Raw genomic sequence first — 56481 nt, forward strand, 5'->3', positions numbered from 1 at the left:
ACGGGTCGCAGCGCTCCTCAGCAGGTTGCTGATTTTACTGGGCTTGAGCCGTGGTGTCGAGGCCGCAACAAAGACACCCACCGGCGCGGTCAGAATAAATCCGCTTTCAATTCAGCACCCGAGACCTCCGGCATCTGCATAGCATCTATGAGTTCTGCCCAACCCGATGGAGTTCTTACATGAAAACGATGATCACTGCCGCCCTGCTCGCAGCCCTGAGCCTCACGGCCCAAGCCGCGCCTGAAGTCCATTTCATCGAGCCCGCCGATGGTGCCACCGTTTCGAGCCCGCTGCGGGTCGAAATGGGTGTGAGCGACATGACGGTTCAGCCGGCCGGAAAAATCGTGGAAGGCACGGGTCACCATCATCTGATCATAGACGGCGAGCCGGTTGCCGCCGGCACGCCCGTCCCGGCCGACGAGCAGCATCTGCATTTTGGCAAGGGCCAGACCGAGACGACAATCGAACTGGCACCGGGCAAGCACACGCTGACACTGCAATTTGCCGACGGCCTGCATCAGTCCTATGGCCCCGCCATGAGCAAGACCATCGAAATCACGGTGGAATAAGCGCCACTCAGGACGCCGCGCTGCCGTCCTCATCCGGGGAAATGGCTTGACCGGCTGCGGCCGGCGTGGCCAGCAGTCGATCGATGGCGTCCTGAATCTTTCCATTGGGCTGGCGCTGCATCCAGTCGTTCGCTTCCATGAGCAGGGGTTCGATCTGCTTCGCGTCGAGCGGCTCCTTGCCCAGCAAGTCGAACAGCGCCAGCGCCGTGTTGTGAACCTCGGAGCCGGGCTCGGCCGCCACCTGGCACACCATCGACACCACCATGAGGTCGGTCAGGTGCGCCTCGCAGAACCAGGGCTGACCAATGGCTTCAAGGGCGATCAGAGCGGGCAACTCGGTCGTCGTTCGTTTCTTGACGCCAAGCGGCAGCAGTTTGCGGCGCTTTTTCTTCATGCAGGCGACTACGGCATGTCACCGGAAAAGCTTTAGCACTGGATCCAGAACTGGCGCCAGCATGTTGAAATACCTGTCGAAATACTTAACATCGGAAACCAGCCCACGGCTGTCACCTGCACGTAACTGCCTATAACTTTTTAACAAATTGAAACTGGTGCGCTGTTTGCTTGTAAGCATCTGATGAGACCGATCACCCAGCACCCACTCCGCGACATCCTCGCCATTCTGGCAGGCGCATTCGTTTGCGTCGGGATCGCGATGGCCACCGAGACGCAATCGTCACCCGAAGTCGCGTTCTCGGAGGGTGTGGAACAGGCCCCTCGTGTGAGCGGCCTCACGGTCGAGGACGTCGATCTTGGCTTGGCATCCAATGACCATGTCCGGAGTCTGGTGAGCGAGGTGACGGAAACCGGTCAGACCGGCATGATTCGTCTTCAACTGGACAAGCCCGCCCCCGCAGCGCCAGACACCCTTTTCTACGACCGCTCCGAGGTCGAGCAACGCGCTGCTGCGCTCAGAGCCCGAATCTCGACCTTGCTCGGCAAGAACGCGCCAGACGAGAAAACCTCAGAAGAGCGCGAGCTTGAACTGCAGCAGGAAATCGAGCTGGACAAGAGCTATGAGAGTGCCGGCAAGGGGCACGCCCAGAGCGGCAACGGCAAGCACGCTCAATCGAAGGGCAAACCGGGTACGGTCAAGCTCCGGTTACTGGAGCTCGCCTTCATCGTCTGGGATTTCATCACTCACCCGCTGACGATCTTCATCGTTGTCACAGCCGGCCTGATCCGTCTGACCGTTGCCATTTACCGGATCTCCGGCGACAAGTCGAAACGTCGTCACTCACATCGAAAGTCGAAGCGGACCCAGCAGTTCACCCCGGTGACCGAGTACGAAAAGCGGGAAGAGCGCCGCCGACAGCGCCACTATTCGACGCACCGCAGAAGCCATCGCCGCCGCAGCTGGCTCAGCCGGATCGGCTCTGCCTGAGCACGCTCATTCCATCCAGAAGCGTTCCAGATTCTCCAGCCCCCAGTCCTGGGCTTGCTCCACACCGGCAATTTCCTCCCGGCAGGCCGGTGAGGCCAGATCGAACACTTTCTGTTCGATGGGTGCGTTGCTTCGAGCAGAAAAGAAAACGCGGATCTTCGGCTTGAGCATCGACACTTCGTTCTGCTCGATCACCACACCCAGTTTGTCCGTTTTCGTCCGCACCAAGGCACCGATCGGATAGATGCCGATGCTGCGCACGAAAGCCTTGAAAATGGTTTCGTCGAAGTGCCCCTTCCAGGAGGCCATGCGCTTGATCGACTCGGCCGGGTCCCACCCCTGTTTGTAGGGCCGGTTCGACGTCACCGCGTCATAAACGTCGCAGACAGCCCCCATGCGCGAGAGCAAACTGATCTGGTCGCCCTTGAGTCCCTTCGGATATCCCGTTCCATCGACCTTTTCATGATGATGCAGGGCAATGTCCAAGGTCCCCTGGGTCGCCTCGCCGGAATCGCGCAACATCTTCCAGCCCGCCTCCGGGTGCAGCTTCATGATGGAATATTCATCGTCGGTGAGTTTGCCCGGTTTGTTGAGCACCTCGAGCGGCATCACGGCTTTGCCCAGATCGTGCATCAGACCACCGATGCCGGCCTCCTTCACCAGATGTGGGTCAAGATTCAGTTGCCGGGCCAGTGCGACCATGAGCGCGCAGACCGCCACCGAGTGCATGAAGGTGTACTCGTCATGCGTCTTGATCCGCGCCACGCTGATGAGCGCACTGGGATGACGAAACACTGAAGCGGAAATCTCCTCGACCAGCGGCATCGCATCGCCCGCCTTGACCACCTTGCCCATGCGCGCATCATTGAACATGGAGGCGATCTCGTTCTTGGCCATGGAGCACAGCTTCCTGGCCTGAGCCACCTCGGCCTGCATGCTGGGCTTCTTCACTGCGGCGGGTGCGGGCGCAGGAGCCTCCGCCGGCGCCACAGCCTCAGGGGCTTGTCTGGGCGGATCGGAACGCGGGGTCGCCGACGCAGGCGATTCGGCCGCCAGGTCCGCCCCTTTGTCGGTATCGATCCACACTTTCTCGATGCCGTGATCGCGAATGGTGCGCAGATCATCCGCCGACTCAAGCAGGAAGGCGTTCTGCACGAACGGATGCTTGAACCAGGACACGCCGAGTTTGTGCAGGTACATCCCCAAGCGGAGCTGGCTGGTGTGAATTTCCTTGATCATACGGGCCTATTGGGGGCGTTGTTTTCTTGTGGGTCTGTGAGGCGTCGTTTGTACCTTATCGGCACTGCATGCGCCGGCCTTGAGGCCGGATGCGAACGCCTCGCTGTCCAGCCACGGCGCCCGTTGTCGGCGCCACACGGGCGCCCAGTCCCCGAACACAAACCCTAACCGCGCTGCTCGCTCTCATAGCCGGTCCGGGTCACTGCACCCGACGCATCGAAGAACACATTGAAGAATTTCGATTCAGACGGCATGCGATCATCCACAAGCCAGTCCCAGACTTCTTCGCCCTTGTTCGGATAGGCAAACTGCCGCGCCGGCTTGCCGATCAGCCGCCGCACCTGCTGCTGGCTCATGCCGGGCCGGATCTGCGCCCGACGCGCCTCTGTGAACACCTGCTCAACCTGCTGGATAACACCCTGAGCGTCGATGGTGAGGTGATAGCAGGTCACCCCGGCCGGCTGCATCGAATACTCCCAGATCACCGTACCATCATCATTTCGCCACTCGATCCCCGGCGGCCCCATGTGCTCCTGTACCTCGCTGCGGTGGGTCACGCCCGGCCGGATGTCTTCGATGAGGTAGCGTTCACACCCTCCGAGCCCCAACAAACCCAGCAGACCACAGACGGTTGCGATCAAGCGTTTCACGACTGTCCTCCCGGGCCGCCCATGCACGGTGCCGACCCCTTCGTTAAAATGAACCGGGTGATTCAACCCCCGGTCTCATTCTGACATTTCATTGCCGCAGGAGCCTCGGCCAAATGCAAAAATCATTGCTTGCGCTCGCCCTACTGAGCCTCGGACTCGGTCATGCTGTGGCCGACACCATCCGTATCGGTCACGCCGGCCCGCTGACCGGCCCCCTCGCCCACATCGGCAAGGATGGCGAGAATGGCGCTCGACTGGCCATTGAAGACGCCAACGCGCAAGGGATCATGATCAAGGGCGAGAAAGCTGTCTTCGAACTGGTTGGCGAAGACGACCAGGCCGACCCGCGCCAGGCCACCACGGTGGCACAGCGCCTGGCCGACGAAGAAGTTGCCGGTGTCGTCGGGCACGTCACCTCCAGTGCGTCCATTCCCGCCTCCCGGGTGTATGAGCAGAACGACATCCCCGTCATCACGCCTTCGGCCACGGCCCCAAAGCTCACTGCGCAGGGCTACAGGACCACGTTCCGTGTCATCGCCAACGACCTGCAGCAGGGCGAAGCCATGGCAAAGCATGTGGGCCAGGTGCTGGGCCTCAAGCGCGTGGCCATCATCGATGATCGCTCCGCCTATGGCCAGGGGCTTGCCGACGCCTTTGCGGCCAAGCTGAAAGACTACGGCGTCGACATCGTCGCGCGCGAATTCACCAGCCACACCGCCACCGATTTCTCCGCCATCCTTACCAAGATCAAGGGCAGCGCACCCGACGCCGTCTTCTTCGGCGGGTTCGATGCGCAGGCCGCGCCCATGCTCCAGCAGATGCGCCAGCTCGGGCTGAGCGGCAAGTTTCTTGGCGGCGACGGGGTATGCACCGGCGAGATGCTCAAACTGGGCGCCGGCAAACTCACCAGCGATGTTTACTGCACCCAGGCCGGGTTACCCATGGAAAAAATGCCCCAGGGGGCCGATTTCCGCGCCCGTTTCAAGCAACGCTTCGGCACCGACGTGCAGCTGTACGCGCCGTACAGCTATGACGCAGCGATGACCCTCATCCAGGCCATGAACGCAGCCAACTCGGCCGACCCCGACGACTACCTGCCCAAGCTCCGAGCAATCAACCATGACGGCGTCACCGGCACCATCGCGTTCGACGCCAAGGGTGACATCCGAACCGGCGGCATCACCCTCTACCAGTTCAAGGACGGCCGCTGGGCGACACTGGACTGATGCCCATGAGACAATCCGGGCCGGCCGCGCACCGCGTCGGCCACCCGCTGCTCACCTCCTGACCCAACACCATGACCGAATTCCTGCTGTTCATCGTCGGCCTTGTCGCCCTCACCTTCGGCGCCGAGGTGCTTGTTCGCGGTGCCTCGCGCATTGCGCTGACCTTCGGGCTCTCGCCCCTGGTCGTGGGCCTGACCATCGTGGCCTTCGGCACCAGTGCGCCGGAAATCGCCGTGGCCATCGACGCCGCACTGGCCGGGCAATCGGATCTGACCATCGGCAACGTGGTGGGCAGCAACATCTGCAACATCCTGCTCATCCTCGGCCTCAGTTCCCTCATCGGGCCGCTGGCCGTGGCAGGGCAAGTGGTGCGTCAGGAGGTGCCGGTCATGATCGGCGCCTCGCTGCTGGTGGTCGGCATGGCCTGGGGCGGCATCATCGGACGCATCGAAGGCATCGTGCTGTTCACGTTGCTGGTGGGCTACGTTGTCTTCCTGATTCGCCAGTCCCGCCGTGCCAGCCGCGCCGAGCAGGAGCACTACGGTGAAGATCTGCCCGAAGCCACCTGGGACAAGCACTGGTCGATACAGGCGGGCATGGTGCTGGCGGGGCTGGCGCTGCTCGTCATCGGCGCCGATCTGCTGGTGAACGCCGCGGTGATCTTTGCGAAGTTTCTCGGCGTGAGTGATCTGGTGATCGGCCTCACGGTGGTGGCCATCGGCACCTCGCTGCCCGAAGTGGCCACCTCGGTGATGGCCGCGTGGCGCGGCGAGCGCGACATGGCCATCGGCAACGCCGTGGGCAGCAACGTGTTCAACCTGCTCGGCTGCCTCGGTCTGGGCGCCATGATTTCGCCCGAAGGCCTCCCTGTCGCCAAGGCCGCACTCGACTTTGACCTGTGGGTGATGCTGGCCGTGGCTGTCGCCTGCCTGCCCATCTTCATGGCGCGCCGCCTCATCGCCCGCTGGGAGGGCATCCTGTTCCTCTTCTACTACGCGGCCTACGTGCTGTATCTCGTCCTCGACGCCCAGGGCAGCGGCGCGCTCAAGACCTTCACCCAGGCCATGGTGTGGTTCGTGATCCCGCTATCGGTGGTCACGCTGGTGGCGCTCAATGTGCGCGAGCGCAGGGCCCGGGCAGGCTGAAGGCGACGCCCACGGCACTCACGGTCCGCCATGACCCTGTGTTAGATTGCCGCCAAGCTGGCATCCGGGCGCGGCCTCGGCCCGACGCCGCCTTGCCCGCCGATGCCATGGACATGCGAATACCCTCATGGACGCCTTCTGGATACTGCTCGTACTGATCGCCATCTCGGCGATCTTTTCGCTGACCGAGATGGCACTGGCCTCCGCCCGCAAGGCCCGTCTGCAACTCATGCTCGAAGCCGGCGACCAGCGTGCCGCCACCGCCATTGCCATCAAGGAGATGCCCAGCCGTTTCCTTGCCGCCACCCAGACCGGCATTACCGCCGCCTCGCTCATGGCCGGCATCTTCGGCGAGTCGGCCATGAAGGATGCGCTCCAGCAGGCGGTCGTGGACATCGCTCCGGGCGCATCGGCCTACGCGGGTGAAATCTCCCTGGCGCTGACCATCGTCATCGTCACTGCCCTGTCCATCGTCTTCGGCGAGATCGTGCCCAAACGCATCGCCATTGCCTACCCGGAACAGGTGTCGGTACGGATGGCGCCGATCATGCAATGGTTCATCCGCCTGCTCTCACCGGCCATTCACTTTCTGTCCTGGTCGTCCGACGTCATCCTGCGCATGCTGCCGCTGCGCTCGGCCCCCGCCGTCACCGGCGTCGAAGACATCCTGGCGTATGTGGACGAGAGCGAACGCGCCGGCGAAATCCGGCCGGAAGAAAGTCATCTGCTGGGCAACGTGTTCCGTCTGGAAGATCGCCGTGTCGGCGCGGTCATGACGCCTGCGGCCGACGTGATCTTCTTCGACCTGCAACTGCCCCGCGAGCACAACCTCGACCTGCTGCGCGAGGCCTCCCATGCGCGTTTCCCCATCTGCAAGGGCGGGCTGCAGAACGCGCTGGGCGTGGCCGACAGCCGCCATCTGCTCAAGGCGGCCATGAACGGCGAGATCGACTTTCTTGAAACCCCGATGAACCCACCGCTGTATGTGCCCAGCGTGCTGACCCTCATCGATCTTCTGGCCGCCTTTCGCGCGCATCGCACCGATTTCGCCTTCGTGGTCAACGAGTTCGGCCAGACCGAAGGCATCGTCACCCTCGACGACCTGCTCGAAACCGTGGTGGGCGACATGAGTCCCAGCGCCGCCGACCCGGAAGACGCCCTCGCGGTGCGACGCCCCGACGGCTCATGGCTGCTCGACGGTCTGCTGCCGCTGGATGAAATGAAAGAGAAACTCGGCATCCGTGTGGTCCCGGACGAAGCGCTGGGCAACTACCACACCGTGGGCGGCTTCGTGCTCGCCCTGCTCAGTCACATTCCTCGCAAGGCCGAGCACTTCCACTGGGATGGCTGGGAGTTCGAGGTGGTCGATGTGGACCGCAACCGGGTCGATCAGGTGCTGGCGACGTATCAGCCGGAGGGGGCGGCCAGCGAGGATACGAACGGAACCTGATCTGCTGGCACGCATCCAAGCCAAGCCCTCCTCACAGCACCCGCGCAACCATGTTCGCTCAAATCACGCTCTTCATCCTCGGCCTGACCACTCTGGTCATCGGTGCTGAGGGCCTTGTCCGCGGGGCGTCCCGCCTGGCCATGTCATGGGGCGTCTCGCCACTGGTCATCGGTCTCACCGTGGTGGCCTTCGGCACCAGCGCACCTGAAGTGGCCGTCTCGGTCGGTGCCGCCATGAACGGCAACCCGGATCTGGCCATCGGCAACGTGGTGGGCAGCAATATCGCCAACATTCTGCTCATTCTCGGCGTCTCGGCCCTGATCGTGCCCCTGACCGTCTCCGAACAGATCATTCGCCAGGAGATTCCGGTGCTCATCGGCGTCTCGGCCCTGCTCGTGGCCCTTGCCGCCGACGGTTCGATCAGCCGCAACGAGGCGGGCCTGCTACTGACCCTGGTGGTGCTCTACACCGGCTTCCTCATCATCCAGGCCCGACGCGGCTCCGCCGCCAGCCAGGCGGAGGCGGAACACGAACTGCCCGAAGCGGCCCGCTGGGACGCCTCACCCGTGGTTCAGATCCTGCTCGTGCTCGGCGGCCTCGGCCTGCTGGTGCTCGGCGCCCACTGGCTGGTCAACGCTGCCACCGAAGTGGCCCGCGCCTTTGGGGTCAGCGATCTGGTGATCGGCCTCACCATCGTCGCCATCGGTACCTCCATGCCGGAAATCGCCACCTCCATCATGGCCGCGCTGCGTGGCGAGCGGGACATCGCAGTGGGCAACGTGGTGGGCTCGAATCTGTTCAACATCCTCGGCTGCCTGGGCGCTGCGGGCCTCGTGTCGCCCTCGGGACTGCCGGTCCCGCAGGCGGCCATCGACGTGGACCTCTGGGTCATGCTGGCCGTCGCCTTCGCCTGCCTGCCGGTGTTCATCACCGGTCGCGAGATCGCCCGCTGGGAAGGGGCCGTCTTCCTCGGCTACTACGTGGCCTACACGGTGTATCTGATCCTCCACGCCGGGCGCAGCGAGTCGCTGGGCGGCTTCAATACCGCCATGCTGATGTTCGTCATACCGCTCACCGTGCTGACGCTGGGCGTCAGCCTGTGGCGACATCGGCGGGCGCTGCCGCGGGGGTGACGGGCTGGGTCGCCTGTCAGGGCGAGTCCGGGTTCACGGCGGTATGTGTCTTCGACGCGTTGCCGGCCAGGTAAGCGCTTATTGAGGACGACCATTTGTTTTTTGTGACGATGCTTGTTTCGCCCTGATGGGCGACCTACTTTCTTGGCGCGCAAGAAAGTAGGCAAAGAGACGCATCCCGCTTTTCGTGCCCCTGCGGGCTCCCCTCCCTGCCCGAACGCTCAGCAGGTGACTGCGCCAACTCGCCCTGCGGGCTCAGACAGCGAAGTCACTTTTTCTGCTGAGCGTTCGGACGACTCGGCACGGCACGGCACGGCACGGCACGGCACGGCAGAGGGATTGGAGCGTTCCGGGCTGAAAAGTTGTTCGGGTTTCAAAACGCCGTTCCCGGCGTCGCTGCGCTCGGCCGGGCTACGGCCCACCAGAACGGCACGCCCGCTCCGCCCTCGGTGGCGCCAATCGCCAAACACCGGGGGCGGAAACACGGGCTTCGCTGTCTGAGCCCGCAGGGCGAGTTGGCGAAGCACGCCGCATCTGGTGTTTGGCGGTTGGGGATCGCCGAAGGCGACGCGACCGTGGGCCGTGCTTCTTTGCCCACTTTCTTGCACGAGCAAGAAAGTGGGTCGCCCGCCGGGGCGAAACCCGGCCAACGACCATCACTCAGCGTCATACATTGTCGGAACCAGCGAAAGCCGCTTTGCCGCACCGCAACATCCCCACCTATACTGAGCCTTTGCGCTCAAACCCCACCACGATGCCATGCAGCACTTCACCGCCGACGACGGCGAACCGATCCACCTGAGCGTCTCGGGCAACGGCCCGCCCCTGATCCTGCTCCACGGCTGGACAGACTCCCACCGCAGCTGGAAGCCCTTCCTGCCCGACTTCGAGGCGCATCACACCGTCTACCGCTGGGACGCTCGCGGCCACGGCGGCCATCAGCTGAGAACGAACACCGCACCGACCGTCGAGCGCATGGCGCGCGATCTGGCCAATCTCATTGAACACGACGGCCTGACCCAGGCCACGGTGATCGGCCACTCCATGGGCGCACTCACCCTCTGGCAGTATTTCCGCGATTTCGGCGCGAAAGGCATCGAACGCGCAGTCATCATCGATCAATCGCCGAAACTCGTGACCACCCACGACTGGCATTGCGGCATCTATGGCGACTTCAGCGCCGTGCGCAACCAGGCCTTTATCGACGCACTGGAAAACGACTTCGCCGAAGCGGTACTGCGTCTGGTGGCTGACGGTCTGAATCGACCGGCCGCCGAGCGATATGCGACCAACGACGAGGGCATCGCGCTCATGCGCGAGCGCCTGCGCAAACTCAGCGCCCGCCCCCTCATCGACTGCTGGCGCAGTCTGAGCGCGGCCGACTATCGCGACGTGCTCGCCACCATCCCCATCCCGGTCTTGCTGGTGTATGGCGGGGCGAGCAACTTCTACCATGTGCGCACCGCCCACTTTGTGCGCGACACCATCCCCAGCGCCGTTCTGCATGTGTATGACGGCGAAGATCATGCCCCCCATCTGTGGCAGCGGGAACGTTTCGTCAAGGACGTGCTCGAATTCGTGCAATGACAACGGCACACCCCGCCTGGAGCCCCCAATGACCCTGCTCGTCCTCGGCCTGATCCTCTTCCTCGGCACGCATGCCATCTCCATCGTCAACGAGCCCTGGCGAGAGCGCATGCATGCCCGCTTCGGCGAGATCGGCTGGAAAGGGATCTACAGCGTGGTCGCGCTGATCGGCTTCGTGCTCATCATTCACGGCTACGGGCAGGCGCGCCTCGATCCGGTGGTGATCTACAACCCGCCGTTCTGGCTGCGCCATGTGGCCATGCTGCTGTTGGTGCCCGTCTTTCCTCTGCTCCTGGCCACCTACCTGCCCGGCCGCATCAAGTCGGCCACCCGACACCCCATGCTCGTGGCGACCAAGCTCTGGGCCCTGGCCCATCTGCTCGCCAACGGCACGCTGGCCGACGTCCTGCTCTTCGGCGGCTTCCTCGCCTGGGCGGTGGCCGACCGCATCTCCCTGAAGCGGCGCCAGCCACGCCCCCTGCACACCGCGCCGGCCGGAAAGGCCAACGACATCATCGCCATCGTCGGCGGGCTGGCGATTTACGGTGCGTTCGTGATGTTCCTGCACACCTGGCTGATCGGGGTATCACCGATCGGTCGATAAGCGCGTACTCCCCGGGGAGTCGGCAGCCTCCGTTTGAGCGAGCCGCGCTTCAATGGCTGCCAGCGCTGCCCTGATGTTCTCCCCCACGGCGATCTGGGGAAGCGATGGTTTGAGCGATTCTTTACGTTCCCGCTCATCGACTGCAGCCTTGGCAGCCGTGAAGGCAGATTCGAAGGAATAGCTTTCCCGAAGCGCCTCGTCGAACATAGCGCGGCCAAAGAAGGTCCACTCGTTTTCGTGACTGCAGCCATGTGAATTGCGGTCATGCCGAGAAGCACTCATCACCATCGTGTTCTCGTCCGCCAGGCGCGAGACAAAGCCCCCCGAGTAACATGCCGACACCACAATGACCCGATAGCGGATCTTTGCCTCATCCAGTGCCGCCTTGAGCGTTTCAGGCGTGAGTGCGTCGAACTGGTAAGGCCCCAGCTGAAGATCGAAGGTGAAATCCGACGCACCATGCGAGGTCATGAACAGCATCAGAACATCTTCATCGAGGTTCATGCGCTCTCCCATGATCACGAGCGCCTTTCGAAGTGCGGTCATGCTCGCGACCGGATGGGTCAACATGGTGTTGGTATTGTTGACCAGCAACAGATTGTGGCCAGCCGTATCAAAACGGGTCGTCATGAGTTGATCGACCGCAACCACCTCGCGCAGGAACACGTCCTGACTGCCGTGCCCACCCATGGAAATCGAGAATAGTTCCGGGATGCCTTCGCGCCCCGGCCGAATGGCATTCAGTGCGCTGGATAGCAGTTCCGGCTGAGCGTACAGGACGGCTTCGTTGGTCATCCGCGCCTGTCGCGCTTCCCAGGCCGCGTAGGCGGAATTGTCAAACGGCGGCTGCCAGATGTCCTCGTTGACCTGCTGCAGCCACCAGGAGGGAATGACCAGCACGAGCATCATCGCCAGAAAGGCCGCCGCGCGATGGCCCGCATCAAGCGATTGCGAGCGAATCAATGCCACCACGCTCGCGAGGATCATCCACACGTAGAAAGCCCAGTACAGCAAGGCGCCGGTCTCTCCGGCCATTTCCCACCAGTTCGCCGGAATCAAACCAAGGATCGAGAAGATCGCCCTGCCAGCCACAAGCACGCTCATCATCGCGACCGCACCGACGAGCGCACGCCGATCATCGCCCGCCAACCGCGCCGTCAGCCAGGCGGTTGCCAGGATCAAGGGGATGAAATAGAGCATGTGTGGCACGCCCGCGAGATTGAAGGTACTGCCCTCACCGGCACGCAAGCGCGTCTCGATCAAGTTGAGCGTAAGAGACGTAGCAAAGAGCAGGATCAACTGCAGTGCACTGCCGGTCAGATGCCCATCGGCACGAGTCGGCGAAACGAAAAAGGTGGCCCCGGCTTTCAGATTGCGCAGCCAATCCCGCACATGGCTACTTCCCGCTGGTTCTGGTGCGTTCGCTGGCGCATGGGTTTTCACGGCGAAGCCACTCAAGGCGGACACCTCTGCCAGGAGCGCGGAGGCAGTCCATGGTGCGGGCAACCTGTCGAGCGGAACCACGATCACCTGCAGGGTATCGAGGTGAATAAAGAGCCGCTCGCCCTTGCGCTGAATGCCGGCAACCTTACGCCACTCAAGCGAGCCCGAGGCGCCGTCGTAGGCGATGTCCAGACCGTCTTCGCTCAGGGTCAGCACATACTCGCTCGCCTGCCGGTCCGCGAGTCTGCGCAGTGTGCGCTGCTGCCGGTAGAGCGCGCTGAAAAAAACCAGAATGAAGCCGAGGATGAACAAGCTGCCCGAGCCACCCGGCAAGGCATCCACAAATCCGGTCGCGTCGGACTTGACCCACCACGTGATTCCGCCCCCGATGACCGCATACAGCAGGACCGTGGCGACGAAGGCGCGAAGCTTTCGCGAGCCTGAGCCATGGCTGGTCGAGGTCACCTGGCGGATCGCGGCAATATGGTCATCGGCGGATACGCGCAAACTCAATTCAATCGGGCTGTGTGGCATGTCGAGCAATCGTTTCTGAATATGTCGACAGAATACCATCTGGGTATTTCATGTCTTCCCCCGCGTGACGCGTTCACAAACCACTCACCGCCCTAAAGTTTTTTCCGTCTTTGCCGTATACTTCCGAACTTTCCGAGGAGCGCTGCGAGGCCGCCGGTCATCCCTGACCGCCCCCAGGCTCGGAAAGCCACCCGCCACGGGTGGCCTGGTTTCAACGGCGCTCACGACATCAACCCGTGCCGGGCACGGGAGGTGCGTGAGCTCGGACGCCCCCGCCTCCCCCCGGTCATAGCAAGGAGTTCGCATGAACGCTGTGACTGACTTTAGCGACTACATCGTCGCCGACATGAAGCTGGCCGATTTCGGCCGTCGTGAAATCGCCATCGCCGAAACCGAAATGCCGGGTCTCATGGCCATCCGCGAGGAATACGCCAAGACCCAGCCGCTCAAGGGCGCACGCATCACCGGTTCGCTGCACATGACCATTCAGACCGCCGTGCTCATCGAGACGCTGGTGGCGCTGGGGGCCGAAGTGCGCTGGGCCTCGTGCAACATCTTCTCCACGCAGGACCATGCCGCAGCCGCCATTGCCGCCCAGCGCATTCCGGTCTTTGCCGTGAAGGGCGAGTCGCTGACCGACTACTGGGACTACACCCACCGCATTTTCGAGTGGGCCGACGGCGGCTACTCCAACATGATTCTTGACGACGGTGGCGATGCCACGCTGCTGCTGCACCTGGGTGCCAAGGCCGAGAAAGACCAGAGCGTGATCGCCAAGCCGACCAGCGAAGAGGAAACCTGCCTGTTCGCCGCCATCAAGGCCAAGCTGGCCACCGACCCGACCTGGTACTCCACCCGCCTGGAACAGATCAAGGGCGTGACCGAAGAGACCACCACCGGTGTGCATCGTCTGTACCAGATGCACCAGCGTGGCGATCTGCGCTTCCCGGCCATCAACGTGAATGATTCGGTCACCAAGTCCAAGTTCGACAACCTGTACGGCTGCCGCGAATCGCTGGTGGACGGCATCAAGCGCGCCACCGACGTGATGATCGCAGGCAAGGTGGCCGTGGTGTGCGGCTATGGCGATGTGGGCAAGGGCTCCGCCCAGGCACTGCGTGCCCTGTCCGCCCAGGTGTGGATCACCGAAATCGACCCGATCTGCGCGCTGCAGGCGGCGATGGAAGGCTACCGCGTGGTGACCATGGAACAGGCGGCCGCCCATGGCGACATCTTCGTGACCACCACCGGCAACTTCCACGTGATCACGCACGATCACATGAAGGCCATGAAAGACCAGGCCATCGTGTGCAACATCGGTCACTTCGACAACGAGATCGATGTCGCCTCCCTCGAGCAGTACGAGTGGGAAGAGATCAAGCCGCAGGTCGATCACGTGATCTTCCCCGATGGCAAGCGCATCATCCTGCTGGCCCAGGGCCGCCTGGTGAACCTGGGCTGCGCCACCGGCCACCCGAGCTATGTGATGAGTTCTTCGTTCGCGAACCAGACCATCGCGCAAATCGAGCTCTACACCCGGACTTCGGACTATCCTGTCGGTGTTTACACCTTGCCCAAGCACCTGGACGAGAAGGTCGCCCGCCTGCAGCTCAGAAAGCTCAACGTGACGCTGACGGAACTGACCGACGAGCAGGCTGCCTATATTGGTGTACCGAAACAGGGGCCGTACAAGCCGGAGCACTACCGCTACTGATCGGGTTCGGCCCTGAGTCGGCCGGCATTCTTGCAATGCCGGCCGATTGAATCGCTCAGGAGGAGCCATGCCCAATACCCGCGTGCGCCACACGCGACCGGACGACATTCCGGAACTCATCGCGCTGCAGGCGCGTGTCTATCCCGAAATCCCCCCCTGGAGCCGGCGCAAACTGGCCGAACAGCTCGACGTGTTCCCTCAAGGGCAGCTCGTGGCGGAGAGTGAGGATGGCGTGATCATCGGCTGCGCCAGCGCGCTCATCATCATCTGGGACGACTGGTCCGACTCGCACACCTGGAAGGAAATCACCGGCGCGGGCACCTTCGAGCATCACACCCCCGAGGGCAAGACGCTCTATGGCGCAGAGGTGTTCGTCGCACCCGAGGCTCGTGGCACAGGCGCAGGGCACAAGCTCTACGAAGGCCGTCGCAGCATCTGCCGGGCGATGAATCTCAAACGCATCATTGCCTGCGGTCGCCTGCCTGGTTATCACACGCATGCTGCCGAGATGTCACCACAGACCTACGCCCAGAAAGTGGTGTGGGGCGACTTCAAGGACATGGTGCTCAGCTTTCAGCTGCATGAAGGCTTCGATTTCTGCGGCGTCATCGAGGACTACCTGCCCGAAGACAAGGAGTCTTGCGGACACGCCTCGATCATCGTCTGGATCAACGACGACTACGACCCGTCCCGACCCACCCACATTCCGGAGACCATCGACCTATGATCGTACGCATTGCCGCCGTCCAATACCTGCTGCGCCAGATCCACGACTGGTCGGGTTTCGAGAACCAGGTGCGCTTCATCATGAAAGCCGCCGGGGACTACAACCCCCAGTTCGTGCTGCTGCCCGAGATCTTCACCACCCAGCTCATGAGCTTCATGGATTCGTCCGACGTGAGCCAGGCGGTGCGCAACATGCACGACTACACCCGCCGCTACAAAGACCTCATGCAGGAGCTGGCGGCCCAGTGGAATGTGCACCTCATCGGCGGCAGCCACCCGCACGTGAATGAAGAGGGCAAGCTGCTCAACACCGCCTTCTACTTCACCCCCACGGGCGAAGTGTATGAACAGGACAAGATCCACCGCACCCGCTGGGAGCGCGAGAAGTGGAACACCGACGCCGGCGACCAGCTGCGCCTGTTCGAGACGCCTTTCGGCAAGATCGCCATCCTGATCTGCTACGACATCGAGTTCCCCGAACTGGCCCGCATGGTGTGCGAGGCCGGCGCCGACATCCTGTTCGTGCCTTCATGTACCGACGACCGCCAAGGCTTTCTACGGGTGCGCTACTGCTGCCACGCCCGAGCCATCGAAAACCAGGTGTTCGTGGTGCATACCAGCACCGTGGGCAACCTGCCGGTCGAGGGTCTCGGTCTGCATTACGGCCAGGCCTCCATCATCACCCCGTCGGACTTCCCCTTTGCCCGCGACGGCATTGCCGCCGAAGGCACGCCCAACATCGAACAGATCGTGGTGGCTGAAGTGGATCTGGCCGACCTGGAAGCGAACCGCATCAAGGGCACCACCATCCCGCTCTACGACAAGCGCAAGGATGTGTATGAGCATCCGGTCGAAGTGGTGAAAGTGGGGTGAGCCGCACGTGTCGATGAAATCCTTTCACCGTCGCTCGGCCAAGCCGGCGCCGGTGCCCCAGCCCCACGTGTCCGAAGCCGTCGATCGCGGCGGCCTGTTCCGTATCGACAGCCTGCTGGTCGAGCGCGGCTACGCGCCTTCGCGCACGTCAGCCCAGCGCATGATCACCAAGGGCCGGGTCACGGTGGACGGTGAAATCATCAAGAAAGCGTCGATGGCCTTCGCCATCAACGCCGACATCGAGGTCGAGCCGGCCGAGGACGACCTCTATGTCTCGCGTGGCGGACTCAAGCTTGCCGGCGCGCTCAGGCAAACCGGGCTGGACGTGTCGGACATGAGCTGCCTCGACGTGGGCCAGTCCACCGGCGGCTTCACCGACTGTCTGCTGCAAGCCGGCGCCGCCCATGTCACCGGCATCGAAGTGGGCCACGACCAGCTCCACCCACGCCTGCAGAACCACCCGCAAGTGCGCTGCCGCGAGGGCATCAACGCGCGCACCCTGAGCCGTGCCGACTTCGACGATCTGTACCCGGAGGCCGGCTTCGACCTCATCGTCTGCGACGCCAGCTTCATTTCACTCACGCTGCTCATGCCCCAGTGGCCCGAGCTGCTCGCGCCCGACGGGCACATCATCTCGCTGGTCAAACCCCAGTTCGAAGTCGGGCCCGGCAACCTGGGCAAGGGCGGCATCGTCACGGACACCTCGCGCTATGCCGAAGTGGAACGTAAAATCCGGGCTTGCGCCGAACACTGCGGCCTTCGGGTGATCGACTATTTCGACAGCCCGATCACCGGCAGCGACGGCAACCGCGAATTCTTCATTCACGCCACCCGGGCCTGAAGCCCGGCACGACACCACGACAACAATGACCCAGAAGATCCCGTTCTCACTCGAATTCTTCCCGCCGCAGACCGACGCCGGCGTCGCCAAACTGCGCGACACGCGAGCCCAGCTCGCCCAGCTCAAGCCCGAATTCTTCTCGGTCACGTATGGCGCCGGCGGCTCCACGCAGGAGCGGACCTTCGACACCGTCTTCGAGATTCAGGACGAAGGCCTCGAGGCAGCGCCTCACCTGTCGTGCATCGGCAGCACCAAGGACAGCATCCGCGCCATTCTCAATCGCTATCGGGAGCGGGGCATCAAGCGCATCGTCGCCTTGCGCGGCGACCTGCCCTCCGGCGTCCAGGGCGGCGGCGAACTGCGCTACGCCAACGAACTGGTCGAATTCATCCGCGCGGAAACCGGCGACTGGTTCAGTATCGAAGTGGCCGCCTACCCGGAATACCACCCCCAGGCCCGCAACGCCCAGGCCGACCTCGACGCCTTCAAGCGCAAGGTCGCCGCGGGCGCCAACTCGGCCATCACCCAGTACTTCTTCAACGTGGATGCCTACCTGCACTTCCGTGACGAGTGCGAGGCCATGGGCATCAGCATTCCCATCGTGCCCGGCATCATGCCGATCGTGAGCTTCAGCAAGCTGGCCCGCTTCTCGGACGCCTGCGGCGCCGAGATCCCGCGCTGGATGCGTCGCAAGTTCGAATCTTTCGGCGACGACACCGACTCGGTCAAGGCCTTCGGCCTCGACGTGGTCACCGACCTCGCCGCCAAGCTGATCGACGCCGGTGCCCCGAGCCTGCACTTCTACAGCATGAACCAGGCCGGGCCGACCTCGACGATCGTGGAGCGGCTGGGTCTCGTGTGAGGGTAAGGGCAAGCTCTCTTCGACACGTACCGGCCATATGGCCGGTATTTTTTTGCCAGGGCATGGCAGCCCCCTTGCATGACAAGACCATTCGCAGTTTCAATGGACCGCGACAGTCAGACTTCCCCTTTCAGGACTCGACTTTGAAATCAGACGACGAACACGGCGCCACCGCAGCCCTGCGGTGGATCGCCGCACTGCTCAAAGACCTCGACTGCCCTTATGTCATCTGCGGAGGCCTCGCTGCTGCCGGCTTTGGCGCGACTCGACCGATTCACGACATCGATCTGTTCGTCCCTGGCCATCGGTTCCAGGACGTCGTTCAAGCCGCCCGCGATTTCATTTCCAAACCGGCAACGCACTATCGCCACGAGCACTGGGATCTCGACTACGTCCAGTTCATTTATCAGGGCACGAAGATCGAAGTCGGCAACGCTGACGGCGCGAAGATCCTCAATGCCCAAAAGCATGAGTGGGTTGCACTCGACATCGACTTTCGGGATCCGGACATCGTGACGGTACTGGGCGTGTCGGTCCCGCTGATGCACCGTGACGCCTTGATCGCCTACAAGCGCCTCCTCGACCGTGTCGTGGACCGGGAGGACATTCAGGCAATTTCCCCCTGACCACTCAACCGGCCTACACGCCCTCGGGCCTCACCCCACGGACGACCAGAACACACTTCTCCGTCTTCTTGGCGTGGTCGCCAATTGTCGCGCTGCGCTCCATGGCCCAGGCGGTGGCAGGGCCTTGTTCGTTGGCCGACCACAGCGCAAAGTCATAACTCAGTCGCTGGAGATTCGGAAACAGTCTTGCCCGAAGCAGGCTGGCGCCCTCGCGCCAGGGGTCGACAAAACCGGCGTCGTCACTGGCCGGATCATAGAGCCCGATGGCGTCGAGTTCGCCTACCGAGGGCAGGCGCCAATCGTCGTGCCCGGCGAACTCGATGGTACAACTGCCGCGCGCTGGCGCTTTGGTTGCAGCCACCGCCAATTGCGCCCGCGAGAGCCCCGCCGATGCCACGGCAATGGACTCGCCACGCCCGAACAATTCCGTGGCATGCCACCAGTTGATTCTGATCGGCGTGCCGGCAAATTCCCGGCCATCCCACGCCATGCCCCATGGCGCCTGAATCCACATCAAACCGCGTGTCAGATCGGTCATCGTACCGTCACCATTGATGCGGAAGCGTCCGACCGGAGTCTCGATGGTTTCAACGGCTGCAGCTTCACGCCGACTGAAGCTGCAGCCGAAATCCGTGCGTTTGTGCTTGCGGGCGTGGCGCAACTTTGGGGTCCTGGGCGCAAACGAGTAGCGATGCGCAAGCCACCACGACACAGCCGCACCGATCACGATCGGGACGGACTTCCCCGGATCGGAGAGCACTTCAATCACGGAATCGATCACGGGCCTGCCTGCGTCAGTGGGTCATGCGTCGACCATGCCAAACTACGCGATGGAGTCCAAGCCCTCGTCATCAATCCGGCACACTGTCGAATCGGACGCTTTGCGTTCGACCATGGGTATACGCACCCATGAAGGAGGCCCCATGCCCTGCTACCTGATCGCCATCCACCACCCCGACGACTACGATCCCGCCAACGCCGAAGACGCCGCCATGCACCAGGCCATCGACGCGCTCAACGACGCCATGGTGGCCGCCGGCGTCCGGATCTTCGTCGGCGGCCTTCAACCCGCGCGTCTCGCGCAGTCCATCCGGCTCGACGCCGACGGACACCCCCTGCTCTCTCGCGGCCCCTACCTGCCCACAAAAGAACATGTCGGTGGCTTCTGGGTGATCGAAGTCACCCATGAGGCCGACGCAATGGCCTGGGGCACACGCGCCGCACGCGCCTGCCGGGCGCCGGTAGAGGTACGGGCCTTCAACTGATGGCGATGCTCGATGGGTGAGCCCGATATCCCGGAAAAGAACAGTGAGGCGATGACGCTATGGCTCGGGCGTCTTGGCGAATGCGGACAAAGGCAAGGCTTCGAACGAAGAGCACTACCGCCTCGAAGCTGACCTACACGGATGAGGGCGTGTCGGGACGCACCCGACCCGAAGCAGTCAACTGACTTTGATTCGTAGCCCGGATGCAGCCCAGCGGCATCCGGCAGCAGTGGTGCTGGTTTGAACTGATGTTCCCGGAGTCGGGCCTGCGGCCCTCATCCGGGCTTGTATGTTTAAAGCGCTCTCTTGTTTGCAGTGCGCGAGGGAGCCGAGGTGGAGGGACGATGCGTCCTTATCCGCCACTGGTACCCGCGCTTGAATTCGGCGCTTCGAGCGAGCTGCCGATAGGAGCGTCACATGGCGACGCCCGGACAAAGTCGTCCAGCAAGCAGGTCATTCCGTTACGGCTGCCCGTACGCAGCCAGCGGCGTAGTCAGCTTCGAGTTGTTATGTACATCGAGCCGCCCCTGATTGATTTCTCCGGCCGACCGATCACACCATCGAGCCTGTGCCGCCGGCTGTGCTTTCATCACAGCGTTGAACGACCCATCGTTCTTCGCCTGTACGCCGAGATTGATCAACGACTGCATGCTCTCGTCAAACGCCTGCCCCAGAACGCGCTTTGCCAAAGCAACTGTCTCGCCATTGCGCCGGCGCCAGTCGTTGGCCGCGCCGTTGTATGTGTCGGCAGCGCTGGCATTGACCCGCGAACAGGTCTGTGCCATACGCATGACCAGATTTTCAATGCCCAACACGCCGATGACGGCGCCTTCAAGCTTTTTATCCCCAGGGGCTGAATGTGCAAGCGTCGTTGCGGCAAGGAACATGAGTAGGGGCAGGGTCAGAGCGAGTCGATTCATGGATGGATTGCTACCGTATGAGTTGAAAACAAGAAGCCGCCTTTGGTGGCCGGCCAGTTACGGGTTTGACATATACCGTACGGTAATCTACGACTTCATGGGGAGGATCTGTAGCTCGCGTAGGGCGCAATAACCAACGAGAGACCGTTTAAGGTTCTGAGCTGACGAATACGTCCGAAAGGTAGCCGGCCGCTCTGGGCCGAATGTCGCCACTCCGCCCCCTACCCCAACCCCTTTTCCCGCGCGTCAATCAGATCAAACAGATTCCCGAAGGGATCGGCCACCGTGCAGCAGCGTCCGCCCCAAGCGTGCACTACGACATCGAACTGGCGTGCGTCGGATCGGCGAATGCGTTCGACGGCGGCATCGAACTCGTCGGTTTCGATGAACAGGCCGGAGTGGCCGCTGCCGTGCCAGGGGTCGAGCCATTCGAAGAGCTTGAGCGCGAGCCCGCCGAGCTCGTAGTCAGTGAAGCGATGGGGTTGGCCGCTGTGTTCTCGGCGGACGGTGAGCCCGACCACGTCTTCGTAAAAATGCTTGCTGGCCGTGTAGTCGGCGGCGGGAAAGGAGATGAACAGGGCTTTCATCCGGGCACCTGTGGCAGTCGGGGCGGGATATCACCCTAGCATGCCGCCGGCGCGGCCCCGCGCGGGGTGACACGAAAAGACCGCACCGGAAGGTGCGGTCTGTCATTGGTCGAACCGTTGTTTCAGCGGCGATCGCGATCGCGACCGCGACCGTGGTCGTGTTCGTGGTCGTGTTTGTCACCATGGCCGTGTCCATAGCCACGCCCGCGCCCTTCCGGTGCGAGCGTCTTGGTGAACACGGTGGCGCCGTCGATGTCCTTGAGCGCCACGGTCATCTCCGCGGTACGGGCGTCGATGTCCACCTGCCCGAAGAACTGGTAGCCACCGAAGGGTGAGGTGTTGGCGGCCGGCGGGGCCTTCTGGAAGACCACTTGCGGGCCGAAGGTGTTGTCCAGGCCGTTGGGGCCGAAGCTGCCGGCGTTGAGCGGGCCGGTGACGAATTCCCAGAAGGGGTCGAAGTCCTGGAACTGCGCCTTGTTCGGGTCGTAGTAGTGGGCAGCACAGTAGTGCACGTCGGCGGTGAACCACACGGTGTTCTTGATGTGGGCACGCTTGATGTAGCGCAGCAGGTCGGCCATCTCCAGCTCGCGGCCCAGGGGCTCGCCGTCGCCATTGGCCAGGTTTTCCCACTTGGCACCGTCGCGCACCAGCAGACCGATGGGCATGTCGGCGGCAATGACTTTCCATACCGCGCGGGACTCGGCCAGCTTGCGCTTGAGCCAGGCGACCTGCTCGGCGCCGAGGAAGGCGGTTTCGGGGCTGGCTTCCGTCTGGCGGTTGTCGGTGTTGGGGCCGCGATAGCTGCGCATGTCGAGCACGAACACGTCCATCAGGCGACCGTAGGGGATGTGGCGATACACGCGCTCGCTCTCGACGGCCGAGAACGGACGCATGGGCGCGTATTCCTGAAAGGCGCGGCTGCCACGGGCGACCAGCAGCGGCACGTTCTTTTCGCTGTAGCGGATGTCGCCGGACAGGTCCTTGCTGTCGGACCAGTTGTTAACCACCTCGTGGTCGTCCCACTGCCAGATCTGCGGCACTTCGGCGTTGAAGCGGCGCACGTTCTCGTCCATGAGGTTGTACTTGTAGCGGCCACGGAATTCGTCAAGGCTCTCGGCCACCTTGGAGACCTCTTCGGTCACCAGGTTGCGCCACACCTTGCCGTCTTCGGCGTCCTGATACTCGGAGATCGGGCCATCAGCGTAGATGTTGTCGCCGCTGTGGATGAAGAAGTCCGGCTGCGTCTGGCGCATGGCTTCATAGATCTTCATGCCGCCGAAGTCGGGGTTGATGCCCCAGCCCTGGCCAGCGGTGTCGCCACTCCACACGAAGCGGATGTCACGGGCGCCAATCGGGGCGGTCACGAAACGGCCGCTGACGGCCTCGCTCATGACGCGCTCGTTGGACAGGTCCTGGTAGGAGACGCGCACGAACACTTCACGGTCGGCCGGCAGGCCGGTGAGGTCGAGGCGCGAGGTGTAGTCGGTGGTCTGCAGGGCGTGCGGGCCGCGCAGCATGACCGGTTCGGCAAAGCTGCCGTCGAAGTCGTACTCGACGATCATGCGCGAGGGGCGGTCGGTGCGGCTCCAGATCATGGCGCGATCGGCGCGCACATCGCCGATCTGGATGCCCTGGTCAAGCTGCGGGCGATTGCCATCGAGCGTGATGTAGGCGGGCGCGGCAAACGCGGTGCGCACACCGGCAACGCCGGGCACGGCTGCACCGAGGAGCAGACCGGTGGATTTCAGAAAGCGACGGCGGGACGGCTTGAGGACAACAGACATGGCGGGCTCCTGCGTGGATGAAAGGCAGGAGCACGCTATCAATCAGGCATGACGCACACGTGACGCGCATGCGACGCTTGGGCGACGGCTCAATGGTTCCACATTCCCGGCCGCTGTACGACCGGCACACATGTCAGCGCGCTATGACGTTTCCGACGCGGCGTGGGTACGCTGGCGTAACCATTTGAGCACGGTGGCGTAGAAGGCGTCCGGGTCGATGGGTTTGGGAACGAAGTCGTCCATGCCAGCGGCAATGCAGCGTCGGCGGTCTTCATCGAAGGCGTTGGCGGTCATGGCAATGACGGGCACTTGACGCGTACGGGCCTCCTCGCGCAGGCGCCGGGTGGCCTCAAGGCCATCCATGCGCGGCATGCGCATATCCATGAGGATAAGGGCGTACTCGCCCTTGTTGGCCATGGCAACCGCCTCAGCGCCGTCGCGCGCCGTATCCACACGCAACCCGACTTCTTCGAGCATGGCTTCGCCGATCTCCCGGTTGAACACCTCGTCATCGACCAGCAACACACGCAAGCCGGCAAAGTCCCGCTTCAGCGCGGCTTCGACGTCTTCTTCGGCTCTGGGTTCGGCGCTGCGCCCGGATACCATGTCGATCACATTCGATCGACTCAGCCGGGCCGAGAACCAGAAGCAACTTCCCTTGCCCAGCGTGCTGCGCGCGCCCGCATCGCCGCCCATGAGGTGCGCGAGCTTGCGCGTAATCGCCAAGCCGAGCCCGGTGCCTCCGTAAGCACTGGTCAGCGAGTTGTCTGCCTGCTCGAAGGCGCTGAACAGGCGCGGCAACACCTCGGGGGCGATCCCGATGCCGGTGTCTTCAACCTCGAAGCGCAGCAGGACGCTGGCGTCGTCCGCCGCCTCGACCCTCACGCGCAGCGTCACGCGGCCGTTGCGCGTGAACTTGACTGCATTGCCGGCGTAATTGAGCAAGGCCTGCTGGAGTCGCGTGCTGTCACCCAGCAGTCCGGCGGGCAGCGCCCCGACCTCGCACACCACATCGAGGCCCTTTTCCTGCGCCTTGGGTTCGATCAGGGCATACACCCTGGCCACCATTTCAGACACATTGATCGGGGCATGATCGAGGCTGAGCTTGCCGGCCTCGATCTTCGACAGTTCCAGCACCGAGTTGATGACCTCACCCAGGTGCTCGTTGGCCGAGAGCAACTTGCCCATCTGGGCATCCTGCTCTCGATTGAGTCCGGAGCGCCTGACCAGATAAGCCAGCCCCTGAATGGCGTTGAGCGGCGTGCGAATTTCGTGGCTCATGTTGGCCAGGAAGGCACTCTTGGCCTGATTGGCGGCCTCTGCCGCCTCCTTGGCCTGCTCCAGCTCCATGGTGCGTTCGCGCACCTGGGATTCAAGCGTCTCCTGGTAGGCCACCAGCGCAGCCTCGGCATCCTGGCGTCTGATATAGCCCGACAGCAGGTCGGCGGCGGCACGCACGAATGCATCCAGTCGCGTGTGCGGCGTTTCCCCCTCGGGCAGGAAGATCACCAGCAGCCCCAGCACGGCCTGCTCCGAGAGCAGCGGCAAGCTGTAGGGATAAGCGTCTGCGACTTCGGAGAAGGTGTCCCGCATCTCGGCGCCGTCGCAGACGCCGAACTGCACCTCTCGCGTCATGGCGGCCCGATGCAGGCATTGTCCGGCCCTCACCTCGGCCAGGCGGTCGACCAAGCCGACAGGCAGACCATGACTGGCCTCGAGCGTGAGCGCGTCAGACCCGGCGTCGAGAATGAAAACGGCCCCCCGGGGCATGCGCGACAGCCACGACACGCGGAAAAGGCGCGCCAGGAAGCGCTCAAGCACGGTTGCGCGCGGCTGGTCCGTCATGCTCAGTTCGAGCAGTTCGCGCAGCGCCTCCTGCAACTCGGCCGCTTCACGGATGCTGGTCTCGGCCGCCTTGCGCTCGGTGATGTCGCGAATCACGGTAAGCAAGGCGTCCTCGCCGGCGATCTTGAGGCGAGACAGCGTGACCTCACAGATGAACTCACTGCCATCAATACGCTTGTGCACCCATTCGAAGCGGTGCAGCCCCTGGCTTTCAGCCAGGGCCATCATCTCGTCGGCCTTCTCTGCGGAGGGTCTGCCGTCGGGCTGCACGGCGGGGGACAGACTGCCCGGATGAATGCGGGTCACCTCCTCTTTCGAACCCAGGCCGAACAGCTCCGCGGCAGCGCGGTTGGCTTCGACGAAGTTCCGGCCACTGATGATCAGGGTCGCATCAGGCGAGGATTCGAACTGCGTACGGAAGCGCGCCTCGCTCTCCTGCAGGACGGTCTCCATGCGCTTGCGCTCGGTGATGTCCCGGGTCAGGCAGTAGAACAACTCGCCATGGGCCTCGGACGGGGGGATGGCGCTGATTTCAGCCACATAGACCGAACCGTCCTTGCGACGATGCAGTGTCTCGAACTGCACCCGCGCGCCCTCCTCACGATGTTTTGCGAGCTGATGTTGCAGTTGTTGGTCCGACAGCTTGGCCTCCCATTCGCGGACGTTCATGCCCAGCATTTCGTCCCGGGTGTAGCCCAGCATGTCGCAGAACGTATCACTCACCTCGACCACATGGCCGCTTGTGTCGAGAATGACCATGCCGTCACTGGTGTTGCGCAGCAAGGCAATGTTTTTCCGTGCCTCGGCGTGCATGGCCTGGTTGGCCCGGACGTGCTGGGTGATCAGGCGCCGGGATACCCCCCATCCAAGCGCGGCCAGTACGGCAGTCTGGATCAACAACGCCCAGGTGATGAAGGTGCTGGCGGTGCGCGCCGAGTCACTCATGGAGATCGAAAAGGCATACTCCAGCGGCGTGAGGATGCGGTTGATTTCGTGGATTTCCTCAATGACCTCCGCGCGCATCGCATCGTCGAACGTGCCACGCCGGATCGCCTCGTCCAGACGCACGGCCACCGTGTCGAGCCGTTCGATTTCACCATCGCCTTCCGCCCAGATCGCCAAGGGTCGCTTGAGCAGGGCGGTGTCATGGAACACCCGGAAGAACAGGATCATGTCGTCTGCATCAGCCGGGTCTGTGCCGCCTTCAATCAGCGCCAGGCGGGACACCCGGGTGTCAGGTGGCGACTGGAGCAGCGCGTCGCGCGCCCGCGCGTACGCCCGCGGGACGGCAATCGCCGTCTGGAAATGGGCGTACTCCTCGGGTGACTGTGTAGCTGCATAGGCCGACAGATGGATCAGTGCCTGATCTTCGGCCTTCGACCACAGCCCCTCGCCGTACACGAACGCACGCACCGCCGACATCATGTGAATGCCGAGCATGGCCGTGATCAGCAACACGATCACGAGCAGCAGAAACGGCCAGATCGTCCTGAACTGCAGACGTTTGGCCGACTCCGGCGCCAGATGGCTGGCATACGAATTGAAGGCGGTAACTAGGCCCATGAACTCCCTCGGGGCAGCACACATGCGTGCCAGCCGCTACCGGCACTGACACCCGATCTACCGGGACGGTCATTGACGACGGCTCGACCCCGGTTCGAGGGGTAACGGCGTCAGCGCGGGCACCTTGAATGATTTTTCTATTACTTTTGATACATTTCAGCGCATCCTTTCAGGATACTAGGGGCAAATATCCAGCCTCGTGAGCAGCTCGCGAAGCTGCTGCGGGAAGACCGGCTTGCCGAGCACGGCATCCACCCCAAGGCCTTCGGCCCACTCCAGGTACATGGTGTTCGATGACACCGCGATCAGTTTGGGACGAGTGTCCCTCATCACGATCTCGGTCATGGTTTCAAGGCCGTCCTTGGCCTCCATGACCACGTCGATGAAACAGGCCACCGGCCCATGTACATCGATCTGCCTGAGCACGTCCGTGCCCGAGGTGTTTTCAATGACACCAAACCCGAGCGCCCGCAGCTGGTTCGACAGCACGGCCACGAAGGTTTCATCGTCATCCACCACCAGTATTGTCTTCACAACGCCATCTCTCTGTGTTTTGTCAGTTGCGTTTGGCCAGCCAGGCCTCGATGTCCGTCCGCAGTGCCTCAAGGGTATGGATCAGGCCGTCCGGGTCCGCGTCGGCCAGTGTCTGTTCGCCCAGCTTCGCTTCCGCTTCGCCGGCCGCGGCCTGCAACGCCAGCGCCGCCACATTGCCGGCCTGCCCGCGCAACTTGTGAATGATCCGGCTGGCGGCGAGTACATCGCCGGCCTCTCCCGCCTCGCGCAAGACGGCTGCGACGGTGTGGGTGTTACGCATGAAGGTGTCCAGCACCGACGCAAAGAACGCCTGATCGCCCAGCATCAGCGCGCTCGCCATCTCAGAATCAATGCCCGCGATGTGCGGCCAGGGCGCATCGACGGGCGATTCAAGCGCGTTCGGGCCAGCGCCGACAAGCGCAACCGTGCCCCCCTTGGCAAGCTCCACACACCCACGTACGACACGCACGAGCATGACGGGATCGACCGGCTTGGACAGGTGCTCGCACATGCCCACATCGACTGCGCGGGCGATGTCGGCCTTGGTGGTCCCGGCGGTCAGCGCGACGATCGGCGGGCAGGCCGCCGGATTGAGCGAACGAATCCTCTGCGTGGTTTCGAAGCCATCCATACCCGGCATCTGGACGTCCATGAGAACAACGTCGAAGGCTTCGCCGCTCTCGATTCGCGCCAGTGCGGCCTCGCCCGACTGACAGATTGTCACGATCGCCCCCTGCAGGCCGAGCAGTCGCTCCACCACCCGCAGGTTCAGTTCGCTGTCGTCGACAGCCAGCGCCCGCACATCGGCCAGCCAGAGGTGTTTTGACGACAAGCGGGAATTCAGGCTCAGACGGCCCGGTGCGGCACCATGAGCCACAACAAGTTCATTGATGGCATTGAACAGGGACGAGCCGTTCAAGGGACCTGCGAGGTGGGCACACAGCGCCTGACGGGCGTCGCCAAGCATCAACACCGGTACCGGGCGTTCGACGCCACGCAGCGTGTCGAGCAAGACGACGGTCAGCCCGGGGTCGCCCACCAGCACACAGTCGATCCAGACGGACTGCAGCCGCTCGCACACCTGCTGAGGCGCACTGCAGCTTCCGTCAATCACATCCAGCGTCCACCCGAAGCTCTGGCAGTACGACCGGATCTCGCCCACTTGTGCCGGGTCCGAACCAACCAGCAACACCCTGACGTCTTCCCGGCTTGCGCTCGGTCCGAGGCTGAGCGTGGCACTGGCATCGGGAATCCCGAACGGCAACTCGATCCAGAACCGGGCGCCGGCGCCCACCGCACTTTCGCAGCCGATGCGCCCATTCATCAGCTCGACCAGCCGCTTGACGATGGACAGGCCCAGACCGCTGCCGCCGAACTTGCGGCTGGTGCTCGAATCGGCCTGCACGAAGGGGTCGAACAGCTTTGCCTGACGCTCCGGATCAATCCCGATCCCGGTATCGCCGACGGTAAAGCGAACCATTACCCGGTCATCCGCCGGCAACGGCTCGGCGATGCTCAGGTTCAGACGTACCGAGCCCACCTCGGTGAACTTGATGGCGTTGCTGACGAGATTGACGAGAATCTGCTGCAGCCGCGACGGATCGAGCGTTACCTTGTTCGGCACGCCCGCGGGGACGGCCCCGATCTCCAGCACGATGCCCTTGGTCTCGGCAGCGGCGCGGAACATGTGACGCAGGTTGTCGAGCACATCGGAGATCAGGAAATGACGCGCTTCGATCATCAGTTCGCCCGCCTCGATGCGCGAGAAATCGAGCACGTCGTTGATCAACGCCAGCAATGCGTTGCTCGACGACTGAATGGCGGCCACGTCTTGGCGCTGATCCTCTGTCAGCTCCCCGCGGCTCATGAGGTAGCTCATGCCGACGATGGCATTGAGCGGCGTGCGGATCTCATGGCTCATGGTGGCCAGGAATGCGCTCTTGGCGGCACTCGCCGCCTGCGCCTGGTCACGCGCGGTCTTGAGGCTGTCCTCGAACTGGCGCCGCTGGCGGACATCGATCACCGTGGCGATGGCGCGCCGCCGTGCGCCACTGCCGAACATGTTCAGATTCACCGCCACCGGGAATTCATGCCCATCCCGGTGCCGCGCCATGAGCGCCTGCTCTGGCGTGTTCTCGGCCATCTTGCGAGGCGAGGGCCGCGCAAAGTAGCCCGCGCGCAGGTCCGGGTGCGCTCTTTGCAGCCGCTCGGGAATCAGGCATTCGACCGGCTGACCCACCAGCGCATCGTGCTCGTAGCCGAACAGCGCACACAGTTCGCGGTTGGCATGGACAATCACGCCCCGATCGTCCACCACCAGGATGCCGCTCGGTGCCGCATCGATCAGCGCGCCCAGTTCAGCCTCACGGCCTTCGAGCAACTCCATCTGTTCGCGCCGGCGGCGCACGTCACGCTCCACGTACCAGGCGGCAATCAGCATGAAGGCGGCCATGGCCCCCAGCACGCTGGCCATGGCGATGCGCCCGGGGAATGAATTCACGAACGAGTTTGCGAACAGGGTCTGGGCCGGCACGAAGCGGACGGACGTCCATCGGTAGTGGCCTGGCGATGTAGTGAGAGTATCGGCGTGGCGTGTGCGACCGGAGCCAAGGGGCTCCATGCGATGAAACAGCAGCAAACCGTTTTCATCCAGCAAGCGGCCGTTGTCGTCGCCACTGGCCATGGCAGCCGACCACGCGGGCCGCACACGGGCCAGACGGGTGTCTTCCTGCGTGGCCCGCACGAGCCAGTCACTCATGCTTTGCCGGCTGTCCATCATGACCTGACCGCGGGCGTTGACCAGCAGGTTGTCGACCGGATCGCCCACGCCGGCAAAGGTGCGCAGGCGCTCTTCGATCCTGTTCGCGTTGTAGTTCATGACGAGCACACCCGTCTTCTTGCCGTCGCTGTCGTACACCGAGGCGGTGAAGCGAATCGTCGGACGCAGCGGCTGCTCGACCCGGCCGTGCTCCATATTCAGTTCAAGTGCCGAGATGTAGCGCTCATGGGGCTGCAGCGCGCGGCTGTGTGTGAAGTACGGGCGATCCGCCTTGTTCTGCAGCGCCTCGGGGGGGACCACCTCGGTTCGACCACCGCGGAAGTTGACCCGCACGCGCTCCTGACCGTCCAGGTCGAGCAGGCGGATCTGGTCGTAACGGGCGCTCTCCTGCCCGTAGGCCACGAAAAGCGCCGGGAGCTTCTCAAGCGCGGCAGCGTCAGCGGACCACCGATACAGCGAAATGGCGGCGACCAGCGTGTCCAGATCGCCAATCACGTCGTCGAATTCCTGCTGGACGACCACCTCGACCGCGCGCAGGTACCCCTCTTCGCGCGAAGCAACCACTTCGAAGCGGCTGTTCTGATACTGCTCGAAGAGCAACTTCAGCCCCAGGCTGGCGACCAGCAACACCGGTACGGCGAGCACCACGAAACGACGCAGCGTGCCGCGGATCGTCCGGGCGCTCAGCGCCGCGCGTCTGGAAAGCGCGGCTTCGGGTGTCGGGGCATGTTCGGCCATCAACCCATATCGGGTCGAAATACGCCAAACTTTATGCGCTTCGGGCGGCTCAGCCTGTCGGCACGTGCCTCATGGCATATATATTTCGTCGTAGAAGCCGCTGACCTGCAGTTTGATGGTCACCATCTGGTTGCCGTTGTTCTTCCAGTACCAGCCGTGATGGCCGTCGAACGGCGCGCGAAAGGTGCCACGCCCACCCGTGAGCGCATCTTCGATCCAGTAGCTGGTGAAGTCGTCCTCGGCCGCATCGGCCGCATTGCCGTGCATGTCCACATGCACCGGCCCACCCTCGGCGGACCAGTCGAACACGAAGCTCTGGCCGGTTTTCATCACCGCCTTGATCTCGAGTCCCTGCCCCGGCATGAGTGGCAGGGTGAGGGTTTTCGACTGCAGCGCGGTGTCGGCGCGCGCCACCGTCTCGGCGGTCACGGTCTGGCTCGCCACCTCGGCCTCGTGCAATGCACCAAGCCCCATCTTGCGCCCCAGCCCCGTCGGGTCGATACCGTACTCCGCCGGCAGCACGGCCAGCACCAGAACGACGGCGGCAATCACGATGGCCAGCAGTGTCGCCTTCACAAGGCTTCGCGAACTGGGCAGCCCCTCCGGGTCGAGGTCACCGATATCGTGCAATGGCGTGTGGTGCTTGGTCGTGTCGGTCATGTCTCAACTCTCGATCAGGTAGCCGGTGAGCTGATAGCCCACCAGCACAAAGCCCGCCACCATGAGCAGCACGTTGGCGCCAAAGGCCTGGCGGGCAAAGGCGTGGCTGCGGCGCCAGGCGTCCATGGCAATCAGGATCGCCCCCAGCGCAAGGATCTGGCCAATCTCCACGCCCACGTTGAAGGCGATGATGTTGGCCACCAGCCCCTCCTCGGGCAGGGCGAAATCCTGCAGCTTGGTCGCCAGACCGAAGCCGTGGAACAGCCCGAAGACCAGCACCGCGGCACGGGTGTCGGGCTGCACGCCGAACCAGACCTTGAAGGCCCCCAGATTGTCGAGCGCCTTGTACACCACCGACAGGCCGATGATCGCGTCCACGAGGTAGGGATTGACGTGGGTGCCGCTGAGGACCCCGTACAGCAGCGTCACGCTGTGGCCGACGGCAAACAAGCTCACATAGAGCCCCACGTCTTTCATGCGGTAGAGAAAGAAAATGACCCCGACCAGGAACAACAGATGGTCGTAGCCGGTGGCCATGTGCTTTGCCCCCAGGTAGATGAAGGGCAACAGCTGTGTCCCGCTGCTTTGCTGCATGAACTGGGCATCGCCTTCGGCCACCCCATGCGCCAGCGCCCCCGCTGCGAACAGCGAGAGCAGCATGGGCAACATGATCGGGCCGGCAACGCGAGAAAAGGAGAAACGCATGGGGTCAGGCTTGGCGACTCAGGTGGCGGCTAGGCTAGCACACTGACACTTTCGGACGAGTGGCAGTAAGCATTGGTTCCCACGGGCGGTCTCATTCAGGTCTCCCCTGAATTCGAGTGCCATGCTGATACGCCGACCTGCCGATATCGCGCCCTCCGAGATCACGCCCCAAACGGTGTTTGAATCCCGCCGCCGCTTTCTTGCGCACGGCGGCGCGCTGCTGGCCGGTGCCACCCTGGGTCTGCCGGCCCATGCAGCCAACGCGCCTGACACGACCCCATTGACGCCGCTCGCGGCCAGTCGCTTTTCCACCAACGAGACACCGACCCCGCTTAAGCAACTGCTCGAGTACAACAATTTCTACGAATTCGGCTCCTCGAAAGGCGATCCGTCGCTCTACGCCCACAAACTGCCGATCCGCCCCTGGGCGATCACCATCGACGGCCTGGTGCGCACGCCCGTCACGCTCGACATCGACCGCCTGCTCAAGCTGGCCGCGCTCGAAGAGCGGATCTACCGCCTGCGCTGCGTCGAGGCCTGGTCCATGGTCGTGCCCTGGGTGGGCTATCCCCTCTCGACCTTGCTCAAGCACGTCGAGCCGCTGGGCTCGGCCAAATACGTGCGCTTCGAGAGCTACTACGATCCCGAGGTGATCACGCCGCATTTCTTCGGCTTTCTGGAGTTTCCCTACGTCGAGGGGCTGCGCCTGGACGAGGCCATGCATCCGCTGACACTGCTCGGCCTCGGGCTGTACGGCGAAACCTTGCCCCGTCAGAACGGCGCTCCGGTGCGCATCGTGGTGCCGTGGAAGTACGGCTTCAAGAGTGCCAAGTCGATCGTGCGCATCACCTTCACCGAAGATCAGCCGCTCACCAGCTGGCCCAAGGCCGATCACAAGGCCTACGGTTTCTTCGCCAATGTGAATCCGCAGCTGCAGCATCCACAGTGGGACCAAAGCCGGGAACGGCGTATCGGCGAGCTTTTCAAGCGCGACACCCTGCCCTTCAACGGATATGCCGAACAGGTTTCCAGCCTCTATGCCGGCATGGATCTGCAACGTGCATTCTGAAAAAAACAAACGTCATATCAGCCACTTGCAAACACAAAAAGCGTGACAAAAGGCCGACCGCTCGTCAGGGAAATCTGGAGAAACGCTAGACACAAGGCGTAGAAAGCCTATAGTGAAATCGACATTTGTTGCAGCGCAACAAACCCCGAGAGAGGCGGCCCACAGAAGGCCGAGTCAGGGAAGGGAGCAAAAACATGTCAGCCCACAGGGAGTATTGCCATGGATACCCAACTCGTCGCCTATTTGCTCAGCGCCGCCGTCAAGGTCTCGGGCCTGCCGCCCGTCCCCGTCGAGTCGCTGCCTGAGTTCATCCCCATGCCCGGCAGCATGCTCAAGGCCGAAGCCTGCAAGGAAAAGGTCGCCAACTGCCGCGGCATCGTGGCTTTGTTCGACATGGAGCGCAATCGCGTGCTCTATCGGGACGACCTGGACGTGGACGACCCGTCCGATAACTCCTTCCTGGTGCACGAACTGGTTCATGTGCTGCAGTACGCCCAGGGGGGCGATGCCATTTACAAGGACTGTCCGTCCCTCGTGCAGACCGAACGCGCCGCCTACGCCGCCCAGAACATGTATCTGCACGCCCAGGGTCAGTTGCTGCGCGTCGGGCGTATCATGCAATTCGCACGCTGCGCACCGCCCCCGGGCACGACCGCAGCGGCTCACGAACCCATGACGCACTAGGCGCGCGACCGCGGGCCTGAGAGAGGCCCGATGCCCGCCCCACTCCCCGACCATGTCCAGCACGCCATCGAACTGTTCTCGCCGCTGGGCATCATCCGCACCAAGCGGATGTTCGGGGGCTGGGGGTTCTACGTGGACGACCTGTTCTTTGCGCTGATCGCGCAAGACACCCTGTATCTGAAAGCCGATCCGCAGAGCGCGCCGCAGTTCGAAGCGGCCGGTGGCGAACCCTTCACCTATGAGCGCGAAGGCAAGCCCTTCACGCTCGGCTACTGGACACCGCCCGACAGCGCACTGGACAGCCCCGCCGCCATGGCGCCGTGGGCGCGTCTGGGCATTGATTGCGCGCTGCGCCACCGCAAGACCAAACCGGCCAGAAAGCCACGGCGCGGCGCCCCGGGCGCCTGAATGATGTCCGCGGTGTCAGCAGCTGATCAATTCACCTCTTCGGTCCGCTTGTCCAGATAGGCCTTGATCGCCCAGACCGCCTCCTGGGTAAAGACGGTCTCGTAGCCAGGCATGGTGACCCGGCCTTCACTGTTTTTCTTGCCGTTGAGCACCACGTCGCGGAAGTATTCGTCGCTGTCATTCAGACATGAGGCCTTGCTGTCAGCAGACATGCCGGCACAGTCGGACGTGAGCCTGAGCAGGTCGGGTGCCATGCCACCGGACACGGCATTGAGGCCGTGACACGCCGCGCAGTTGTGCTTGTAGCCCTCGGCGCCGATCTCGATGGCCTTTTCATTGCCACGATAGGGATCGGCATCGAGCCACTCGCTACCGAGCTGTGTCAGTGCGTGCGTATCCACCGGGTGCGGGGTGACATCCCCGTGGGCATGGACAACCGCCGCCGACAGCGTCAGCAAGAGGGATGCGGAAAAAAGACGAGCGCGACGGCCCGCGTCAGACAAGGACATGGGATTCTCCCGGGTCAGTGACAAGCCCAGCGGCGCGGCGCGCAGAACCTGGCGGTGTATGGATGTTTCACCACGCGACCCCGGCGACGACCGCAGTCGCCCCGGAACCTCTCCCTCCGCCGGCCGGGCCGACGACTGTCCGCTACTTCATGCCGTGCTGACTCAGCCAGTCGGAGAACGATTCGTCCGCCGCCTGATCCTTGAGCCGCTCCACGTTGAGCAGCATGTTCTCCACCATGGTGTGGGCGGCAATCGCCGTCATCACTTCCAGGCGTGATTCGATATCGAGCCCCTGATCCGCCAGCACTTCATTGACTTCGCAGAAGTGACTGGCCATCAACTGACGCGCATCCTGCTCGTCGATGGAGAGCAGACCGAAATCGAGCGGATCTTCCCGCTCGATGTCTTCCATGAGGTGTTCTACGCTCTGAGGGGTCATGCGCGGCTCCTTGCGAAGTGGGCTCTCGCCCCCCTTGCATCAAGGATGCACCAACACCCTCGAGGAAAAGGGGTTTAAGGCATTGGACCACAGCCACGCAAAAAATTCCCGCCTGGGGCTGATAAATAGCGGTCCGGACCGCATCAGCGCTGTGACGCTTGCCGCTGCAGCACCTCGTTGGTTTCGCCGCCGTCGACACTGCCGTCGGCCCGGTAGTGCATGAAATCGAAAACCTCGCCCTGATCGACCGTGACGGTCTGCCCGGTCTTGAGGTTGTCCACAAAGCGCGGATCGCTGAGCAGCATGCCGGTCATCTTGTCATCCACCCACTGCATGACCTCAACCCACATCCATTCATTGCCGTCCGCATGTGTGAAGGGCGCCTTGACCAGAAAGCGCTCGCCCGGTGGCAAGCCTTTCTGGACCAAGGGCCTGAATGACGACAGACGCGCCCTGGCACGCTCGCTCGCCGCGATCAGTTCGTCGTCGCCGTGATCCCCCATGATGACCTGGTCCTCGGGCTTGCCGAAGAAGGCCGTTGAAAACGCGCGCTGGGCAACACGGGGCTCCTGATCCTGTGTGGCGGAAAAGGTCATCGCCGCGAGCGCGTTCTGCGGGTCACCATCGTCACGGCGCGCTTCACGCAACCAGATGCGCGCCTTGCCGGCCCCGTCGGACTGGATCTCTTCGAGCAAGACCTCGCGCACCCGGTCGTGCTTCAGCCCACGGGCGTCCAGCACGATCGCGCCCGCCGCGTCGGGGCGCGCACCCTCGACCAGCCGCTGGGCAAGCCCGTTGAGCGCATGGCCCAGCGGTCGGGTCAGTGACGAGGCCGTCTCCTCAAGCACCAGATCGGGTAGCCCGAATTTCTCCATCCCCAGTGAAATGGCGCGAAAGCTGTCATCGCTCTGATAGGCATGAATGGTGGTCTGGCGGATCACATCGGGGATGTCGCCCTGCCAGCTGTCGATGCGTTGCTCTTTCCAGGCGGCGGGACTGAAGGCCTCGCGGGTGGCCTCGTCCCAGATCACCACGCGCCCCTGAGCGGCCAGCGCCGCCGCGAGCGTTTGCGCCCGGCGCAGCGCCGAATCCGCTTCACCGGCCGGATGCACGAACAGCATCACCAGGGCCGATGGCGCCTGCTGGAGCGCTTCGCCCTGCTCGCGTGTGAGCCCGCGCCCGAAATAGCGCAGGAAGTTCATGTCCGGCGGTGCAAACCGGGTGGCCAGATCCTCCCGGATGTAATCGAAGCGCACCGCCGCCGGTGCTTCGGCCGATTCGGGAATGTCATCGACAACCGTCACGCCGGGGAACGCCGACGCAACAAGCTGCCGGGCGGCTGCAACCGGGTCAGACTCAGGGGCGTCCAGGTGATACAGCGCAATCACGAAGCCCACGCGCCCGGGCGACCATGCCGAACCGGGAAGCGGCTCGCCCGGCGCCGATGCCGTCACCGTTGAAAAAACGCAGACGAAGGCGATGAACAGCGACTTCAGGACCGGCACAGGACACCTCGAACGGGAAACGGAACCCGCCCATTGAAATGGCATGGACGGCGCCGGTCAAGGCGCGCATGTCACGCCCGGCGCTTGCCCTTTGCCATGATGGTCACGCCGCCGATGACCAGCGCGGCCCCGGTAAGCTGTGCCACCCCCATGGGCTCCGTCAGCAACACCCAGCCAAAGGCCAGGGTGATGATGGGGCCGAAGCTGCCCATGAGCGCCACCGGCCCCGCACCGATCCGGCGGATGGCCTCTGACAGACACCACACCGGCATGACCAGACAGAACAGCCCCATCGCCAGGGCGTACAGGTGCACCTCGAGCGGCTGATCGAGCGCCGCGAGCGGACGCATGAGGATGAATTGCCCGATGGCGAGCACCGCAGCAAAGATCGAACCGCCCGCGGTCACCCGCGATGTCCCGAGCCGCCCCACCACCTGACCATTGAGCATCAGGTACAGCGCATACGAGACCGCCGAGCCGAAAACCAGCGCACTGCCGAGCACGATGGCGTCGGTATTCCCCGCCACCGAAAAATCATGCGCAACGGCAATGGCCACCCCGAAGTAGGTCAGGATCAGGGCCGCCATCACCCGGCCGGTCAGCGGCTTGCCGAGAAACAGGGCGGAGAGCACGACGACGATGGTCGGATAGATGAACAGAATCACCCGCTCCAGCCCGGCGCTGATGTAGTCGAGACCAAGGAAGTCCAGATAGCTCGCCAGGTAATAGCCGAGGAGCCCGAGCAGGGCGAGCCAGGCATAGTCGCGCCGATCCAGCGGTGCCTTGCCATTGCGGGTCGTGGCACGCGCACGCCAGCCCATCACGGCGAACACCGGCAGACTGTAGGCCAGACGCAACGCGAGCAGGGTTTCGGCATCGACCCCGTGACGATAGGCGAGCTTCACGAAGATGGCCTTGAAGGAGAACCCCACGGCCGCCAGCAACGCAAAGACCAGCCCGGCAAGCGGGAGCGTGTGGGTGTCGGCGGTGGCGGTCTGGCAGGTACTCATGGCAACTCCTGATTCGGAGCATTCATTTAGCCACCGGGCACCGCATTGCACAATTGCTATGATGCGAGCACAGTGTTCGTCAAAACCGAAAGCTCGCCATTTACCCGATGCGCTACGACCTCACCGATCTCAGACTCTTCCTCGCCGTGGCGGACGCCGGCAACCTGTCACGCGGCGCGCACCAGTGCCACCTTGCCGTGTCATCGGCGAGTCACCGCATTGCCCGGCTGGAATCGGCGTTCGGCGCCACTCTACTGAACCGGCAGGCACGCGGTGTCACGCTGACCGAAGCCGGCCAGGTGTTTCGCGAGGGCGCCCGCAACACCCTGGCCCGGCTCGAACAACTGCATGCCGACCTGGCCCCGTTCGCCAGTGGCGTGCGCGGTCAGGTTTCGCTGTGGGCGAACACCAACGCCACCAACGTCTTCCTGCCTGACGACCTCGCCGACTACCTCCGTGCACACCCGCAGGTGCGTGTCACGCTCAAGGAAGCGGCCAGCCCGGACATCGTGCATGCGGTGGCCCAGGGCGAAGCGCAGATCGGCGTGGTGGCGGGCGATGTAAGCACCGGCGAACTGCATGTGCAACGCTACCGCGATGACCACCTGGTGCTGGTGGTGCCGCCGGGCGACGCGCTGGCCTCACGGGCACGGGTGAAGTTCGCAGAGGTGGTCGATTCGCCCTTCGTGGCCCTGCACGCGGGCACGGGCATTCACAGTTTTCTCATGAACAAGGCGGCCGAACTGGGGCGGCATCTGGATGTGCGCATCCAGGTGCATGGCTTCGAGGCCGTGCTGGGCATGGTGTCGGCCGGTGTCGGCTTCGGTCTGGTGCCGCGCTCCAGCGTCGAGCGCTCGCGCCGGCCGCATCAGGTGGTCACACTGGCACTGGCGGACGACTGGGCCCGGCGCGATCTGCGCCTGCTGGTGCGCGACCCGGCGGCGCTGTCATCACACGCGCGGGCGCTCTTCGATCGACTCGCGCAGGGGGCCGGGCCCCCGCGCTAGATTTACGGCATGCTCTTGCTCGACACAGCCCCCGACGCGAGCCCCGGAGGTATGCGTGCACGCAGCACGCGCGGGCTTCATGTCACGCCGCGCTGCTTCCGGTATTGATCGACCGGAAGACCGCCAATCCCCCAGTCTTCGAGCTCGACCTCCTCGATGATCACGAACGTGGTCGCAGGGTCCTTGTCGAGCACGCGCTGAAGCATTTGCGTGCTCTGGGCAATCAGTTCGGCCTTCTGCTCGGGCGTGGCGCCCTCGCGCGTGATCTGAATCTTCACGTACGGCATGTCATTCACCCTCGGCCTGGATCTCGGTATGAAAGACCTTGGCGGCAATCCTCCAGCGGCCGTCGTCCTTCACCATGCTGAGAAAGTCGGTAAAGATGCGCGGGCCGATGCGGCATCGCACGCGTGCCATGGCGACATGTGGTCCGGCGAACTCGATGGCATCGACGCGATCCGCTCGCGCTTCGCGACGTTGCTCCCCTGACACCCGGCCTGCCACAATCGGCAGGTACTCCGCCATCGAGCGGAACACCAGCGCGCCTTCCGGGGCCCCGAAATACCGGGCTTCCGGGTGAAAGACGCGCTCGAGAAGTGCAGCATCGCAGCGGTAGAGCCCGTCGAAGTAGTCATCCAGACAGGCCAGGACCTCGGCATAGGCATGATCGGCGCCCATCATTGCGACCCCAGAAGCCCTTCCGCAGCCAGGACTCGGCGCACTGCCGGCCGTTGGCGGACGCGATGAACGAAGGCGTCCAGATTGGCGAGCCCGGACAGATCCACATCCACCATCGGTGCCCAGCTCGCGGTCACGAACAGGTACGCATCTGCCGCCGTGAAAGCGTCGCCGGTCAGGTGCGTCTTGCCTGCCAGCTGATCCTCGATCCATGCATATCGGGAACGCAGCGTCTTGCGAAAAAAGGTCTTGCTCGCGGCATCGACCTGCGGTTTGAACAGCGGGGTGTACGCCTTGTGGACTTCCGACGTCAGAAAGTTCTGCCACTCCATGACGCGGTAGCGCTGCCGGGAGCCACCGGCTGGCATCAGATCCAGACGACCTGCGCTGTCGGCCACGAATTGAGCAATGACCGGCCCTTCGGTCAGATGCGCGCCATCGTCGAGTTCGAGGACCGGCACCGCCTTCTTGGGATTGATGTCGGCCAGGGCTTTGCCGCTTTCGGTGGCTCCCGATACCAGATCGACCTTTTCAATACGGTAGGGCAATCCGCATTCTTCGAGCACGATGTGGACCGCCTGTGAGCAGGCACCGGGTGAGTAGTAGAGCTTCATGGGTATCTCCGGAGGGTGGTAACGAACGCCGAGTCTCACCCATCACAGCGGGCCGATAAACCTGTGTAGGATCACAACACTCTTTACACCCCGTAAATACTTATGCCACTACAGTTCAATGACGTTCAGCTCGCCAGCCTGGAACTCTTCTGTGCCGCGGCGGAACACAATTCGTTTACGCGCGCGGCGCAGGTCCTCGGCGTGACGCCGGCCACCATCAGCCGCAGCGTCGCACGACTCGAAGCGCGTATGAACCTGCGGCTGTTCGTCCGCACAACCCGCCAGATCAGGCTCACGGACGCGGGCCGCCGCTATTACGAGCAATGCCACCTGGCACTCGCCCAGTTGGCCGAGGCCGAACGCACCATCACGGGCGCCCAGGTCGAACCCGCCGGCCTGCTTCGGATCAGCATGCCGTCGACCTACGGAAAATACCGCCTGCTTCCGCGGCTACCCGCGTTTCGCGCCCGTTACCCGGCGGTACGTATCGAGGCCAACGTCACCAACAGGAATATCGATCTGGTGAGCGAAGGCTACGACCTGGCCATTCGCGTGCGGCCGCCAACCGACGCCAATCTCATCGTGCGGCCCCTCGAGCGGGTACCGGTCGTCGTCGTGGCGACACCCGACTATCTGGAACGCGCCGGCATTCCGAATCATCCGGAGCAGTTAGCCGGTTGCGAGTGCATCCAGTTCCTCCAACCCAAGAACGGACGCCCCATGCCGTGGCGCTTCAACATTGATGGCCAGGAGTGCGCGATGGAGACGCACGGCAGCTATACCTGCAGCGACGAGATCCTCGCCTGCGTCGAGCTTGCCCGGGCAGGCGCCGGGCTCACGCAGTGCATGCGTTTTCTGGTCGAAGACGATCTCGCCAGCGGGCGACTGGTCAGTGTGCTCGACGCATTTGCCGTCAGCATCGATTCAATTTCGCTGCTGTATCCGCACCGTCGATACATGCCCCTGCGCACGCAGGTCTTCATCGACTTCATGCTCGAGATGAGCGCAGCCGCGCGTGTTTGAGCGGCATGCCGCTCAGGGGGCAGGCGTCGGATCCACATCCCGATAGGCCTCGGGCACAAAACGTGGCGTGCAGATCGCGAGAAAGACCAGATCGCCCCCGCCAGTGTTGACGACGCGCTGACGCACCCCGGGCGGGATGACCACAACGGCACCCGGCATGACGGGTTGCGGCGCGCCGTTGCCGATCTCGGCCAGACCCTCGCCCTGCTCGATGAGGTAGCGCTCGGCGATGCCGTCGAGCACATGCCAGCGCGTGATGCCGCCCACCGGCACCCGGGCGCGCGCCACCGACACGCCCGGATCACTGGCCGTGTTGTGACATTCCGTGATGAAACAACCTTCTTCGAACCAGTATTCGTCCGCCATCGGCTCAGCGCGGCCCGCCCCAGGCATCGGCCAGCGCGTCGTAGTGCAGCATGGCGACCGTCTCGGCCAGGGCGCCGGCTTCCCATTCCTTCATGGCCGGCAAGTCCAGCATGGTGTCGCGGTACAGGGCGGCCACGCGCGGCAGTTCCACATTGAAGGTATTGAAGCGCCAGACCACGGGCGCGAACATGGCATCGGCGACCGAAAATTCGCCAAACAGAAAGTCGCCGCCACGCCCGAAACGCTCCCGGCAGTCCGTCCACACCTCGGCAATACGCTTGACGTCGGCCTTCACGTCATCAGCCAGCGGCGCCCCCTTGAGGCGCAGCTTGATGTTCATGGGCATGGCCGAGCGCACGGCACCGAATCCGGAATGCATCTCGCAGGCCACGCTGCGTGCCCGAGCGCGGGCAATGCCATCGACGGGCCACAGGCCTTTGTGACGTTCGGCCAGAAATTCGGCGATGGCCAGCGTATCCCAGATGGGAAAGCCGTCCACATGCAGGCAGGGCACGAGACCGTTGGGCGAGTAGTCCCGGTGCCTGGGGTTGGGGCCCGTGCCGGCCACCTCGACCTTTCTGGGCTCGAAGGGAATGTTGAAGTGCTTGAGCAACACCCATGGGCGCAAAGACCATGAGGAGTAATTCATGTTGCCGAAATAGAGCGTGTACGACATGGGGCCATCCTCACAGTCGGCCCGACGGGCCGGCGACAACCCCATGGTAGCGCCAAGCGCGCCCGGCCGTCATGGGCCGGAAGGCGCTGGCAAGCTGCGGTTTCCCTCGGCGTGCAAAACGCAGCCCCCCCAAGGGAAACCCTGACTTGGGGTCAGGGGAGCGGGCGGATCACGGTGAGTGCGCCACGGATCTGGCCGACGGAATAGCCCGTGGCGCGGTCATTCGGGTAGCTCTTGTCCAGCTGAGCCTGGAGATCCGGCTCGATCTGGCCGGCGCCACCATGACAGCCCAGGCACACATCGGCCACGGGCAGGGCGCGCATGTAGCGGAAGACCTGCTTGCCGTCGGCCCGGGTCATGACCTCGCCCACTTCCAGCGAAGCCGGCGACTCGCCGTTGGCCGCGCGGATGTTGAAGTCGGCCAGCTGGGTGGCCTCCCAGACGTCGGGCGTCGCGCGATCGGCATTACGGGTCTTGAGACTCACCCGCCGCATGTTCCAGCCCAGCTCCTTGGCCTTGGCCTTGAGCAGCGAGGGGGCCTTTTCCTTGCACACGGGAATGGCGCCGGCATGGCCTTCGGCCTTGATGGTTTCCTTCATCATGCCAACCACCTTGGGCACCACCGGCATGGCCTGTTTGCGGGTGTCGATCTTGAGGGCTTCGGCATCCTGGGCCACGGCGGAACCGGCCATCAGCAGGCCGGCGAGGATCATGAGCGGGCGCATGACTTTCTCCATAAGCAAAGTCTTATATTCTAGCGCCATTTCCTGGCCCGGACATGACAAAGGCAGGCCCACGGCCTGCCTTCGAGGTGCGACACGGTGTCGCAGTGCTGCGGCTGGCGCCGCAGCCCGTCAGCGCTTTCCGCCGAGAATGGACCCCAGGACGCCGCGAATGATGGCTCGCCCCACCTGGGTGCCCACGCTACGCGCCGCACTCTTGGCCGCCGACTCGATGATGCTGTCGGAACGCCGCGAACGCTTGCCGCCACCGCCGAACATGCCGCCGAGCATGTCGAGCAGGCCACCGCCGCCCTCTTCTTCCTCGGCCTTGCCACGTGCAGCGGGCTTGGCTTCGGCTTCTTCTTCCTTCTGGCCGAAACCGGCCTGGATTTTCTCGTAGGCCGACTCCCGATCCAGCGCCTTTTCGTAGTGCCCGTAGATCAGCGAGCCCTTGATGGCCTGATCGCGCTCGGCGTCGGTCATGGGGCCGAGGCGGGAGCCCGGCGCCACCACCATGCAGCGCTCAGTGATCTGCGGGCGGCCCTTCTCGTCCAGGAAAGAGATCAGCGCCTCGCCCACGCCCAGCTCGGTGATGGCCTCGGCCGCATCGAACTTGGGGTTGGCGCGCATGGTGTCGGCAGCCGTCTTGACCGCCTTCTGGTCGCGCGGGGTGAAGGCGCGCAGGGCGTGCTGCACCCGGTTGCCGAGCTGACCGAGCACCGAATCGGGCACGTCCAGCGGGTTCTGGGTCACGAAGTACACGCCCACGCCCTTGGAGCGGATCAGGCGCACCACCTGCTCGACCTTTTCGAGCAGCGCGTCGGGCGCGTCCTTGAACAGCAGATGGGCCTCGTCGAAGAAGAACACCATCTTGGGCTTTTCCGGGTCGCCCACTTCCGGCAGTTGCTCGAAGAGCTCGGCCAGCAGCCACAGCAGGAAGGTGGAGTACAGCTTGGGGTTGTTGTAGAGCTTGTCCGCCGCCAGCACGTTGACCACGCCCTTGCCGCTGGCGTCGGTCTGCATCAGGTCGGAGATGTCGAGCATGGGCTCGCCGAAGAACAGGTCACCGCCCTGCTCCTCGATGGACAGCAGGCCGCGCTGGATGGCGCCGATTGAGGCCGCCGACACGTTGCCATACTGGGTCTTGATCTCTTTGGCATTGTCGCCCACGAACTGCACCATCGCGCGCAGGTCTTTGAGGTCGAGCAGCAGCAGGCCGTTGTCGTCCGCCACGCGAAAGACGATCTGCATCACGCCCGACTGGGTGTCGTTGAGATTGAGCAGGCGCGACAGCAGCAATGGCCCCATGTCGGACACGGTCGCCCGCACCGGGTGGCCGGACTGACCGAATACATCCCAGAACACGGTGGGATTCTTGATCGGCTCGAAAGACTCGATACCGATGGCCGCGAGTCGCTTCATGAGCTTCTCGGAGCCCACGCCCTCGACCCCCACCCCGGACAGATCGCCCTTCACATCGGCCACGAACACCGGCACGCCAATGCTCGAGAACGATTCGGCCAGTTTCTGCAGCGTCACGGTCTTGCCGGTACCGGTGGCGCCGGTGATCAGCCCGTGGCGGTTGGCGAGGCGGGGCAACAGGCAGATGTCCTGGCCGTCACAGCGGGCAATGGGCAGGGGAGCGGTCATGGTCGATGTCCAGCGGAAAAAATAAACGAAAGACTTACTTTAGCAAGCACGAGGCGCGCCGGGTTCAGCGACCACACCCGGCCACGCAGGCATCGTAGGTATTCAGGCAGCTCTGGCTCTGGCCACAATGGAACAGACGGTCACCGCACTTGTGCACGCACATGTCCCAACCGGGCTCGGGGGTGAAGGCCGGCTTGGCCTGCAGGCTGCATGAGGCGAGTTCGAAGCCGCGATTGGGGCCCGGAATGCGCTGCCATTGCTCCGGGGTGAAAACCAGTTCGGACTGCAGTGCGGCCACATCGCCCTCGCCGCGCAGCAGGCCGGAGCGCTGTAGCGTGCTCAACCCCCAGCAATCGGCCTGTTTGGCATTTTCGACCGTGCGTGCCTCTCGGGCCAGGCCAAGGTTGTGCCGGGCACATTCATGCGCATACAGAAAAGCACGGGCGGGGTCCGAGATGCCCGGCAGCGCGCGCGGATTGTAGAGAAGGGTGAATCGGCCCTGTTCGACCACGGTGGTGACCACCTCGGGCAGGCTCTCGTCGACACGGCTGGGCACGGCTCGACCGGAAGCATCGGTACAACCGCGGAAAGTAAGATCCTGGGCACCAGCCAGCGAGGGCATCAGCAGGCAGGCCAGCAGGGCGAAAACGAGACGCAGCGCGGTCATGGATTACCTCGGCATTTCATATGCATGGAACGGGGCATTTTGACAGACTCGGCGCCGCTCGGGGACATCTCGGGCACGCGCGCGCGCAGCGCGTATAATGTCGCCTTTCAATTTCGGCGCAATTCATGCGCCCCTGGCCGGCATCGCGCCGGCCTGCTGTGAACGAGCAACCGGAGAGGTTTTATGGCGGGTCATAGTAAATGGGCCAACATCCAGCACCGCAAGGGTCGTCAGGACGCCAAGCGGGGCAAGGTCTTCAGCAAGCTGATCAAGGAAGTCACCGTGGCGGCCAAGATGGGCGGCCCCGACCCCACGTCCAACCCGCGACTGCGCCTGGCCATCGACAAGTGCAAGGGTGAATCCATGCCCAAGGACAACATCGAAAACGCCATCAAGCGCGGTGCTGGCCTGCTCGACGGCGCCAACTATGAAGAGTCGCGCTACGAGGGCTACGGCATCGCCGGCGCCGCCGTGATCGTCGATTGCCTGACCGACAACAAGGTGCGTACCGTCGCCGACGTGCGTCACGCCTTCTCCAAGTACGGCGGCAACCTGGGCACCGACGGCTGCGTGGCCTTCCAGTTCGATCACGTCGGCCAGCTCATGTTCGCCCCGGGCATCGATGAAGACGCCATCATGGAAGCCGCGCTCGAAGCCGGCGCTGACGACGTGATCGTCAACGACGACGGCTCCATCGAAGTGATCACCGGCCCCGCCGAACTCTCCGACGTGAAGGAAGCGCTCGAAGCCGCCGGCTACAAGGCCGAAGTGGGCGAAGTGATCATGAAACCCCAGAACGAAACCGAACTGACCGGCGACGACGCCGCCAAGATGCAGAAGCTGCTCGACGCGCTGGACAGCCTCGACGACGTGCAGGAGGTGTATACCTCGGCGGTGTTTGACGAAGCCTGAACGGGCTGAGTGCGTTGGCGAAAGCGGCGACCTTCGGGTCGCCGTTTTTTGTTTGGTCGGCGGTATGAGTCATTCGCGGTTTCCATGGCCATTGGCCGGGTTTCGCCCCGGCGGGCACCTCACTTTCTTGCTTGTGCAAGAAAGTGAGCAAAGAAGCACAGCCCACGGTCGCGTCGCCTGCGGCGATACCCAATCGCCAAACACCGGGGGCGGCGTGCTTCGCCAACTCGCCCTGCGGGCTCAGACAGCGAAGCCCGTGTTTCCGCCCCCAGCGCTAGTCGATTGGCGCGATCGAGGGCGAAGCGGACGTGCCACTCTTGTAACATCCGCAGCCCAGCCAAGCGCAGCGACACCGGGAACATCGCATTAAAAGAACTCGCCACCTGAGTCCGGCACACCCCCAATCCCTCTGTCGTGCCGAGTCGCCCGGATGATCAGCAGAAAAAGTGGCTGCGCTGTTTGAGCCCGAAGGGCGAGTTGGCGCAGCCACCTGCTGAGCGTTCGGGCAGGGAGGGGAGCCCGCAGGGCCACGAAAAGCGGGATGCGTCTCTTTGCCTACTTTCTTGCGCGTCAAGAAAGTAGGTCGCCCTTCAGGGCGAAACCAGCGGCGAAACAAGAATGGAATGGTGTTTAGCTGCAGCACTGAACTGATGGGTGAGGTCGTTCAGGCATGAACCGCCATTGGCCGGGTTTCGCCCCGGCGGGCACCTCACTTTCTTGCTTGTGCAAGAAAGTAAGCAAAGAAGCACAGCCCACGATCGCGTCGCCTGCCGGCGATTCCCAATCGCCAAGCCCCGGGCGCGGCGTGCTTCGCCAACTCGCCCTATCGGGCTCGGACAGCGAAGCCCGTTGTTCCGCCCCCGGCGCTTGTCGATTGGCGCGACCGAGGGCACTCCGGACGTGCCATTCTGGTGAGGTCAGTCGCCCACGCGAGCGAAGCGACGCCGCGAACAGCGAAACGTAAACGGACGGCCGTCACAGTTGGCACGTCCCCAATCCCTCTGTCGTGCCGAGTCGCCCGGATGAACGGCAGAAATAGCGGTTTCGCTGTCTGAGCCCCATCGGGGCGAGTTTGCGAAACCGCCTGCCGGGCGTTCGGGCAGCGAGGGTAGCCCGAAGGGCCACGACGGCGGGACGCGCTTCTTTGCCTACTTTCTTGCGCGTCAAGAAAGTAGGTCGCCCAAAGGGCGAAACCAGCAACCTGAAAATCTGGCACAGAGCCCAACGCCCAACACCATAAAGCGCCACAAATCCCCGGCGTCACCCCGCCCAACCGGTGCGACACACCTCCCCCCATTGGCGCGCCCCACCGCTTTGGGTACCCTTCCCCCCATGATGACGCCCGACCCACACACCTGAACCCCATGGACACCCTGCTCCAACAGATCGTCAACGGCCTGGTGGTCGGCAGCGTCTACGCGCTGGTCGCGCTCGGTTACACCATGGTCTACGGCATCCTCGGCCTGATCAATTTCGCCCACGGCGAGGTGCTCATGGTCGGCGCGCTCACCGCGCTGCAGGTGATCCTCTGGCTCATGGGCGTGGCGCCCGACATGGCGCCGCTGCTGATGCTCTCCATCGCCGTGGCGGTGGCCATCCCGGTGTGCATGTTGCTCGGCTACCTCATGGAGCGCCTCGCCTACCGCCGCCTGCGCAATGCTCCGCGCCTCGCGCCGCTGATCACCGCCATCGGCATGTCCTTTCTGCTGCAGACCCTGGCGATGATCCTCTGGGGGCGGGGCAACCACAGCTTTCCGCAGCTCATCTCCACCGAGCCCATCGCGCTGGTGGGCACGGTGGTGATCACCCCGGTGCAGATCGCCATCATCGTCATCTCGGCACTGATGATGGGCGGCCTGCTCATGCTGGTGAATCGCAGCCGCATGGGCCGCGCCATGCGCGCCACGGCCGAGAACCACAAGGTCGCGCAGCTCATGGGCGTGGACACCAACGGCGTGACCGCGCTCACCTTCATCCTCGGCGCCGGCATGGCCGCCGTGGCCGGGGTGATGATCGCCTCCAATTACGGCATCGCCAACTATTCCATGGGCTTCATGCCCGGCCTCAAGGCCTTCACGGCGGCGGTGCTCGGCGGCATCGGCAACCTCGCCGGGGCGGTCGTCGGCGGGCTGGTGCTGGGGCTGGTGGAAGCCATCGGCGCGGGCTATATCGAAGACATCTCCTTCGGCTTTCTCAACTCCAGCTATCAGGACATCTTCGCCTTCACTATCCTCGGGCTGGTGCTGATCTTCCGGCCCACTGGCCTGCTGGGCGAACGGGTGTCGGACCGGGCATGACCACCATGCCCCCGATTTCGACATGCCGATGGCCGGTTGAAACCGGCCCTACGGGGCGATACGCCAAACCGACGCGACACCGTAGGGCGGGATTCATCCCGCCAACACCCGAGGCCCGCTGATGGAAGAAATAGCCCGCCTCATCCCCGTCCTCGGCAAGAAGAATCCGCGCCTCGCGGTGTGGCTGGTGGCGATCATCGCCATCGCCGCGCCCATCATCGCGAACGTGGCCGTCGGGCGCAGCTGGGTGCGCATTCTCGACTTCGCCCTGCTGTACATGCTGCTGGCCATCGGCCTGAATCTGGTGGTCGGCTACGCCGGCCTGCTCGACCTGGGCTATATCGCCTTCTACGCCGTGGGCGCCTACACCTGGGCCTTTCTGGCCTCGCCCCATTTCGGCGTGCACCTGCCCTTCTGGATGGTGCTGCCCATTGGCGCGGCCTGCGCGGCGCTGGCGGGCATCATCCTGGGCTTTCCGGTGCTGCGTTTGCGGGGGGACTACCTCGCCATCGTCACGCTCGGCTTCGGGGAAATCATCCGCATCTTCCTCAACAACCTGAACCACCCGGTCAACATCACCAACGGGCCGCAGGGCATCGGCTCGCTCGATTCCATCCATTTCTGCGCGGGCGATCCACTCGCTGCGGCGGGCGAAGGCGTGCTCGACGCCCTGTGCGAATGGCAGTTCGGCAGTGGCCTGCGCGTGGGTGGATTCAAGATCCACTCCCTGTTCCTGTTCTACTACCTGTTCCTGCTGTGCGTAATCGGCGCCATCGTGTTCATGCATCGGCTGCAGGTCTCGCGCATCGGCCGCGCCTGGGCCGCCATGCGCGACGATGAACTGGCCGCCAAGGCCATCGGCATCAACACCCGCAACATGAAGCTGCTGGCCTTTGCACTGGGCGCGACCTTTGGCGGGGTATCGGGCGGGCTGTTCGGGTCCTTCCAGGGCTTCGTGTCACCCGAGTCCTTCTCGCTGATGGAATCCATCGCCGTGCTGGTCATGGTGGTCTTCGGCGGCATGGGCAACATCGCCGGGGCGCTGGTGGGTGCCCTCATCCTCAGCCTGTTGCCGGAGCTACTGCGCGAGGTGGCCGTGCCGCTGCAGGAAACGCTATTCGGCACCGTATTGCTCGACCCGGAAGTGCTACGCATGCTGCTCTACTCGCTGGCCATGATCCTCATGATGCTGCTGCGCCCACGCGGTCTCATCCCGGCCCGGGCCCGCTACGCCCGTGTCGAGCATGTGCGCGAGGCGAGCGCATGATCACGCTGCTGGAGGCAAAGCACATCGGCAAGCGCTTCGGCGGCGTCACCGCGCTAGCGGACGTGAGCCTGACCATCCGTCAAGGCGAGGTGTACGGCCTCATCGGCCCCAACGGCGCGGGCAAGACCACCTTCTTCAATGTACTCACCGGCGCCTACACGCCGGACGAGGGCGGGTTCGTGTTCGAAGGCAGCGCCCTGCCCACCGGCAAACCCCATCGCGTGGTCGAAGCCGGCATTGCCCGCACCTTCCAGAACATCCGCCTGTTCGGCGGCATGACCGCGCTGGAAAACGTCATGGCCGGCCACCACATCCGCACCCGCGCCGGGGTGTGGGGCGTGCTCACCCGCAACCGCCGGCAGCGCGAAGAAGAACGCCTCACCACCGCCCGTGCGCAGGAACTGCTCGACTACGTGGGCATCGCCCGCCACGCCCATGCGGTGAGCACCAGCCTCTCGTATGGCGACCAGCGCCGGCTCGAAATCGCCCGTGCCCTGGCCACCGAACCGCGCCTGCTCGCGCTCGATGAGCCCGCCGCCGGCATGAACGCCACCGAAACCGCGCAGCTCAAAACCCTCATCGAGCAGATCCGCACCGACGGCGTCACCGTGATGCTCATCGAACACGACGTAAAGCTGGTCATGGGCCTGTGCGACCGGGTCGCCGTGCTCGACTTCGGCCGCAAGATCGCCGAAGACGTGCCGGCCGAGGTGCAGCGCAATCCAGCGGTGATCGAAGCCTATCTGGGTGGGAGTGTCGCGGAGGCGCAGGCGGGATGATCAGAACCAGCGTTCGCAAACACCGCTGCGACTCCCTCCCCTTCAAGGGGAGGGCTGGGGTGGGGATGGGGTTAGAAAACCACCAAGAGCCCCAAAGCAACCCCATCCCCCACCCTGCCTCCCCCTTGAAGGGGGAGGTGCCCTCCACTTTTTGGCGCGATGGTGTCTTGTTCTTCGGAGGATGCCAATGACCAGCCCCCTTCTCGAACTCAAAGACGTCCACGTCAACTACGGCGCCATCGCCGCCGTCAAAGGCATCGACCTCAGCCTCAACACAGGCGAGCTGGTCTGTCTCATCGGCGCCAACGGCGCGGGCAAGAGCACCACGCTCAACGCCATCGCCGGCACCCTGCCGCTGGCCGGCGGCGAGATTCACTATCAGGGCCAGCCCATCGACGCCCTGCCCGCCCACAAACGCCTGCGCGCCGGCATCGCCCTCGTCCCCGAAGGCCGCGGCATCTTCACCCGGCTCACGGTGGAAGAGAACCTGCGCATGGGCGCCTACAGCCGCGACGACGACCAGATCGACGCCGACCTGGATCGCATGCTGTTGCTTTTCCCAAGACTCCGAGAACGACACACCCAGGTCGCCGGCACCCTCTCCGGCGGCGAACAGCAGATGCTCGCCATCGGCCGCGCCCTGCTCTCGCGACCCAAGCTGCTACTGCTCGACGAACCCTCCATGGGCCTTGCCCCGCTCATCGTCGAGAAGATTTTCGAGGTGGTGCAGCAAGTGAAAAACGACGGTGTGACCGTGCTACTGGTGGAGCAGAACGCCAATCTGGCACTGGAATTTGCGGAGCGGGGGTATGTGATGGCGTCGGGTGTGGTGACGCTGGCGGGGCGGGGAGATGAGCTGCTGGCGGATGCGGGGGTTCGGGCGGCTTACCTGGGTGGAGGGTAACGGTGTTTCTTCCCTAGGTTGTCGGCAGCGCTATGCCTCGTTTTGCAAACCGATGGTCCTACCCTCACAACAAGCAATGTCTACTAAATTTAGTCTAAATTAGTAGACATTGGTAGACACGAAGTACTAATGTCTACTAAAACGAGCACAAATTAGTAGACATGAAAATTCCGATGTCGCCGCCCGCCGAAGCCCGGCTTCTGGCCGAAATGAGCCGTGCAGACCTGCCCGCGCTCATGACTCACAGCGCCCCGCTGGTGAGCGGGAAGTATCTCCACTGGGACGAACTACGCCACAGAACACCACCTGACGCGCTCACGCTGGAGCAATGGTGGCTTGCCATCTGGCTGAGCCGCAACCCGACGCTCAAGTCTCTCCCTTTGGTGGATAAGCATGGCCACCCTTTCCGGCTCGCGACACCGGAGCCTGCACTCATCGCGCTTCACCACATCGACCGCGATGCGGCGGGCCAGATCCGTACCGAGGTCGCTGCGCCCATCCATGAGAATCGGGACCGCTACCTGCTGCACTCGCTCATCGAGGAGTCAATTACTTCCAGTCAGCTTGAGGGCGCCTCAACGACCCGGCGCGTCGCCGAGGCCATGCTGCGTGAAGGCCGCAAGCCTCGCGATCATGGCGAGACCATGATCTTCAACAACTACCACACCATGGAGCAGTTGCGTTCGCTGCGGGACGAAGCCCTGACGCCGGAACTCATCCTTGAGTTGCACCGGATGCTGACCCTCGACACCCTGGAAAACCCTGCCGATGCTGGACACCTGAGGCAGGCTGATGACGTGAACGTGGTCGACAATCGCGACGGCACGATTCTTCACCAGCCCCCCCGGTTCAAAGAGCTGCCTGAACGCCTCGAACGCCTGTGCGCCTTCGCCAATGCCGACGAACACAGCACTCCCTTCGTCCACCCGGTCATCCGCGCCATCCTGCTGCACTTCATGGTCGGCTACGATCATCCCTTCGTCGATGGCAATGGCCGCACCGCGCGCGCGCTGTTCTACTGGTCCATGGCCCGCAGCGACTACTGGTTGATGGAATTTCTCTCCATCTCCCAGTTTCTCAAAAAGGCGCCTGCCGCCTACGTTCAAGCCTATCTGCACACGGAAACCGACAAGAACGACACCACCTACTTCGTTCTTCACCAACTGGCCATCATCCAGAAAGCCATTGCCAGCCTGCACACCTACCTGGCACGTAAAATGGACGAACAAAGGGACGCAGAAAATCTGCTCTTTCGCTCACCGGGCATTCGTGGCCGACTCAACCACCGCCAACTCGCCCTGCTCACCTACGCGCTCAAGCACCCCGGCGAGCTTTATCGGGTCGCGACACATCAAGCGACACACAACGTTGTTTACCAGACCGCGCGCAACGATTTACTGGAACTCGAACGCGTGGGTTTTCTCGACAAGATGAAGCAAGGCAATGCCTTTGTCTTCTTTGCGCCTGACGATCTGCATCAGCGAATAGAAAAGTTTTCGGGCGAAATTGAATAGCCGGAATGACACTCACGCATCTACTGGGCATCGCCACAAACCCCTGCACATCTGCCCTTCAGACCGTACTAGACCTCGACCGGTGTTGCTTTATCCACCGCACTCTGGTGAGTTTCGGCTTCGCCTAACGCTCCCTAACCTTCCGCCTCCCACCGGAAATACATCTGAACGCCCATCCAGCGAAATAGCCCGAATGCCGCTTCGCGGAATCCCGGAGCACCCGCCCCGGAGTCGTCCCGGCGGGACTCGTCCTGACGACACGCGCTGAGACGAGCGAGCCGGATTCGCGCTAACGTAGGCCCCACCTGTTCGCAAACCCGGGGCCCCGATGAAGCGCTATCTGATCGCTGCGATTGCCGTGCTGTTCGCCCTGCTGTCCTGGTACCCGCCCATCACGGATGCAGCGAAGGCGAGTGCGGAGGCTGGGCTGACGCGCGCACTGGCCAGCTTCGCGGCGGCACGAACGCTCAACGGCGTGATCTCGGTGGCGCAAGGCACCGAGGTAGCGGTGCATCCGGTGGGCGTGGGAGTGTCGCTGACGGTGGGCGAGATTCTCGACCCGGTGAATGACCTGGTGGAATCCCTCTCTTCGGTGCTGTTGGCAGCCAGCGTGGCCTTCGGTATCGAGAAGCTGTTGCTGAGCCTCGGCGCGGGTATCTGGGTGTCGATGCTGGTGACTATCACCGCCATCGCCTGGGCCGCCCTGTTCGCCATGGCCAAGGCGCCGCCCTGGCTCACTCGGCTGACGCTCGCCCTGCTGTTCGTGCGCTTCGCGATTCCCGTGGCGCTGATCGGCAGCGAATCGGTGTTCGAGCATCTGTCGTTCGCCAGTTACGCGGAAAGTCAGGCCTCGATCGAGGGCACCTCGGCGGAATTGAAGTCGCTGACAGCGGACACTGCGCCTGCCGAAACCGATACGCCCCCGACCGGCGATGACGGCTCAACAGCCTCCTCCGGCCTGACGGGCTGGTTCAGCGATCTGGGCGATGCGGCGCAGCGGGCCAAAGACGGCGTGGTCGAATCGGTTCAGGGGATCTCCGCGCCAACCGAAGCGCTCAAGGCGAAATTCGACGGTGTGAAGAATCTGGCGGAGCAATCGGTACGCCGCATGATCGATCTGATGATCATCTTCGTGATGCAGACCATCGTCACCCCCATCCTGCTGCTGTGGCTGATGTACCGATTGCTGATGGGTGCGTCGGCCACCTTCCGCCAATCCGCCTGAACGGCGACGCCGCAACGCAGTCCACCCCTTGCCCGCCACGCCACGCCCGTGCGTGTTGCCGATGCGGGCGCCCCGACCACACAGAGAAGGAGAACAACACATGGACAAAATCGAAGTCGCCTATACCACCTCGGCCACCGCCACCGGTGGCCGTAACGGACGCACCGAGTCGCAGGACGGGCAGGTGAGCGTGGATCTTTCCGTCCCCAAGGCCATGGGCGGCCCGGGCAAGGCGGGCACGACGACCCCGGAAGACCTGTTTGCCGCCGGTTACGCGGCCTGCTTTGGCGGCGCGCTGGATTTCGTGGCCAAGCAGCAGAAGAAGGACGCCAGCGGCGCCAAGGTGACCTGCTCGGTGTCCATCGGCCCGCGCGAGGCCGGCGGTTTTGGCCTGGCGGTGAAGATGCGGGTGGAGGACACCAGCCTGCCGCAGGCGGAGCTGGAGCCGCTGGTGAAAGCCGCGCATGAAGAGATCTGCCCCTACTCCCACGCCACCCGCAACAACGTGCCGGTGGAGCTGGAGGTGGTGGGCGGCTAACACGCCGACTTCACGTCATGGAAGGCCTCCGGTGTGCCGGGGGCTTTTTTTACGGCGGTGGCATCGCCGACAGACGCCTCAGCCAGGTATCTCGTAACGAAATGTCATTACGGTCGCGCAAGGCGACGACGCCCGTTAGTCTTGAAGGAAGGAAACATCCAGTTTGAATGGACTCGCCTGCCTCAGGCTACAGACATGCCCACGGGAGATCGAAGATGACATGCACACGCGCTCTTGCCCTGGCCGCCCTGTTCGGCCTTTCTGTCAGCGCGCCGGCCGGCGCTGCCCTGCTGACCATCAACGGTGCCGGACAATTGACCGGCGCCACCAGTGTGGTGGTCAACGACATTTTCTATGACGTGGAATTTCGCGACGGTACGTGTATCGAGCTGTTCGACGGCTGCGACGAGGCGTCTGACTTCATTTTCGGCTCCTCAGCCGAAGCCGAAGATGCCTCGCAACAGTTGCTCGATCAGGTCTTTCTCGACCAGGGCACCCTGGCCACGGCCTTCGATTCCGACCCCTCGCTGACCTACGACTGCCTGTCGGTGGTGCGCTGCATTGCCTTCACGCCGTGGTTTGTCAGCGATGGCAACGTGTCGATCGAGGGCGCCGCAAACTACAACCCGGCGTCGGCCGACCTGGTGACTCCGGCCGGGGCGCTGGCCAACTACAACTCGTTTGTCAGCCCGGACGTCACCTGGGCCATCTGGCGTGAAGGCTCGCCCCCGGTGTCGATTCCGCTGCCGTCCTCCATCAGCCTGCTGTTGCCCGCGCTCGGTGCACTGGCGCTGAGTCGCCGTCGGCGGGGCTGATCAGTCGATCGGTGCGTTACGGCTTCGCCTGACGCACCGATCTATGTCTTTACGGCGATCTTCACGCTGTCACGAATCGCCTACGGCCAGAACTTCCCGCAGAACCCGAGATACCGATAAGGCAACCCCGGCGTCGTCGGTGTCGCCCCGGCGGTTTCCAGCGTGACGCCAAGCTTCGACACGCCAAAGAACAGCGTCTCCGCCTCTCCGGGCAGCCCGACACTACCGGTCTTGCCCTCAGGCAGGGGGCCGATGGGGATGGGGGCGCCGCCATCGGCGGGCAGACCCCAGAGATAGAAGACCTGCCCAGCGGGCGGGATAGCGGGTTGGACGAATTTGAAGTCGGCGGTGCGACCGTGGCGCAGGCTACTGATCAGCAAGCCGGCGCCGCCGGCTTCGTTGGCGAGCACGCCGACGTAACTGGCGGGGAGTTGGGTGAGCGTGGCGGTCTGCTCGGTGAGCATGGCGTCGGGGCCGAGGCCGGGAAGGAACTGGCCGCCCACCATGCCGACCACGGCACCGGCCGCCGCCCAGCCGATGGCCGGGCGCAGCAGCCAGTCGAACCAGCGGCTTGAGGCCTTGGCCTCGACGAAGCCGAGGCGCTTTTCGATGGCCGGCCACACGTTGGCGGGTGGCGTCCTGGGTTCCAGCGCGAGGGCCAGCGGGGCAAGGCGCAGTTCGGCCTCGGCCACCAGGGCCTGCAGCGCCGGGTCGTTTTTCAGCAGGCGTTCGAAGCGGGCGCGCACGCGCGGGGTCAGTGAGCCGAAGGCATAGGCCGAGGCCAGGTGCTGGCGCAGGTCGGGATGGTCGTAGCGCATCAGGCGGCCATGCAGCGTTGCAGCCGCTGCAACGAGCGGCGGATCCAGGCTTTGACGGTGCCCAGCGGTTGCGACAGGCGGGCGGCGAGGTCCTGATGGGTGAGGCCGTCGAAGTAGGCGAGGATGAGCGCTTCGCGCGGGGCGGCATCGATCTGGCCGATGCAGTGGCGCAGTTGCGCGTCTTCGCAGCGCTCCAGCAGCGTCTCTTCGGGGGTGGGGCCGTCGCTGGCCACGTCCACCGTGCGGGTTTCACCATCGCCCTCGGTGATTTCCAGCGGCATGTGATTGGGCCGCGCCCGGCCGATGTCGAGCGCCTTGTTGCGCACCAGGGTGGCCAGCCACGCCATGGCGGTGGCGCGGCCGGCCTGGTAGCGGCCGGCATGGTGCCACACGGCCACG

General features: G+C 63.7%; 57 protein-coding genes and 2 riboswitches (2 of these 59 running past the window's edge). Of the genes, 30 read left to right on the forward strand and 27 right to left on the reverse strand.

Going from position 1 to position 56481, the window contains the following annotated elements; translation table 11 throughout:
• Nucleotides 1-25: riboswitch (S-adenosyl-L-homocysteine riboswitch) on the reverse strand (it extends 55 nt beyond the left edge of the window).
• Nucleotides 26-179: 154 nt separating this feature from the next.
• A complete protein-coding gene (locus J0W34_RS19750) occupies nt 180-569 on the forward strand; it encodes a DUF4399 domain-containing protein (protein WP_227816072.1) in 390 nt (129 codons plus the stop codon).
• Nucleotides 570-576: 7 nt separating this feature from the next.
• Here J0W34_RS19750 and J0W34_RS19755 read toward each other — a convergent pair whose 3' ends face one another.
• Nucleotides 577-963 (reverse strand): hypothetical protein, encoded by a 387-nt coding sequence (locus tag J0W34_RS19755; protein WP_230969923.1) that lies wholly within the window; start codon nt 961-963, stop codon nt 577-579.
• 183 nt (nt 964-1146) lie between these two features.
• On the opposite strand from J0W34_RS19755, the gene J0W34_RS19760 reads away from it, so the two are divergent.
• On the forward strand, nt 1147-1953 hold the full coding sequence (locus J0W34_RS19760; protein WP_230969924.1) for a hypothetical protein: 807 nt from the start codon (nt 1147-1149) through the stop codon (nt 1951-1953).
• 6 nt (nt 1954-1959) lie between these two features.
• Here the strand turns inward: J0W34_RS19760 and J0W34_RS19765 are convergent, their stop codons facing one another.
• On the reverse strand, nt 1960-3192 hold the full coding sequence (locus tag J0W34_RS19765) for an HD-GYP domain-containing protein (RefSeq protein ID WP_230969925.1): 1233 nt from the start codon (nt 3190-3192) through the stop codon (nt 1960-1962).
• 164 nt (nt 3193-3356) lie between these two features.
• On the reverse strand, nt 3357-3842 hold the full coding sequence (gene bamE, locus J0W34_RS19770; RefSeq protein WP_227816068.1) for an outer membrane protein assembly factor BamE domain-containing protein: 486 nt from the start codon (nt 3840-3842) through the stop codon (nt 3357-3359).
• A 113-nt stretch (nt 3843-3955) separates the two neighbouring features.
• On the opposite strand from bamE, the gene J0W34_RS19775 reads away from it, so the two are divergent.
• The 6 genes from J0W34_RS19775 (at nt 3956) to J0W34_RS19800 (ending at nt 10987) form a co-directional block, all read left to right on the forward strand.
• Nucleotides 3956-5068, forward strand: a complete 1113-nt coding sequence (locus tag J0W34_RS19775) for a branched-chain amino acid ABC transporter substrate-binding protein (RefSeq protein WP_230969926.1) — start codon at nt 3956-3958, stop codon at nt 5066-5068.
• A 71-nt stretch (nt 5069-5139) separates the two neighbouring features.
• Entirely contained in the window at nt 5140-6213 is a 1074-nt protein-coding gene (locus tag J0W34_RS19780; RefSeq protein WP_230969927.1) for a calcium/sodium antiporter, read from the forward strand.
• A 127-nt stretch (nt 6214-6340) separates the two neighbouring features.
• Nucleotides 6341-7663 (forward strand): hemolysin family protein, encoded by a 1323-nt coding sequence (locus tag J0W34_RS19785; RefSeq protein ID WP_230969928.1) that lies wholly within the window; start codon nt 6341-6343, stop codon nt 7661-7663.
• Nucleotides 7664-7713: 50 nt separating this feature from the next.
• Complete coding sequence (locus J0W34_RS19790) at nt 7714-8796, forward strand: calcium/sodium antiporter (protein WP_230969929.1); 1083 nt, start codon at nt 7714-7716, stop codon at nt 8794-8796.
• A 759-nt stretch (nt 8797-9555) separates the two neighbouring features.
• A complete protein-coding gene (locus J0W34_RS19795; protein ID WP_230969930.1) occupies nt 9556-10383 on the forward strand; it encodes an alpha/beta fold hydrolase in 828 nt (275 codons plus the stop codon).
• Between the two features lie 28 nt (nt 10384-10411).
• Nucleotides 10412-10987 (forward strand): NnrU family protein, encoded by a 576-nt coding sequence (locus tag J0W34_RS19800; RefSeq protein ID WP_230969931.1) that lies wholly within the window; start codon nt 10412-10414, stop codon nt 10985-10987.
• Here J0W34_RS19800 and J0W34_RS19805 read toward each other — a convergent pair.
• Nucleotides 10970-12742, reverse strand: a complete 1773-nt coding sequence (locus J0W34_RS19805; RefSeq protein WP_230969932.1) for a C13 family peptidase — start codon at nt 12740-12742, stop codon at nt 10970-10972. The two genes, J0W34_RS19800 and J0W34_RS19805, sit on opposite strands and share 18 nt — an antisense overlap.
• Between J0W34_RS19805 and J0W34_RS19810 the strand changes: the two genes are divergently transcribed.
• From J0W34_RS19810 to J0W34_RS19840, 7 genes are all read left to right on the forward strand, one after another.
• The gene (locus tag J0W34_RS19810) at nt 12735-12983 is read left to right on the forward strand and encodes a hypothetical protein (protein WP_230969933.1); all 249 of its coding nucleotides are present in this window, start codon (nt 12735-12737) and stop codon (nt 12981-12983) included. The genes J0W34_RS19805 and J0W34_RS19810 overlap by 8 nt on opposite strands.
• A gap of 109 nt (nt 12984-13092) precedes the next feature.
• Nucleotides 13093-13194: riboswitch (S-adenosyl-L-homocysteine riboswitch) on the forward strand.
• A 74-nt stretch (nt 13195-13268) separates the two neighbouring features.
• Entirely contained in the window at nt 13269-14678 is a 1410-nt protein-coding gene (ahcY, locus tag J0W34_RS19815; RefSeq protein WP_230969934.1) for an adenosylhomocysteinase, read from the forward strand.
• A gap of 67 nt (nt 14679-14745) precedes the next feature.
• Nucleotides 14746-15405, forward strand: a complete 660-nt coding sequence (locus J0W34_RS19820) for a GNAT family N-acetyltransferase (RefSeq protein ID WP_230969935.1) — start codon at nt 14746-14748, stop codon at nt 15403-15405.
• On the forward strand, nt 15402-16277 hold the full coding sequence (locus J0W34_RS19825) for a carbon-nitrogen hydrolase family protein (protein WP_227816059.1): 876 nt from the start codon (nt 15402-15404) through the stop codon (nt 16275-16277). The genes J0W34_RS19820 and J0W34_RS19825 overlap by 4 nt, the downstream gene beginning before the upstream one ends.
• A 13-nt stretch (nt 16278-16290) precedes the next feature.
• Nucleotides 16291-17118, forward strand: coding sequence for a TlyA family RNA methyltransferase (locus J0W34_RS19830; RefSeq protein WP_230969936.1), 828 nt, complete (start codon nt 16291-16293; stop codon nt 17116-17118).
• Between the two features lie 25 nt (nt 17119-17143).
• A complete protein-coding gene (gene metF, locus J0W34_RS19835; RefSeq protein WP_227816057.1) occupies nt 17144-17980 on the forward strand; it encodes a methylenetetrahydrofolate reductase [NAD(P)H] in 837 nt (278 codons plus the stop codon).
• A gap of 74 nt (nt 17981-18054) precedes the next feature.
• Nucleotides 18055-18606 carry a nucleotidyltransferase domain-containing protein gene (locus J0W34_RS19840; RefSeq protein WP_230969937.1) on the forward strand — a complete coding sequence of 184 codons (552 nt, stop codon included), beginning with the start codon at nt 18055-18057 and terminating at the stop codon, nt 18604-18606.
• A gap of 13 nt (nt 18607-18619) precedes the next feature.
• On the opposite strand, the gene J0W34_RS19845 is transcribed toward J0W34_RS19840, so the two are convergent.
• The gene (locus J0W34_RS19845; RefSeq protein WP_230969938.1) at nt 18620-19387 is read right to left on the reverse strand and encodes an Lcl domain-containing protein; all 768 of its coding nucleotides are present in this window, start codon (nt 19385-19387) and stop codon (nt 18620-18622) included.
• A 142-nt stretch (nt 19388-19529) separates the two neighbouring features.
• Here J0W34_RS19845 and J0W34_RS19850 point away from each other — a divergent pair, with 142 nt between their 5' ends.
• Nucleotides 19530-19871: a YciI family protein gene (locus J0W34_RS19850; RefSeq protein WP_230969939.1), complete on the forward strand. Its 342-nt coding sequence runs from the start codon at nt 19530-19532 to the stop codon at nt 19869-19871.
• 461 nt (nt 19872-20332) lie between these two features.
• Here J0W34_RS19850 and J0W34_RS19855 read toward each other — a convergent pair whose 3' ends face one another.
• From J0W34_RS19855 to J0W34_RS19890, 8 genes are all read right to left on the reverse strand, one after another.
• Nucleotides 20333-20791, reverse strand: coding sequence for a hypothetical protein (locus J0W34_RS19855; protein WP_227816053.1), 459 nt, complete (start codon nt 20789-20791; stop codon nt 20333-20335).
• Between the two features lie 221 nt (nt 20792-21012).
• Entirely contained in the window at nt 21013-21378 is a 366-nt protein-coding gene (locus tag J0W34_RS19860; RefSeq protein WP_230969940.1) for a VOC family protein, read from the reverse strand.
• A gap of 122 nt (nt 21379-21500) precedes the next feature.
• Nucleotides 21501-23162 carry an alkaline phosphatase D family protein gene (locus tag J0W34_RS19865; RefSeq protein WP_230969941.1) on the reverse strand — a complete coding sequence of 554 codons (1662 nt, stop codon included), beginning with the start codon at nt 23160-23162 and terminating at the stop codon, nt 21501-21503.
• 141 nt (nt 23163-23303) lie between these two features.
• Nucleotides 23304-26570, reverse strand: a complete 3267-nt coding sequence (locus tag J0W34_RS19870) for a PAS domain S-box protein (protein ID WP_230969942.1) — start codon at nt 26568-26570, stop codon at nt 23304-23306.
• 177 nt (nt 26571-26747) lie between these two features.
• Nucleotides 26748-27104: a response regulator gene (locus J0W34_RS19875; protein ID WP_227816049.1), complete on the reverse strand. Its 357-nt coding sequence runs from the start codon at nt 27102-27104 to the stop codon at nt 26748-26750.
• Nucleotides 27105-27126: 22 nt separating this feature from the next.
• Nucleotides 27127-30621 (reverse strand): ATP-binding protein, encoded by a 3495-nt coding sequence (locus tag J0W34_RS19880; RefSeq protein ID WP_230969943.1) that lies wholly within the window; start codon nt 30619-30621, stop codon nt 27127-27129.
• Between the two features lie 69 nt (nt 30622-30690).
• Nucleotides 30691-31281 (reverse strand): hypothetical protein, encoded by a 591-nt coding sequence (locus J0W34_RS19885; protein WP_230969944.1) that lies wholly within the window; start codon nt 31279-31281, stop codon nt 30691-30693.
• A 3-nt stretch (nt 31282-31284) separates the two neighbouring features.
• On the reverse strand, nt 31285-31986 hold the full coding sequence (locus tag J0W34_RS19890) for a HupE/UreJ family protein (protein ID WP_230969945.1): 702 nt from the start codon (nt 31984-31986) through the stop codon (nt 31285-31287).
• 121 nt (nt 31987-32107) lie between these two features.
• On the opposite strand from J0W34_RS19890, the gene msrP reads away from it, so the two are divergent.
• The 3 genes from msrP (at nt 32108) to J0W34_RS19905 (ending at nt 34147) form a co-directional block, all read left to right on the forward strand.
• Nucleotides 32108-33055 (forward strand): protein-methionine-sulfoxide reductase catalytic subunit MsrP, encoded by a 948-nt coding sequence (msrP, locus tag J0W34_RS19895; RefSeq protein ID WP_230969946.1) that lies wholly within the window; start codon nt 32108-32110, stop codon nt 33053-33055.
• Nucleotides 33056-33274: 219 nt separating this feature from the next.
• Entirely contained in the window at nt 33275-33739 is a 465-nt protein-coding gene (locus J0W34_RS19900; RefSeq protein WP_230969947.1) for a hypothetical protein, read from the forward strand.
• 30 nt (nt 33740-33769) lie between these two features.
• The gene (locus J0W34_RS19905; protein WP_227816043.1) at nt 33770-34147 is read left to right on the forward strand and encodes a TfoX/Sxy family protein; all 378 of its coding nucleotides are present in this window, start codon (nt 33770-33772) and stop codon (nt 34145-34147) included.
• 26 nt (nt 34148-34173) lie between these two features.
• Here the strand turns inward: J0W34_RS19905 and pedF are convergent, their stop codons facing one another.
• From pedF to J0W34_RS19925, 4 genes are all read right to left on the reverse strand, one after another.
• Complete coding sequence (gene pedF / locus J0W34_RS19910; RefSeq protein ID WP_227816042.1) at nt 34174-34656, reverse strand: cytochrome c-550 PedF; 483 nt, start codon at nt 34654-34656, stop codon at nt 34174-34176.
• A gap of 142 nt (nt 34657-34798) precedes the next feature.
• A complete protein-coding gene (locus J0W34_RS19915) occupies nt 34799-35095 on the reverse strand; it encodes a hypothetical protein (RefSeq protein ID WP_227816041.1) in 297 nt (98 codons plus the stop codon).
• Nucleotides 35096-35238: 143 nt separating this feature from the next.
• Nucleotides 35239-36600, reverse strand: a complete 1362-nt coding sequence (locus tag J0W34_RS19920; RefSeq protein WP_230969948.1) for a DUF2314 domain-containing protein — start codon at nt 36598-36600, stop codon at nt 35239-35241.
• 71 nt (nt 36601-36671) lie between these two features.
• Nucleotides 36672-37610 carry a DMT family transporter gene (locus J0W34_RS19925; RefSeq protein WP_227816039.1) on the reverse strand — a complete coding sequence of 313 codons (939 nt, stop codon included), beginning with the start codon at nt 37608-37610 and terminating at the stop codon, nt 36672-36674.
• 107 nt (nt 37611-37717) lie between these two features.
• Here J0W34_RS19925 and J0W34_RS19930 point away from each other — a divergent pair, with 107 nt between their 5' ends.
• On the forward strand, nt 37718-38617 hold the full coding sequence (locus J0W34_RS19930; protein ID WP_230969949.1) for a LysR family transcriptional regulator: 900 nt from the start codon (nt 37718-37720) through the stop codon (nt 38615-38617).
• A gap of 77 nt (nt 38618-38694) precedes the next feature.
• Here the strand turns inward: J0W34_RS19930 and J0W34_RS19935 are convergent, their stop codons facing one another.
• The 3 genes from J0W34_RS19935 to gstA are packed head-to-tail and all read right to left on the reverse strand — an operon-like array spanning nt 38695 to nt 39909.
• A complete protein-coding gene (locus J0W34_RS19935; RefSeq protein WP_230969950.1) occupies nt 38695-38904 on the reverse strand; it encodes a tautomerase family protein in 210 nt (69 codons plus the stop codon).
• Between the two features lies 1 nt (nt 38905).
• Complete coding sequence (locus tag J0W34_RS19940) at nt 38906-39298, reverse strand: nuclear transport factor 2 family protein (RefSeq protein WP_230969951.1); 393 nt, start codon at nt 39296-39298, stop codon at nt 38906-38908.
• The gene (gene gstA, locus J0W34_RS19945; protein WP_230969952.1) at nt 39295-39909 is read right to left on the reverse strand and encodes a glutathione transferase GstA; all 615 of its coding nucleotides are present in this window, start codon (nt 39907-39909) and stop codon (nt 39295-39297) included. The genes J0W34_RS19940 and gstA overlap by 4 nt, the downstream gene beginning before the upstream one ends.
• Before the next feature lie 102 nt (nt 39910-40011).
• Here gstA and J0W34_RS19950 point away from each other — a divergent pair, with 102 nt between their 5' ends.
• On the forward strand, nt 40012-40932 hold the full coding sequence (locus J0W34_RS19950; protein ID WP_230969953.1) for a LysR family transcriptional regulator: 921 nt from the start codon (nt 40012-40014) through the stop codon (nt 40930-40932).
• Nucleotides 40933-40944: 12 nt separating this feature from the next.
• On the opposite strand, the gene J0W34_RS19955 is transcribed toward J0W34_RS19950, so the two are convergent.
• From J0W34_RS19955 to J0W34_RS19975, 5 genes are all read right to left on the reverse strand, one after another.
• Nucleotides 40945-41298: a cupin domain-containing protein gene (locus J0W34_RS19955; protein ID WP_227816033.1), complete on the reverse strand. Its 354-nt coding sequence runs from the start codon at nt 41296-41298 to the stop codon at nt 40945-40947.
• Between the two features lie 4 nt (nt 41299-41302).
• On the reverse strand, nt 41303-41974 hold the full coding sequence (locus J0W34_RS19960; RefSeq protein WP_227816032.1) for a glutathione S-transferase family protein: 672 nt from the start codon (nt 41972-41974) through the stop codon (nt 41303-41305).
• A 152-nt stretch (nt 41975-42126) separates the two neighbouring features.
• A complete protein-coding gene (locus J0W34_RS19965; protein WP_230969954.1) occupies nt 42127-42699 on the reverse strand; it encodes a Tll0287-like domain-containing protein in 573 nt (190 codons plus the stop codon).
• Between the two features lie 129 nt (nt 42700-42828).
• Nucleotides 42829-44346, reverse strand: coding sequence for a helicase HerA-like domain-containing protein (locus J0W34_RS19970; protein WP_230969955.1), 1518 nt, complete (start codon nt 44344-44346; stop codon nt 42829-42831).
• A gap of 64 nt (nt 44347-44410) precedes the next feature.
• Nucleotides 44411-45013, reverse strand: coding sequence for a hypothetical protein (locus J0W34_RS19975; protein ID WP_230969956.1), 603 nt, complete (start codon nt 45011-45013; stop codon nt 44411-44413).
• 183 nt (nt 45014-45196) lie between these two features.
• Between J0W34_RS19975 and J0W34_RS19980 the strand changes: the two genes are divergently transcribed.
• The 9 genes from J0W34_RS19980 (at nt 45197) to J0W34_RS20020 (ending at nt 55264) form a co-directional block, all read left to right on the forward strand.
• On the forward strand, nt 45197-45925 hold the full coding sequence (locus tag J0W34_RS19980) for a YebC/PmpR family DNA-binding transcriptional regulator (RefSeq protein WP_227816027.1): 729 nt from the start codon (nt 45197-45199) through the stop codon (nt 45923-45925).
• A gap of 1364 nt (nt 45926-47289) precedes the next feature.
• Nucleotides 47290-48222 carry a branched-chain amino acid ABC transporter permease gene (locus tag J0W34_RS19985; protein ID WP_230969957.1) on the forward strand — a complete coding sequence of 311 codons (933 nt, stop codon included), beginning with the start codon at nt 47290-47292 and terminating at the stop codon, nt 48220-48222.
• A gap of 121 nt (nt 48223-48343) precedes the next feature.
• Nucleotides 48344-49489, forward strand: coding sequence for an ABC transporter permease subunit (locus tag J0W34_RS19990; protein ID WP_230969958.1), 1146 nt, complete (start codon nt 48344-48346; stop codon nt 49487-49489).
• Nucleotides 49486-50268 carry an ABC transporter ATP-binding protein gene (locus J0W34_RS19995; protein WP_230969959.1) on the forward strand — a complete coding sequence of 261 codons (783 nt, stop codon included), beginning with the start codon at nt 49486-49488 and terminating at the stop codon, nt 50266-50268. Before J0W34_RS19990 ends, J0W34_RS19995 begins: the two co-directional genes overlap by 4 nt.
• A gap of 187 nt (nt 50269-50455) precedes the next feature.
• Nucleotides 50456-51172 (forward strand): ABC transporter ATP-binding protein, encoded by a 717-nt coding sequence (locus tag J0W34_RS20000; protein ID WP_230969960.1) that lies wholly within the window; start codon nt 50456-50458, stop codon nt 51170-51172.
• Nucleotides 51173-51345: 173 nt separating this feature from the next.
• On the forward strand, nt 51346-52686 hold the full coding sequence (locus J0W34_RS20005; protein ID WP_230969961.1) for a Fic family protein: 1341 nt from the start codon (nt 51346-51348) through the stop codon (nt 52684-52686).
• Nucleotides 52687-53014: 328 nt separating this feature from the next.
• A complete protein-coding gene (locus tag J0W34_RS20010; protein WP_230969962.1) occupies nt 53015-53911 on the forward strand; it encodes a hypothetical protein in 897 nt (298 codons plus the stop codon).
• A gap of 100 nt (nt 53912-54011) precedes the next feature.
• On the forward strand, nt 54012-54449 hold the full coding sequence (locus J0W34_RS20015) for an organic hydroperoxide resistance protein (RefSeq protein ID WP_227816020.1): 438 nt from the start codon (nt 54012-54014) through the stop codon (nt 54447-54449).
• A gap of 215 nt (nt 54450-54664) precedes the next feature.
• Nucleotides 54665-55264, forward strand: a complete 600-nt coding sequence (locus tag J0W34_RS20020; protein ID WP_227816019.1) for a hypothetical protein — start codon at nt 54665-54667, stop codon at nt 55262-55264.
• Between the two features lie 80 nt (nt 55265-55344).
• Here J0W34_RS20020 and J0W34_RS20025 read toward each other — a convergent pair whose 3' ends face one another.
• The gene (locus J0W34_RS20025; protein ID WP_230969963.1) at nt 55345-56082 is read right to left on the reverse strand and encodes an anti-sigma factor; all 738 of its coding nucleotides are present in this window, start codon (nt 56080-56082) and stop codon (nt 55345-55347) included.
• On the reverse strand, nt 56082-56481 hold the 3' portion of the coding sequence (locus J0W34_RS20030; RefSeq protein WP_230969964.1) for a sigma-70 family RNA polymerase sigma factor. Its footprint extends 164 nt past the window's final position; 400 of the gene's 564 nt are visible here — the last part of the coding sequence; its start codon lies beyond the right edge, outside the window; its stop codon occupies nt 56082-56084. Before J0W34_RS20030 ends, J0W34_RS20025 begins: the two co-directional genes overlap by 1 nt.

The organism is Nitrogeniibacter aestuarii (genome assembly GCF_017309585.1).
Taxonomy (GTDB): domain Bacteria; phylum Pseudomonadota; class Gammaproteobacteria; order Burkholderiales; family Rhodocyclaceae; genus Nitrogeniibacter; species Nitrogeniibacter aestuarii.

Excerpts from the sequence above, each read along its gene's own strand:
- J0W34_RS19750 (WP_227816072.1), top strand. The coding sequence starts at position 180 with ATGAAAACGATGATCACTGCCGCCCTGCTCGCAGCCCTGAGCCTCACG.
- J0W34_RS19755 (WP_230969923.1), bottom strand. The coding sequence starts at position 963 with ATGAAGAAAAAGCGCCGCAAACTGCTGCCGCTTGGCGTCAAGAAACGA.
- J0W34_RS19760 (WP_230969924.1), top strand. The coding sequence starts at position 1,147 with ATGAGACCGATCACCCAGCACCCACTCCGCGACATCCTCGCCATTCTG.
- J0W34_RS19765 (WP_230969925.1), bottom strand. The coding sequence starts at position 3,192 with ATGATCAAGGAAATTCACACCAGCCAGCTCCGCTTGGGGATGTACCTG.
- J0W34_RS19775 (WP_230969926.1), top strand. The coding sequence starts at position 3,956 with ATGCAAAAATCATTGCTTGCGCTCGCCCTACTGAGCCTCGGACTCGGT.
- J0W34_RS19780 (WP_230969927.1), top strand. The coding sequence starts at position 5,140 with ATGACCGAATTCCTGCTGTTCATCGTCGGCCTTGTCGCCCTCACCTTC.
- J0W34_RS19785 (WP_230969928.1), top strand. The coding sequence starts at position 6,341 with ATGGACGCCTTCTGGATACTGCTCGTACTGATCGCCATCTCGGCGATC.
- J0W34_RS19790 (WP_230969929.1), top strand. The coding sequence starts at position 7,714 with ATGTTCGCTCAAATCACGCTCTTCATCCTCGGCCTGACCACTCTGGTC.
- J0W34_RS19795 (WP_230969930.1), top strand. The coding sequence starts at position 9,556 with ATGCAGCACTTCACCGCCGACGACGGCGAACCGATCCACCTGAGCGTC.
- J0W34_RS19800 (WP_230969931.1), top strand. The coding sequence starts at position 10,412 with ATGACCCTGCTCGTCCTCGGCCTGATCCTCTTCCTCGGCACGCATGCC.
- J0W34_RS19810 (WP_230969933.1), top strand. The coding sequence starts at position 12,735 with ATGAACAAGCTGCCCGAGCCACCCGGCAAGGCATCCACAAATCCGGTC.
- ahcY (WP_230969934.1), top strand. The coding sequence starts at position 13,269 with ATGAACGCTGTGACTGACTTTAGCGACTACATCGTCGCCGACATGAAG.
- J0W34_RS19820 (WP_230969935.1), top strand. The coding sequence starts at position 14,746 with ATGCCCAATACCCGCGTGCGCCACACGCGACCGGACGACATTCCGGAA.
- J0W34_RS19825 (WP_227816059.1), top strand. The coding sequence starts at position 15,402 with ATGATCGTACGCATTGCCGCCGTCCAATACCTGCTGCGCCAGATCCAC.
- J0W34_RS19830 (WP_230969936.1), top strand. The coding sequence starts at position 16,291 with ATGAAATCCTTTCACCGTCGCTCGGCCAAGCCGGCGCCGGTGCCCCAG.
- metF (WP_227816057.1), top strand. The coding sequence starts at position 17,144 with ATGACCCAGAAGATCCCGTTCTCACTCGAATTCTTCCCGCCGCAGACC.
- J0W34_RS19850 (WP_230969939.1), top strand. The coding sequence starts at position 19,530 with ATGCCCTGCTACCTGATCGCCATCCACCACCCCGACGACTACGATCCC.
- J0W34_RS19855 (WP_227816053.1), bottom strand. The coding sequence starts at position 20,791 with ATGAATCGACTCGCTCTGACCCTGCCCCTACTCATGTTCCTTGCCGCA.
- J0W34_RS19860 (WP_230969940.1), bottom strand. The coding sequence starts at position 21,378 with ATGAAAGCCCTGTTCATCTCCTTTCCCGCCGCCGACTACACGGCCAGC.
- J0W34_RS19865 (WP_230969941.1), bottom strand. The coding sequence starts at position 23,162 with ATGTCTGTTGTCCTCAAGCCGTCCCGCCGTCGCTTTCTGAAATCCACC.
- J0W34_RS19870 (WP_230969942.1), bottom strand. The coding sequence starts at position 26,570 with ATGGGCCTAGTTACCGCCTTCAATTCGTATGCCAGCCATCTGGCGCCG.
- J0W34_RS19880 (WP_230969943.1), bottom strand. The coding sequence starts at position 30,621 with ATGGCCGAACATGCCCCGACACCCGAAGCCGCGCTTTCCAGACGCGCG.
- J0W34_RS19885 (WP_230969944.1), bottom strand. The coding sequence starts at position 31,281 with ATGACCGACACGACCAAGCACCACACGCCATTGCACGATATCGGTGAC.
- J0W34_RS19890 (WP_230969945.1), bottom strand. The coding sequence starts at position 31,986 with ATGCGTTTCTCCTTTTCTCGCGTTGCCGGCCCGATCATGTTGCCCATG.
- msrP (WP_230969946.1), top strand. The coding sequence starts at position 32,108 with ATGCTGATACGCCGACCTGCCGATATCGCGCCCTCCGAGATCACGCCC.
- J0W34_RS19900 (WP_230969947.1), top strand. The coding sequence starts at position 33,275 with ATGGATACCCAACTCGTCGCCTATTTGCTCAGCGCCGCCGTCAAGGTC.
- J0W34_RS19905 (WP_227816043.1), top strand. The coding sequence starts at position 33,770 with ATGCCCGCCCCACTCCCCGACCATGTCCAGCACGCCATCGAACTGTTC.
- pedF (WP_227816042.1), bottom strand. The coding sequence starts at position 34,656 with ATGTCCTTGTCTGACGCGGGCCGTCGCGCTCGTCTTTTTTCCGCATCC.
- J0W34_RS19915 (WP_227816041.1), bottom strand. The coding sequence starts at position 35,095 with ATGACCCCTCAGAGCGTAGAACACCTCATGGAAGACATCGAGCGGGAA.
- J0W34_RS19925 (WP_227816039.1), bottom strand. The coding sequence starts at position 37,610 with ATGAGTACCTGCCAGACCGCCACCGCCGACACCCACACGCTCCCGCTT.
- J0W34_RS19930 (WP_230969949.1), top strand. The coding sequence starts at position 37,718 with ATGCGCTACGACCTCACCGATCTCAGACTCTTCCTCGCCGTGGCGGAC.
- J0W34_RS19935 (WP_230969950.1), bottom strand. The coding sequence starts at position 38,904 with ATGCCGTACGTGAAGATTCAGATCACGCGCGAGGGCGCCACGCCCGAG.
- J0W34_RS19940 (WP_230969951.1), bottom strand. The coding sequence starts at position 39,298 with ATGATGGGCGCCGATCATGCCTATGCCGAGGTCCTGGCCTGTCTGGAT.
- gstA (WP_230969952.1), bottom strand. The coding sequence starts at position 39,909 with ATGAAGCTCTACTACTCACCCGGTGCCTGCTCACAGGCGGTCCACATC.
- J0W34_RS19950 (WP_230969953.1), top strand. The coding sequence starts at position 40,012 with ATGCCACTACAGTTCAATGACGTTCAGCTCGCCAGCCTGGAACTCTTC.
- J0W34_RS19955 (WP_227816033.1), bottom strand. The coding sequence starts at position 41,298 with ATGGCGGACGAATACTGGTTCGAAGAAGGTTGTTTCATCACGGAATGT.
- J0W34_RS19960 (WP_227816032.1), bottom strand. The coding sequence starts at position 41,974 with ATGTCGTACACGCTCTATTTCGGCAACATGAATTACTCCTCATGGTCT.
- J0W34_RS19965 (WP_230969954.1), bottom strand. The coding sequence starts at position 42,699 with ATGCGCCCGCTCATGATCCTCGCCGGCCTGCTGATGGCCGGTTCCGCC.
- J0W34_RS19970 (WP_230969955.1), bottom strand. The coding sequence starts at position 44,346 with ATGACCGCTCCCCTGCCCATTGCCCGCTGTGACGGCCAGGACATCTGC.
- J0W34_RS19975 (WP_230969956.1), bottom strand. The coding sequence starts at position 45,013 with ATGACCGCGCTGCGTCTCGTTTTCGCCCTGCTGGCCTGCCTGCTGATG.
- J0W34_RS19980 (WP_227816027.1), top strand. The coding sequence starts at position 45,197 with ATGGCGGGTCATAGTAAATGGGCCAACATCCAGCACCGCAAGGGTCGT.
- J0W34_RS19985 (WP_230969957.1), top strand. The coding sequence starts at position 47,290 with ATGGACACCCTGCTCCAACAGATCGTCAACGGCCTGGTGGTCGGCAGC.
- J0W34_RS19990 (WP_230969958.1), top strand. The coding sequence starts at position 48,344 with ATGGAAGAAATAGCCCGCCTCATCCCCGTCCTCGGCAAGAAGAATCCG.
- J0W34_RS19995 (WP_230969959.1), top strand. The coding sequence starts at position 49,486 with ATGATCACGCTGCTGGAGGCAAAGCACATCGGCAAGCGCTTCGGCGGC.
- J0W34_RS20000 (WP_230969960.1), top strand. The coding sequence starts at position 50,456 with ATGACCAGCCCCCTTCTCGAACTCAAAGACGTCCACGTCAACTACGGC.
- J0W34_RS20005 (WP_230969961.1), top strand. The coding sequence starts at position 51,346 with ATGTCGCCGCCCGCCGAAGCCCGGCTTCTGGCCGAAATGAGCCGTGCA.
- J0W34_RS20010 (WP_230969962.1), top strand. The coding sequence starts at position 53,015 with ATGAAGCGCTATCTGATCGCTGCGATTGCCGTGCTGTTCGCCCTGCTG.
- J0W34_RS20015 (WP_227816020.1), top strand. The coding sequence starts at position 54,012 with ATGGACAAAATCGAAGTCGCCTATACCACCTCGGCCACCGCCACCGGT.
- J0W34_RS20020 (WP_227816019.1), top strand. The coding sequence starts at position 54,665 with ATGACATGCACACGCGCTCTTGCCCTGGCCGCCCTGTTCGGCCTTTCT.
- J0W34_RS20025 (WP_230969963.1), bottom strand. The coding sequence starts at position 56,082 with ATGCGCTACGACCATCCCGACCTGCGCCAGCACCTGGCCTCGGCCTAT.